This window comes from Stappia sp. ABD4_338, from assembly GCF_056312175.1.
This window is the reverse complement of the sequence record NZ_CM149982.1, coordinates 3,283,014-3,339,399: the sequence shown is the minus strand read 5'-3', so window position 1 is coordinate 3,339,399 and position 56,386 is coordinate 3,283,014. Positions and strand designations below refer to the sequence as shown.

General features: G+C 66.2%; 47 protein-coding genes, 1 tRNA gene and 1 riboswitch (2 of these 49 only partly in view). Of the genes, 26 read left to right on the top strand and 22 right to left on the bottom strand.

The annotated features are described in order from the left end of the window. Positions 1 to 3,014, bottom strand: partial view of an indolepyruvate ferredoxin oxidoreductase family protein gene (locus ACYX4S_RS15020; protein WP_476360779.1) — the 5' portion only. 436 nt of this gene lie to the left of the window's left edge; the window shows 3,014 of its 3,450 coding nt (coding positions 1-3,014); the start codon lies at positions 3,012 to 3,014; its stop codon lies off the left edge, out of view. A gap of 122 nt (positions 3,015 to 3,136) precedes the next feature. Between ACYX4S_RS15020 and ACYX4S_RS15015 the strand changes: the two genes are divergently transcribed. Then, a complete protein-coding gene (locus ACYX4S_RS15015; protein ID WP_476360778.1) occupies positions 3,137 to 3,607 on the top strand; it encodes an Lrp/AsnC family transcriptional regulator in 471 nt (156 codons plus the stop codon). Positions 3,608 to 3,658: 51 nt separating this feature from the next. On the opposite strand, the gene ACYX4S_RS15010 is transcribed toward ACYX4S_RS15015, so the two are convergent. The 3 genes from ACYX4S_RS15010 to ACYX4S_RS15000 all read right to left on the bottom strand — a co-directional run bounded on the left by ACYX4S_RS15010 (position 3,659) and on the right by ACYX4S_RS15000 (position 8,126). Continuing rightward, on the bottom strand, positions 3,659 to 4,429 hold the full coding sequence (locus tag ACYX4S_RS15010) for an acyl-CoA thioesterase (RefSeq protein WP_476360777.1): 771 nt from the start codon (positions 4,427 to 4,429) through the stop codon (positions 3,659 to 3,661). Beyond that, complete coding sequence (gene metE / locus ACYX4S_RS15005; RefSeq protein ID WP_476360776.1) at positions 4,426 to 6,810, bottom strand: 5-methyltetrahydropteroyltriglutamate--homocysteine S-methyltransferase; 2,385 nt, start codon at positions 6,808 to 6,810, stop codon at positions 4,426 to 4,428. Before metE ends, ACYX4S_RS15010 begins: the two co-directional genes overlap by 4 nt. A 112-nt stretch (positions 6,811 to 6,922) precedes the next feature. Next, positions 6,923 to 7,151: riboswitch (cobalamin riboswitch) on the bottom strand. A 93-nt stretch (positions 7,152 to 7,244) separates the two neighbouring features. Further along, entirely contained in the window at positions 7,245 to 8,126 is an 882-nt protein-coding gene (locus ACYX4S_RS15000) for a LysR family transcriptional regulator (protein ID WP_476360775.1), read from the bottom strand. 102 nt (positions 8,127 to 8,228) lie between these two features. On the opposite strand from ACYX4S_RS15000, the gene ACYX4S_RS14995 reads away from it, so the two are divergent. Next, positions 8,229 to 9,794 carry a proton-conducting transporter transmembrane domain-containing protein gene (locus tag ACYX4S_RS14995; protein ID WP_476360774.1) on the top strand — a complete coding sequence of 522 codons (1,566 nt, stop codon included), beginning with the start codon at positions 8,229 to 8,231 and terminating at the stop codon, positions 9,792 to 9,794. A 17-nt stretch (positions 9,795 to 9,811) separates the two neighbouring features. Beyond that, on the top strand, positions 9,812 to 12,196 hold the full coding sequence (locus ACYX4S_RS14990; RefSeq protein ID WP_476360773.1) for a YbcC family protein: 2,385 nt from the start codon (positions 9,812 to 9,814) through the stop codon (positions 12,194 to 12,196). 23 nt (positions 12,197 to 12,219) lie between these two features. On the opposite strand, the gene ACYX4S_RS14985 is transcribed toward ACYX4S_RS14990, so the two are convergent. Together ACYX4S_RS14985 and ACYX4S_RS14980 are read right to left on the bottom strand one after the other, a co-directional pair. Then, entirely contained in the window at positions 12,220 to 13,368 is a 1,149-nt protein-coding gene (locus ACYX4S_RS14985; protein ID WP_476360772.1) for a hypothetical protein, read from the bottom strand. Beyond that, positions 13,365 to 17,549 carry a hypothetical protein gene (locus ACYX4S_RS14980; RefSeq protein WP_476360771.1) on the bottom strand — a complete coding sequence of 1,395 codons (4,185 nt, stop codon included), beginning with the start codon at positions 17,547 to 17,549 and terminating at the stop codon, positions 13,365 to 13,367. The genes ACYX4S_RS14985 and ACYX4S_RS14980 overlap by 4 nt, the downstream gene beginning before the upstream one ends. 207 nt (positions 17,550 to 17,756) lie before the next feature. On the opposite strand from ACYX4S_RS14980, the gene ACYX4S_RS14975 reads away from it, so the two are divergent. Next, positions 17,757 to 18,296: a DUF2867 domain-containing protein gene (locus ACYX4S_RS14975; RefSeq protein ID WP_476360770.1), complete on the top strand. Its 540-nt coding sequence runs from the start codon at positions 17,757 to 17,759 to the stop codon at positions 18,294 to 18,296. A 186-nt stretch (positions 18,297 to 18,482) separates the two neighbouring features. Here the strand turns inward: ACYX4S_RS14975 and ACYX4S_RS14970 are convergent, their stop codons facing one another. Then, positions 18,483 to 18,887 carry a hypothetical protein gene (locus tag ACYX4S_RS14970; protein ID WP_476360769.1) on the bottom strand — a complete coding sequence of 135 codons (405 nt, stop codon included), beginning with the start codon at positions 18,885 to 18,887 and terminating at the stop codon, positions 18,483 to 18,485. A 29-nt stretch (positions 18,888 to 18,916) separates the two neighbouring features. Beyond that, positions 18,917 to 19,048 (bottom strand): hypothetical protein, encoded by a 132-nt coding sequence (locus ACYX4S_RS14965; RefSeq protein WP_476360768.1) that lies wholly within the window; start codon positions 19,046 to 19,048, stop codon positions 18,917 to 18,919. Between the two features lie 115 nt (positions 19,049 to 19,163). Here ACYX4S_RS14965 and ACYX4S_RS14960 point away from each other — a divergent pair, with 115 nt between their 5' ends. Then, entirely contained in the window at positions 19,164 to 19,991 is an 828-nt protein-coding gene (locus ACYX4S_RS14960) for an AraC family transcriptional regulator (protein WP_476360767.1), read from the top strand. A 147-nt stretch (positions 19,992 to 20,138) separates the two neighbouring features. Here the strand turns inward: ACYX4S_RS14960 and ACYX4S_RS14955 are convergent, their stop codons facing one another. Further along, the gene (locus ACYX4S_RS14955; RefSeq protein WP_476360766.1) at positions 20,139 to 20,642 is read right to left on the bottom strand and encodes an SET domain-containing protein; all 504 of its coding nucleotides are present in this window, start codon (positions 20,640 to 20,642) and stop codon (positions 20,139 to 20,141) included. An 845-nt stretch (positions 20,643 to 21,487) separates the two neighbouring features. On the opposite strand from ACYX4S_RS14955, the gene ACYX4S_RS14950 reads away from it, so the two are divergent. Then, the gene (locus ACYX4S_RS14950) at positions 21,488 to 22,426 is read left to right on the top strand and encodes a phospholipase D-like domain-containing protein (protein ID WP_476360765.1); all 939 of its coding nucleotides are present in this window, start codon (positions 21,488 to 21,490) and stop codon (positions 22,424 to 22,426) included. A gap of 55 nt (positions 22,427 to 22,481) precedes the next feature. Further along, the gene (locus tag ACYX4S_RS14945) at positions 22,482 to 22,934 is read left to right on the top strand and encodes a hypothetical protein (RefSeq protein ID WP_476360764.1); all 453 of its coding nucleotides are present in this window, start codon (positions 22,482 to 22,484) and stop codon (positions 22,932 to 22,934) included. 414 nt (positions 22,935 to 23,348) lie between these two features. Here ACYX4S_RS14945 and ACYX4S_RS14940 read toward each other — a convergent pair. Next, positions 23,349 to 23,438: transfer RNA gene (locus ACYX4S_RS14940), tRNA-Ser, on the bottom strand. Between the two features lie 379 nt (positions 23,439 to 23,817). Here ACYX4S_RS14940 and ACYX4S_RS14935 point away from each other — a divergent pair. The 4 genes from ACYX4S_RS14935 to ACYX4S_RS14920 all read left to right on the top strand — a co-directional run bounded on the left by ACYX4S_RS14935 (position 23,818) and on the right by ACYX4S_RS14920 (position 27,727). Beyond that, the gene (locus ACYX4S_RS14935) at positions 23,818 to 24,147 is read left to right on the top strand and encodes a hypothetical protein (RefSeq protein WP_476360763.1); all 330 of its coding nucleotides are present in this window, start codon (positions 23,818 to 23,820) and stop codon (positions 24,145 to 24,147) included. A gap of 47 nt (positions 24,148 to 24,194) precedes the next feature. Beyond that, entirely contained in the window at positions 24,195 to 24,854 is a 660-nt protein-coding gene (gene msrA, locus ACYX4S_RS14930; RefSeq protein WP_476360762.1) for a peptide-methionine (S)-S-oxide reductase MsrA, read from the top strand. 223 nt (positions 24,855 to 25,077) lie between these two features. After that, positions 25,078 to 26,586, top strand: coding sequence for a methyl-accepting chemotaxis protein (locus tag ACYX4S_RS14925; protein ID WP_476360761.1), 1,509 nt, complete (start codon positions 25,078 to 25,080; stop codon positions 26,584 to 26,586). A 166-nt stretch (positions 26,587 to 26,752) separates the two neighbouring features. After that, entirely contained in the window at positions 26,753 to 27,727 is a 975-nt protein-coding gene (locus tag ACYX4S_RS14920; protein ID WP_476360760.1) for a zinc metalloprotease HtpX, read from the top strand. Positions 27,728 to 27,755: 28 nt separating this feature from the next. Here the strand turns inward: ACYX4S_RS14920 and ACYX4S_RS14915 are convergent, their stop codons facing one another. The 5 genes from ACYX4S_RS14915 to ACYX4S_RS14895 all read right to left on the bottom strand — a co-directional run bounded on the left by ACYX4S_RS14915 (position 27,756) and on the right by ACYX4S_RS14895 (position 31,888). After that, positions 27,756 to 28,814 (bottom strand): aromatic ring-hydroxylating oxygenase subunit alpha, encoded by a 1,059-nt coding sequence (locus ACYX4S_RS14915; protein ID WP_293720250.1) that lies wholly within the window; start codon positions 28,812 to 28,814, stop codon positions 27,756 to 27,758. A gap of 192 nt (positions 28,815 to 29,006) precedes the next feature. After that, positions 29,007 to 29,366 carry a 50S ribosomal protein L20 gene (rplT, locus tag ACYX4S_RS14910; protein ID WP_293720247.1) on the bottom strand — a complete coding sequence of 120 codons (360 nt, stop codon included), beginning with the start codon at positions 29,364 to 29,366 and terminating at the stop codon, positions 29,007 to 29,009. Positions 29,367 to 29,403: 37 nt separating this feature from the next. Continuing rightward, positions 29,404 to 29,601 (bottom strand): 50S ribosomal protein L35, encoded by a 198-nt coding sequence (rpmI, locus tag ACYX4S_RS14905; RefSeq protein ID WP_120270265.1) that lies wholly within the window; start codon positions 29,599 to 29,601, stop codon positions 29,404 to 29,406. Between the two features lie 307 nt (positions 29,602 to 29,908). Next, positions 29,909 to 30,451 carry a translation initiation factor IF-3 gene (gene infC, locus ACYX4S_RS14900; protein ID WP_293720335.1) on the bottom strand — a complete coding sequence of 181 codons (543 nt, stop codon included), beginning with the start codon at positions 30,449 to 30,451 and terminating at the stop codon, positions 29,909 to 29,911. 261 nt (positions 30,452 to 30,712) lie between these two features. Then, positions 30,713 to 31,888 carry a glycosyltransferase family 4 protein gene (locus ACYX4S_RS14895; protein ID WP_476360759.1) on the bottom strand — a complete coding sequence of 392 codons (1,176 nt, stop codon included), beginning with the start codon at positions 31,886 to 31,888 and terminating at the stop codon, positions 30,713 to 30,715. Positions 31,889 to 32,010: 122 nt separating this feature from the next. Between ACYX4S_RS14895 and ACYX4S_RS14890 the strand changes: the two genes are divergently transcribed. The 3 genes from ACYX4S_RS14890 (at position 32,011) to mepA (ending at position 35,360) form a co-directional block, all read left to right on the top strand. Continuing rightward, positions 32,011 to 32,844, top strand: a complete 834-nt coding sequence (locus tag ACYX4S_RS14890) for an alpha/beta hydrolase (RefSeq protein WP_476360758.1) — start codon at positions 32,011 to 32,013, stop codon at positions 32,842 to 32,844. 108 nt (positions 32,845 to 32,952) lie between these two features. Then, positions 32,953 to 33,981 (top strand): patatin-like phospholipase family protein, encoded by a 1,029-nt coding sequence (locus tag ACYX4S_RS14885; protein WP_476360757.1) that lies wholly within the window; start codon positions 32,953 to 32,955, stop codon positions 33,979 to 33,981. A gap of 176 nt (positions 33,982 to 34,157) precedes the next feature. Then, the gene (gene mepA / locus ACYX4S_RS14880; RefSeq protein WP_476360756.1) at positions 34,158 to 35,360 is read left to right on the top strand and encodes a penicillin-insensitive murein endopeptidase; all 1,203 of its coding nucleotides are present in this window, start codon (positions 34,158 to 34,160) and stop codon (positions 35,358 to 35,360) included. Positions 35,361 to 35,385: 25 nt separating this feature from the next. On the opposite strand, the gene ACYX4S_RS14875 is transcribed toward mepA, so the two are convergent. Continuing rightward, positions 35,386 to 36,423, bottom strand: a complete 1,038-nt coding sequence (locus ACYX4S_RS14875; RefSeq protein ID WP_476360755.1) for a hypothetical protein — start codon at positions 36,421 to 36,423, stop codon at positions 35,386 to 35,388. Positions 36,424 to 36,668: 245 nt separating this feature from the next. Here ACYX4S_RS14875 and lepA point away from each other — a divergent pair, with 245 nt between their 5' ends. Together lepA and ACYX4S_RS14865 are read left to right on the top strand one after the other, a co-directional pair. Further along, a complete protein-coding gene (lepA, locus tag ACYX4S_RS14870; RefSeq protein ID WP_293720232.1) occupies positions 36,669 to 38,474 on the top strand; it encodes a translation elongation factor 4 in 1,806 nt (601 codons plus the stop codon). Between the two features lie 461 nt (positions 38,475 to 38,935). Continuing rightward, complete coding sequence (locus ACYX4S_RS14865; RefSeq protein WP_293720231.1) at positions 38,936 to 39,136, top strand: cold-shock protein; 201 nt, start codon at positions 38,936 to 38,938, stop codon at positions 39,134 to 39,136. Between the two features lie 152 nt (positions 39,137 to 39,288). Here the strand turns inward: ACYX4S_RS14865 and ACYX4S_RS14860 are convergent, their stop codons facing one another. Next, on the bottom strand, positions 39,289 to 40,506 hold the full coding sequence (locus tag ACYX4S_RS14860; protein ID WP_476360754.1) for an MFS transporter: 1,218 nt from the start codon (positions 40,504 to 40,506) through the stop codon (positions 39,289 to 39,291). 227 nt (positions 40,507 to 40,733) lie between these two features. On the opposite strand from ACYX4S_RS14860, the gene glpK reads away from it, so the two are divergent. From glpK to ACYX4S_RS14840, 4 genes are all read left to right on the top strand, one after another. Continuing rightward, positions 40,734 to 42,257: a glycerol kinase GlpK gene (gene glpK, locus ACYX4S_RS14855; protein ID WP_476360753.1), complete on the top strand. Its 1,524-nt coding sequence runs from the start codon at positions 40,734 to 40,736 to the stop codon at positions 42,255 to 42,257. 139 nt (positions 42,258 to 42,396) lie between these two features. Continuing rightward, positions 42,397 to 43,335: a bifunctional helix-turn-helix transcriptional regulator/GNAT family N-acetyltransferase gene (locus ACYX4S_RS14850; RefSeq protein ID WP_476360752.1), complete on the top strand. Its 939-nt coding sequence runs from the start codon at positions 42,397 to 42,399 to the stop codon at positions 43,333 to 43,335. Next, on the top strand, positions 43,332 to 44,249 hold the full coding sequence (locus tag ACYX4S_RS14845) for a DMT family transporter (RefSeq protein ID WP_476360751.1): 918 nt from the start codon (positions 43,332 to 43,334) through the stop codon (positions 44,247 to 44,249). The genes ACYX4S_RS14850 and ACYX4S_RS14845 overlap by 4 nt, the downstream gene beginning before the upstream one ends. A 123-nt stretch (positions 44,250 to 44,372) precedes the next feature. Beyond that, complete coding sequence (locus ACYX4S_RS14840; protein ID WP_476360750.1) at positions 44,373 to 45,146, top strand: DUF1194 domain-containing protein; 774 nt, start codon at positions 44,373 to 44,375, stop codon at positions 45,144 to 45,146. An 8-nt stretch (positions 45,147 to 45,154) separates the two neighbouring features. Here ACYX4S_RS14840 and ACYX4S_RS14835 read toward each other — a convergent pair whose 3' ends face one another. The 3 genes from ACYX4S_RS14835 to ACYX4S_RS14825 all read right to left on the bottom strand — a co-directional run bounded on the left by ACYX4S_RS14835 (position 45,155) and on the right by ACYX4S_RS14825 (position 47,903). Continuing rightward, a complete protein-coding gene (locus ACYX4S_RS14835; protein WP_476360749.1) occupies positions 45,155 to 46,021 on the bottom strand; it encodes an SDR family oxidoreductase in 867 nt (288 codons plus the stop codon). Positions 46,022 to 46,083: 62 nt separating this feature from the next. Then, positions 46,084 to 46,950, bottom strand: a complete 867-nt coding sequence (locus ACYX4S_RS14830; RefSeq protein ID WP_476360748.1) for a TrmH family RNA methyltransferase — start codon at positions 46,948 to 46,950, stop codon at positions 46,084 to 46,086. After that, on the bottom strand, positions 46,947 to 47,903 hold the full coding sequence (locus ACYX4S_RS14825) for a class I SAM-dependent methyltransferase (RefSeq protein WP_422067857.1): 957 nt from the start codon (positions 47,901 to 47,903) through the stop codon (positions 46,947 to 46,949). The genes ACYX4S_RS14830 and ACYX4S_RS14825 overlap by 4 nt, the downstream gene beginning before the upstream one ends. 330 nt (positions 47,904 to 48,233) lie before the next feature. Here ACYX4S_RS14825 and ACYX4S_RS14820 point away from each other — a divergent pair, with 330 nt between their 5' ends. From ACYX4S_RS14820 to ACYX4S_RS14800, 5 genes are all read left to right on the top strand, one after another. Then, a complete protein-coding gene (locus ACYX4S_RS14820; protein WP_422067858.1) occupies positions 48,234 to 49,004 on the top strand; it encodes an SRPBCC family protein in 771 nt (256 codons plus the stop codon). A gap of 165 nt (positions 49,005 to 49,169) precedes the next feature. Further along, on the top strand, positions 49,170 to 49,658 hold the full coding sequence (locus ACYX4S_RS14815; protein WP_422067859.1) for a (2Fe-2S)-binding protein: 489 nt from the start codon (positions 49,170 to 49,172) through the stop codon (positions 49,656 to 49,658). A 153-nt stretch (positions 49,659 to 49,811) separates the two neighbouring features. Continuing rightward, a complete protein-coding gene (locus ACYX4S_RS14810; protein WP_476360747.1) occupies positions 49,812 to 52,181 on the top strand; it encodes a xanthine dehydrogenase family protein molybdopterin-binding subunit in 2,370 nt (789 codons plus the stop codon). A gap of 83 nt (positions 52,182 to 52,264) precedes the next feature. Beyond that, complete coding sequence (locus tag ACYX4S_RS14805; RefSeq protein WP_422067861.1) at positions 52,265 to 53,062, top strand: FAD binding domain-containing protein; 798 nt, start codon at positions 52,265 to 52,267, stop codon at positions 53,060 to 53,062. A 157-nt stretch (positions 53,063 to 53,219) separates the two neighbouring features. Further along, the gene (locus ACYX4S_RS14800; RefSeq protein ID WP_476360746.1) at positions 53,220 to 54,374 is read left to right on the top strand and encodes a serine hydrolase domain-containing protein; all 1,155 of its coding nucleotides are present in this window, start codon (positions 53,220 to 53,222) and stop codon (positions 54,372 to 54,374) included. A gap of 73 nt (positions 54,375 to 54,447) precedes the next feature. On the opposite strand, the gene ACYX4S_RS14795 is transcribed toward ACYX4S_RS14800, so the two are convergent. Next, positions 54,448 to 55,464, bottom strand: a complete 1,017-nt coding sequence (locus ACYX4S_RS14795; protein WP_476360745.1) for a nucleoside recognition domain-containing protein — start codon at positions 55,462 to 55,464, stop codon at positions 54,448 to 54,450. A 108-nt stretch (positions 55,465 to 55,572) separates the two neighbouring features. Here ACYX4S_RS14795 and ACYX4S_RS14790 point away from each other — a divergent pair, with 108 nt between their 5' ends. Next, positions 55,573 to 56,052: an Lrp/AsnC family transcriptional regulator gene (locus tag ACYX4S_RS14790; RefSeq protein ID WP_293720204.1), complete on the top strand. Its 480-nt coding sequence runs from the start codon at positions 55,573 to 55,575 to the stop codon at positions 56,050 to 56,052. Between the two features lie 102 nt (positions 56,053 to 56,154). Here ACYX4S_RS14790 and ACYX4S_RS14785 read toward each other — a convergent pair whose 3' ends face one another. After that, a protein-coding gene (locus ACYX4S_RS14785) for a methyl-accepting chemotaxis protein (RefSeq protein ID WP_476360744.1) crosses the window boundary here: on the bottom strand, positions 56,155 to 56,386 show its end. It continues 2,204 nt past the right edge of the window; the window shows 232 of its 2,436 coding nt (coding positions 2,205-2,436); its start codon lies beyond the right edge, outside the window; it ends in the stop codon at positions 56,155 to 56,157.

Below are 56,386 nucleotides of genomic sequence, written 5' to 3'. Positions count from 1 at the left end.
GTCTGCGTGTGCAGGCGCGCGACCTCGTATTCGTCCTTGATCGCCATCATCTTGAAGAGGCTCCGCGCGGCCGCCGCCATGAGGCTGTCCGGCGCGTTCGCGCCGAGGCTCACGCGGAAGGCGTCCAGGCGTGCCAGATAGCGGCGCGCATAGGCGCGGTTCTGATAGCCCTCAAGGAACTCCGCCCGCCGGGCGATGATTTCCTCCGCCGTTTCCGCGAACCGGGTCTTCGGGCGCAGCGCGCGCGTCACCGCCTCGGGACGCGCGGCAAGGAGGCGCCCGAGCTCGAAGGCCCTGAGATTGGCGGGAACGGCGGTGCCGTTGAGTTCGATAGCCCTTTGCATGGCCGCGTGGCCGACCGGCACCATGCCGCGCTGCCAGGCGGCGCCCAGCAGGATCATGTTGGCGAAGATCGCGTCGCCCATGACCTCTTCCGACAGCCGGTTGACGTCTTCCGCCCACAGGTTGTCGGCGCCCACCGTCTGTGCCACCAGCACCTCGCGTTCGTCGATGCGCAGGCTCGCGTCACGGTCGAGCACGATGTCGCCGGTGGGGATCTCGGCCCGGTTCAGGACGGTCCGGCAACCGTCCCGCAGAAGCTGCGAGGCCTTGGGCGAGGAGGCGACCACCGCGTCGCAGGCGATTGCCGCGTCCGCCGAGCCGTTTTCGATCCTCACCTGGTTGATCGCGTCCGGCGTTTCGGCAAGACGCACGTAGCCGAGCACGGTTCCCCATTTCTGGGCGAAGCCGGTGAAATCGAGCACGCTCGCGCCCTTGCCCTCCAGATGCGCGGCCATGGTGACGAGCGCGCCCAGGGTGACGACGCCGGTGCCGCCGACACCTGCGACCAGCAGGTCGAACGGCTCGTCGAGGGACGGCATCTCCGGGGCGGGCAGGGTGCTCGCGAGGCCGGCGATGTCGAGGTCGAGCCCGCTCTTCCTGCGCCGTTTTGCGCCTTCCACCGTGACGAAGCTCGGACAGAAGCCGTTGAGGCAGGAAAAGTCCTTGTTGCAGGTGGACAGGTTGATCTGCCGCTTGCGGCCGAATTCGGTCTCAAGCGGCTCCACGCTCAGGCAGTTGCTTTCCACCGAGCAGTCGCCGCAGCCCTCGCACACGAGGTCGTTGATGACGGCGAAACGGTCCGGGTCCTCCGCCGTGCCGCGCTTGCGCCGGCGGCGTTTCTCCGTGGCGCAGGTCTGTTCGTAGATGAGCACGCTCACGCCCGTCACCTCGCGCAGCTCGCGCTGCACCGCGTCCATCTCGGAGCGGTCGTGGAAGGTCGTTCCGAAGGGAAACTCGCTGGCTGCGAACTTCGTCAGGTCGTCGGACACGAGCGCGATCCGCTCCACCCCTTCCGCGCGGCAGGTCTGGGCGATGCCGGAGACGCTGACCGGCCCGTCGACGGGCTGGCCGCCGGTCATGGCGACCGCGTCGTTGTAAAGGATCTTGTAGGTGATGTTGGTCCTGGCCGCGACCGCCTGGCGGATGGCGAGACTGCCCGAATGATACCAGGTGCCCTCGCCGAGGTTCTGGAACACGTGCCTGTTGCCGGAGAAACGGGAGGCCGCGACCCAGGGCACGCCCTCGCCGCCCATCTGGGCATAGCCGGCGGTGTTGCGGTTCATCCAGCTCGCCATGACATGACAGCCGATGCCGGAGTTGGCGGTGCTGCCGTCCGGCACCTTGGTGGAGGTGTTGTGTGGACAGCCGGAGCAGAAATAGGGGGTGCGGGTCGCGCCGGGCAGCGTCAGGCGCGGCACCGGGCGGCTGGTCAGGGCCCTGGCCCGCTCGGGCAGGTTTTCCCCGGGAAAGAACCTGTCCAGCCGGTCCGCGACGATCGGGGCGAGCGACAGCGGGCTCAATTCGCCGGTCCAGGGGATCAGCGGATCGCCGGCCGCGCGGTGCTTGCCGACCATCTTCTCCGGCTTGCTGCCCGGCCAGTCGTAGAAATATTCCTTGAACTGGCTCTCGATGATGCCGCGCTTTTCCTCGACCACGAGGACCTCGCGCTTGCCGCGCACGAAGGCGAGGGCGTCGCGTCGCGCCAGCGGCCACACCATGCCGACCTTGTAGATGTCGATGCCGAGCCGCCGGCATGCCGCCTCGTCGAGACCGAGCAGGCGCAGCGCCTCCATCAGGTCGAGATGCCCCTTGCCGGTCGTGACGATGCCGAAGCCCGCGTCCTCGATGTCATAGATGCGGCGGTCGATCGGGTTCGCCTCGACGAAGGCCTCGACGGCGGCGAGCTTCGCCTCGATGCGCGTCTCGATCTCCGCGCTCGGCAGGTCGGACATGCGCACGTGCAGTCCGCCCGGCGGCGGCGTGAACTCAGGCAGGGTGAAGGCCCGGTCGCCGGGCAGTTCCACCGACTGGCCCGATTCCACCGTCTCCGAGATCGCCTTGAAGCCGACCCAGGTGCCGGAGAAGCGCGACAGCGCCAGTCCGTATTCGCCGAAGGAGAGATATTCCGCGACCGTGGCCGGGTTCAGCGTCGGCATGAACCAGGACATGAAGGCCACGTCCGACTGATGCGGCATGGAGGAGGAGACGCAGCCGTGGTCGTCGCCGGCGACCACCAGCACGCCGCCCTTCGGCGCGGAACCATAGGCGTTGCCATGTTTCAGCGCGTCGCCGGAGCGGTCGACGCCCGGTCCCTTGCCGTACCACATGGAGAACACGCCCTCGACCTCGCAGAGCGGGTCAAGACTCGCCTGTTGCGCACCGAGAACCGCCGTCGCGCCGAGGTCCTCGTTGACGGCGGGCATGAACTCGATCTTCTCGCCCTTGAGCAGGTCGCGGCAGCGCCACATCTCCAGGTCGACACCGCCGAGCGGTGATCCGCGATAGCCGGACACGAAACCGGCGGTCTTCAGCCCGGCCGCGCGGTCGCGTCGTGCCTGGTCGAACAGGACGCGCACCAGCGCTTGCGTGCCGGTCAGGAAGACACGGCCCGTGCGGCGGGTGTAGCGGTCGGAAAGCCGGTACGCGTCGAGATTGCGGGGGTCGACTCCCATGGCAACATCCTCCCGAAGTGTCTGGATCGCCCAAGGATCTACCGGTTGAACTGAAAAATCTGACCAAATGGCCGGGAAATCCTGTAATGTTCCGGCATGGTATTTCAGGTTTTGGTTTGTTTATGGAAGAGGTGACCGAAGGCAGCCTCGGTCGCGCGGATCTGAAGCTCATCGAGCTTCTGACGCGCGACAGCCGCATCTCCAATGCCGACCTCGCGCGCGAGGCGGGGCTTTCCCCGTCGTCCTGCTGGCGGCGGGTGAAGGCGCTTGAGGAGGCGGGCGTCATCCGCCGGTTTTCCGTCGTTCTCGACGAGGAGAAGCTCGGGCTCACCTTCAAGGCCATCGTGCATGTGCATCTGACGCGCCATGATCCCGAGCAACTCGCCGGTTTCATCCGCGCGGTGCAGACCAAGCAGGAGGTGCGCGAGTGCTACGCAACCACCGGCCAGGCCGACTACCACCTGGTGGTCCAGTGCCGGGATCTCGCCGCCTACAACCGCTTCCTCGAGGAATTCCTGTTCCGCCTGCCGGCGGTCGCCAGCGCCCAGACCAACCTGGTGCTGCGCTCCATCAAGACCCGGGACGGGATCTGAGGAGAGGGCGGGGCGGCAGCCCGCCGGCCGCCGCCCGTCCCGGTCGCGTTCTCAGGCCGCCCGGCACCCCGCCGGCACCGGCCTGTGGCTTTCGTCGACGGCGACCATCACGAAGCGGCCCGTGCCGCAGGCGCGCCGTTTCCCGGTCAGCAGCGTTTCCGCCTGCAGTTCTACGTCCACCGTCATGGAACTGCGCCCGGTGGCGGTGATGCGCGGCCGAAGTTCCAGCACCTCTCCGGCGCGCACCTCGCTGGTGAAGTCCACCCGCTCGCCAGCCCGAAGCACCACCGGCTTGCGGCAATGCCGGGTCGCGGTGACGAAGGCGGCCTTGCCCATGGCGGCGAGCGCCTCTCCGCCATGCAGGGAGCCGTAGTGGCTGGTGAGATCGGGAAACACCATCTCGACCATCGCCGAGGCGTCTTCCGCATCCGGCCGAACCTCGCGCATCGGCGGCAAGCGGCCGCCGAGCCCCGCAAGGCGCTCGCCGACGCCGACCATGTGGAACGTTCCGCGTCCGACGCGCCGTCGCTCGCCGGACAGCAGCGCCTCGGCGACGAGGTCCACCTCCACCGACAGAGAGGTCCGCCCGACGCGCGAGACACGGCCCGTCAGTTCGATGATGTCGCCAAGCGTCGCGGGCGTCTCGAAGTCGATGCGCTCGCAGGAGGCGGTGACGAAGTCGACGGGAGCGTGGCGCGCGGCGGTGATGAAGGCCACCTTGTCCATCTGCGACAGGCCGACGCCGCCGAACAGGGTGCCGTGGTGGTTGGTGTCGCCGGGAAAGACGATGTCCACCAGCCGCGTTGTGGCGGGCGCGCTCATTCGGCCGCCTCGCTGAGTTCGGCGCGGATCTCGCGCGCCGCCGCAACCATGTTGGCAAGGGCGGCCCGCACCTCCGGCCAGCCGCGCGTCTTCAGGCCGCAGTCCGGATTGACCCAGAGCTGGTCGTCGGCAAGCCGTTCTCGGGCGAGGCGCAGCAGCTCCGCCATTTCCTCGACCGGGGGCACGCGCGGCGAGTGGATGTCGTAGACGCCCGGGCCGATCTCGTTGGGATAGGCCCCAGCGCGGAATGCGCCGAGAAGCTCCATGTGAGAGCGCGAGGTCTCGATGGAAATCACGTCCGCGTCCATCCCGGCGATGGCATCGAGAATGTCGTTGAACTCCGAGTAGCACATGTGGGTGTGGATCTGGGTCTCGTCCGAGACCACGCAGGCGGAGAGGCGGAAGGCCTCAGTCGCCCAGTCGAGATACGCCGGCCAGTCGTCCTTTCGCAGTGGCAGCCCCTCGCGCAGCGCGGCCTCGTCGATCTGGATGATCCGCGCGCCGGCGGCCTCCAGGTCGCGCACCTCGTCGCGGATCGCCAGCGCGATCTGGCGGCACACGGTCTCGCGCGGCAGGTCGTCGCGCACGAACGACCAGTTCAGGATCGTGACGGGACCGGTGAGCATTCCCTTGAGCGGCTTGCACGTCAGCGCCTGCGCCTGCTGCCACCTTGCCACGGTCATCGGCTTCGGACGGGCCACGTCGCCATAGACGATCGGCGGGCGCACGCAGCGCGACCCGTAACTCTGCACCCAGGCGTTGCGGGTGAAGGCGAAGCCCGACAGCCGTTCGCCGAAGTACTGGACCATGTCGTTTCGCTCGAACTCGCCATGGACCAGAACGTCGAGGCCGATCTCCTCCTGGAAACGGATGGCCCGCGCGGTCTCCTCCGCGAGGAAATGCTCGTAGTCGCCGTCCGAGAGCCTGCCCCTGGCGTGGGCCGCGCGTGCCTTGCGCACCTCCGCCGTCTGCGGGAAGGACCCGATCGTGGTCGTGGGAAACGCGGGCAGGTCGAGGAGCCGCCTCTGTCGTTCGGCGCGGTCCGCGAACGGGCTCTCGCGCCGGCTCATCCGTGGGGTGACGGCGGCAAGTCGCGCGGCAACGGCTGCGTCATGCACGCGCGGCGAGGCCGCGCGCGACGCCACGGCGGCGCTGGAAGCGGCAAGGACCTCGCCGACCGCGTCCCGTCCGCTTTGCAGCGCCGTTGCGATCACCTGCAGCTCTTCCATCTTCTGCACGCCGAAGGCGAGCCAGCTCGCGATCTCGGGATCGAGGTCGTCTTCCTGAGCCAGATCGACCGGCACGTGCAGCAGCGAGCACGACGGCGCGATCTCGATCCGGTCGGCCCTGCGGGTCGCCAGCACCGGCTCCAGCCGGTCGAGCAGGGCGGAAAGGTCCGTCCGCCAGACGTTGCGCCCGTCCACGACCCCGAGAGACAGCAACATCTCGCGCGGCGCCCTTTCGACGAGTGGGACGAGCTGTCCGGGTGCGCGGACCAGGTCGGCGTGCAGGCCGGCGACCGGCAGCGAGACGGCAAGGTCGAGCGCGTCGCCAAGCGGGCCGAAGTAGGTCGCCAGCAGGACGCGGATGTCCGGCACCGCGCGTGCGAAGGCCGAATAGGCCCGGTGCAGGGCGGTGTGCGTCGGGGCGTCGATGTCGCCCGCCAGGCAGGGTTCGTCGATCTGCACCCAGTCGGCGCCGACCTCGGCAAGCCGTGCGAGAAGATCCGCATAGACCGGGACAAGCCGGTCGAGCAGGGCGAGCGGATTGACGTCGGGCGTCACCGCCTTGGCCAGCTTGAGGAAGGTGACGGGACCAAGCAGCACCGGTCGTGTGTGATAGCCGAGCGCCTTGGCCTCCAGGAAATGGTCGAGCGGCTTGGTGTCGGCAAGCGTGAAGCGCTGGTCGCCGGTGAGTTCCGGCACGAGATAGTGGTAGTTGGTGTCGAACCACTTGGTCATTTCCAGCGCCGCGACACCGCCTTCCCGGGGTGTGCCGCCGTGTCCGGCATGGCCGCAGCCATCGGCGTCCGGGCTGCCGGCGCTTGAGGTGCCGCGTGCCATGGCGAAACGGGTTGCGAGCGGCACGGGCCCGCCCGACCAGCCGAAGCGCTCGGGAATCGCGCCGACCATGACCGCCGTGTCGAGCACGTGGTCGTAGAGCGAGAAGTCGCCGCTCGGGATCTGGGTGATGCCGAGCGCGTGCTGCCGCGCCCAACCGGCCGCGCGCAGGGCGGCGGCGGTCTCCTCGAGCGCCGTTTCGTCGAGACGGCCGGCCCAATGGGCCTCGAGTGCGGATTTCAGCTCGCGGCGCGGACCGATCCGCGGGACGCCGAGCGTGGCTGTTGCCAGGGAATGTATGGGAAGCGAAACGGAAGCCATCGGCTTGAACCCCAAATGTTGGGGGCAAAGGCCGAGCGGACGTGTGCGGACACGTGAGCGGAAGGAGCCTCCCGCACGGCCGCATACGCACCACCGGGACACCCCGCCCAGGGACGATCATGATGACGTGGCAGGTCTCCTGGCTCGCGGGTCGTCGCGCGCATCCTGCCTTCCCGGGGGTGGCCGTGGCCGGTCCCAGTGGCGTGAACGGATGCGGGCTCGCCGCTTACAGTTGCGGGGGCAGCTCCGGCCTTGCCATGTCGCCATGGCGCACCGGATTCCCTCTTGGCCGTCACGACACCGGCAGGCGGCGCGACGGAACCACGACGCCACCAGACTGCGCCCGTCGTTCGCTCCTGTCAAGATGATATAAAGGAATGTTTATGTGTTTATATTGATCTTGAGGGCCGGTGCGGAAACCCTGTGTCCCGCGTCTATTTCCCGTCCAGGGCGAAGGCGGCGAGCACCTCGCCCACAAGCGGATTCGGAAACCGGCGATGCAGCGTCACGGCAAAGAAGCGCTCGCTGATTCCCTCCAGCCGATGCAGTTCGGCCAGTGTTCCGGCCGCCAGTTCGTCCCGCACCACGATCGGGGCGAGCACGGCAAGGCCCACCTTCTCGCGCGCGAGAAGACGCAGCATGGCCATGTCATCGGCTTCTGCCGCGATCCTCGGCACGACCCCGAGCCGACCGATCAGCACGTCGAAGGACGCGCGCAGCGCCGCCTCCGGTGTCGGCAGGATGAGCGGTTCGCTTGCCAGCAGGTCGGCAAGCGCGCGGCCCGCGAACTCGGGCGGTCCGACAAGGCTCACGGGCTGTTCCGAAAGGGCGTGCACCAGATAGGGGCTCGCCGCATCGCGTCCGGGCACCAGGTTCGTCAGCACCACGTCGAGCGACAAGGCCTCGAGGGCGCGCAGCAGGTCCGCCTGTGAGCCCGAGCGCAGGATCACTTCCACGTCGGACCGTCCGGCAAGCGGCATCAGGAAGCGGAGCTGGAAGTTGCGCGACAGCGTCGCGAGCGCGCCGACCCGCAGTGCGCGCCGCACATTACCCGTGTTGCGCAGCGTGGCCGTCAGGTCGTCCGCCGTGCGGAAGATCGCCTCCGCGTGGTCGAGGGCGATCCGTCCGGCCTCGCTGAGCACGAGGCCGCGCCCGCGCCGCTCGAACAGGTCATGGCCGAGCGACGCCTCCAGCGCCTTGATCTGGGTCGACAGGGCGGATTGCGACAGGTTCAGCTCGCGCGCCGCCCCGGTCAGCGTGCCCTTGCGGGCAACGGCGCGGAACAGGCGCAGGTGATGCAGGTTCAGAACGGACATTGTTCTTATATATAGAACGATATCGAAGATAATATGTAATTTTTTGAAATCGTTCGAAACGTTATTGGCATGGGCACCGCTCACTTCCGAGGACGCCCCGCCATGTTCGTTTCGCTTCCGCTCTCCCTGCTCGCACCGTCGGTGCTGCTTGCCGCGGCGCTTGTCCTTGCCGTGCGTCCCGGCCGCCGGCCGACGGGCATCGGCTGGCTGCCGCAGGGGGCCGCGCTTGCGGCACTGGGGCTGGCTCTCGCCGCCCTGTGCCAGGAGCTTCTTCACGGTCCGCTGCAGGTGTCGTTCGGCGCGGAGCCGCTGGCGCTTGCCTTCACGCTCGATGGAGTGAGCGCGGCAATGACGCTGCTTGTCGCCTTCATCGGCTGGGTGGTGATGCGCTACGCGCGCAGCTACCTCGACGGGGAAGCCCGCGAAGGGCGGTTTCATGCGCTGATGCTTGCCGTGCTGGCGGGCGTGCTGCTGCTCATGCAGGCCGGCAATCTTGCCGTGTTCGTCCTTGCCTTCGCGGCGATTGGCACCGGGCTGCGTCGCCTCCTGCTGTTTTACCCCGAACGCGCCGCCGCCCGGCGCGCCGCGACCAAGTTCACCCTCGTCTGGCACGCAGCCGACGCCATCCTGCTTCTTGCCGCCGTTTTGCTGGTCGCCACCTTCGGCTCCGGCGATCTGGACGCCCTTTCGGAAGCGGCAAGCAGCGGGCCGCTTCCGCTCACGGGTCATGTCGCGGTCGCGCTTCTGGCGCTTGCCGCGGCACTCAAGACGGCCTCCTTTCCGCTGCACGGCTGGCTCACCGAGGTCATGGAGGCGCCCACGCCCGTGTCGGCGCTGCTTCACGCCGGCATCATCAACGCGGGCGGCTATCTTCTGGTGCGCACCGCTGACCTCATTCAGGCAAGCCCGGGCACCATGGCCGCGCTTGTCATGCTCGGCGGGCTGACGGCGCTTTTCGGCGCGGTGGTGATGCTCACGCAGAGCGCGGTCAAGACCGCGCTGGCCTGGTCGACCGTGGCGCAGATGGGCTTCATGCTGCTCCAGTGCGGTCTGGGCCTCTGGCCGCTCGCGCTGCTGCACATCATCGCCCACTCGCTCTACAAGGCCCACGCCTTCCTCTCCTCCGGCGGCGCCGTGCGTGCCGTGGCGGCCCAGCGTCGTCCGGGGCCGGTGGCGGTGCCGAGCCTTGTCGCGGTTCTCAAGTCGTTCGCGCTCGCCGTCGTGCTCTATCTCGGCGTTGCCGGCGTGTTCGTGCTGCTGGCCGGTCCCAAGAGCGCCCAGGCTCTCGCGCTGGGCACCATGCTGGTCTTCGGCGTCGCCTATCTGGTGGCGCAGGGGCTTGCCGACGCGGCACCCGCCGCGCTCACGCGGCGCACCGCGCTGGCCTCGCTCGCCGCCGCCGCTGCCTATTTCACCTTCCATCTCGTCGCCGACGCCTTCTGGGGCGCGCATCTGCCGCCCGTTCCGCAGGCGGGGGCGCTCGAGTGGGCGCTCATCGTGCTTGCGGTGCTCTCCTTCGCGCTGGTGGCCTTCGCCCAGGCTCTGTTCCCCCTGTGGGCGCATCACCCGGCCGCAGCGGGGCTGCGCGTTCATCTGGCCAACGGCCTCTATCTCAATGCGCTCCTGGACCGCCTGATCGGCGGCTTCGGACTGGCGAAACCGCACTGACTGAAAGGAAGACCATCATGTTCAGGACCGTCAGCCAGATCGCACCGTCGCGGGCTTCCGGGCTGCTTGCCGCCGCCGAAAGCGCCGTTCGGGCCGTTCCCCCCGCCTTTCCCCTTGAGGCCACCGTCGCGGTGAACCCGTTTCTTGGCCAGAGCGGGGAGGATCTCGCGACCGCCTCCGCACGTCTTGCGCGGGTCGCCGGTGTCTCGCTGACCCGCGCAAGACGTGAGGTCCTTGGCGACATCGAGGCTGGAAAGATCACCGACGGCGACCTGCGCGATGCCCTGGCCGCGTCATCCTCGCCGCTCAGGCCGCATGACGTCACCGCGCTGAAAGAGGCGGCCGCAACACCCCGGCCGGTTCCCCGTGCCCTGCCGAGCGTCGCCGATCTTGCCGCCGAGGCGAGCGGCATCGACTGGCCCGCCGTGATCGAGCGCACCGTCGGTCTTTGGGCCGGCGGGCACTTCGACAGGGGGCAGGCGTTGTGGTCGCCCGGCAGCGGGCAGGGGGCCTATGCCGCCTGGCAGTCGTTCGCCACGCGCGATCTCACACCCGAGATCGCCGGACTGTCGGGCTTTTGCGCCCATGTCGCCGCCGCCCCCGACACGCCCGAGCGCGCGGTCCTGAGCGCCTGCGAGGCGCTGGGCGTGAGCGAGGCGGCGGCGCCGACGGTGTTCCACCGGTTGCTCACTGATCTTGGCGGCTGGGCGCTGCATGCACGCTGGCTGCTCTGGCAGGCGGAACTCGACGGCGGCAGCGATCCGACGCCGGGCGACCTGCTGGCCATCCGTCTGGTGTGGGAGGAGGCGCTGCTCGCCCATGTGCCCGAGGTCGCGGCGCGGTGGCGCGAAACGCTTGCCGCTCATGAAAGTCCGGTGACCCCGGATCGGGACGCGGTCGTGGATGCGATCCTTCAGGAAGCGGGCGAATGCGCCCACCAGCGGCGGCTGGCGGCGGCCCTTGCGCCCGCGCCGCGCCGGAACGTGCGGCCCGTGCTTCAGGCGGCCTTTTGCATCGATGTGCGCTCCGAGGTGTTTCGCAGGGCGCTGGAGGCACAGGCGCCGGGCATCGAGACGCTGGGGTTCGCCGGTTTCTTCGGCCTGCCGCTGGCGCACACGGCACATGGTTCCGACGAGGTGGAGGCGCATCTTCCCGTGCTGCTGAAGCCGGCTCTTGCCTCCACCAGCCAGACCGACGCGCCGGGGGAGGCGCGCAAGCGCATCGGCGCGCGGGCGGCGCGCGCCTTCGGCCGGTTCCGGCAGGCGGCGGTGTCCTCCTTCGCCTTCGTCGAAGCGGCCGGCCCGCTCTACGGCGTGAAGCTGGTGCGCGACGCGCTCGGCCTCGCGGGCAACGGGGACGCGGGCGGTGAGCCGGCGCCGCGCCTGCTCGACAATCTGGACGGCGAGGCGAAGGCGGATCTCGCCGCCAGGGTGCTGGGCGCCATGAGCCTGCGCGGGGGCTTCGCGCCGCTGGTGCTTCTGGTCGGTCACGGGGCGAATGTGACGAACAATCCGCACGAGAGCGCCTATCACTGCGGGGCCTGCGGTGGTCATACCGGAGAGGTCTCCGCGCGGGTACTCGCGGCACTTCTCAACGATGCGGAAACGCGCAAGGGGCTTGTCGTCCGTGGCATCGAGGTGCCCGGAGACACGCGTTTCGTCGCCGCCCTGCACGATACGACCACGGACGAGGTGACCCTGCACGATGTGCCCCGGCCCGGCGAGCCTCACGCATCCGCGCTCGACGAGGTCAGGCACTGGCTCGACGGGGCTGGGAGCATGGCGCGGGCCGAACGTGCGGTCCGCCTTCATGGCGCGACGCCGCGAACGCTTGCGGCAAGGGCGGCGAACTGGGCGGAACTGCGGCCCGAGTGGGGGCTTGCCGGTTGCGCGACCTTCATCGCGGGTCCGCGTGCGGCAAGCGCGGGTGCGAACCTCGGCGGTCGCGCCTTCCTGCACAGCTACGACTGGCGGGCGGACGAAGGGTTTTCAACGCTCGAGCTTCTGCTGACCGCGCCCGTGGTCGTGGCAAGCTGGATCAGCCTCCAGTACTACGGCTCGGCCGTGGCACCGGAGGTCTTCGGCGGCGGCAACAAGCTGATCCACAACGTTGTCGGCGGGATCGGCGTCGTGGAAGGCAACGGCGGTCGGCTGCGGCCAGGCCTGCCCTGGCAGGCGGTGCATGACGGCGAACGGCTGGCCCATGAGCCGCTGCGGCTTTCGGTGCTGATCGAGGCGCCCGAAGAGGCCATCGGAGACGTGCTGGACCGTCACGCCGCGGTGAAGGCGCTGTTCGACAACGGCTGGATGCACCTCTTCGCGACCCGGGAAGGGCGTCTCCATGCCCGCTACCGGCCGGGCGGCACCTGGAGCAGCGACGGCGCGGCGACACTGGCGGCGTGATGCCGCCCGTCAGTTGCCGCCCGTCAGGCGCCACCCGCGAGCCGGCCGATCCGCAGCCCGTCGATGAACCCGTCGCGCAGGAGAGGAAGTTCCGCCGCCACCGGCTTGTCCTGGACCATCTCGATCATCCCGGTCGGCTTGACCGAGAAGTCCGCTGCGAAGAGCGCATGCGAGTAGAGCAGCATTGCATGGATGCTCCATTGCCGGTTTTCCAGCGTCTCCCGCGCCGCGCCGTTGGCAAGAGGTGCGCCCGCCTTGCCGTTTGCCTTGCCAGGATCGATGTCCCCCGCCGCGTCTTCCTCCTCGAAGCGCAGCGGGGCGATCTTGTCGGCAAGCCCGTCGGGCATCCGGTCGCCGCGCCAGCGCTCTTGCAATTGCTCCTGCGTTTCCACGACGGAAAATGGGCCGTCCTCGCCATGCACGCAGCCGCAGAAGAAGTGCAGGTAGGAGGTCGCTTCCTCCCGGTCGGTCAGCCGCAGCGGGGAGCGGGCGGCCCCGCCTGCCGCCGGCGCGTTCCAGCCCCCGGCGTTGAACTCGTGGATGCCCGGCGACGTTCCGTTGATCTGCAGCGCGTGCGTGGTGCCATAGACCGCCAGATGCGAGATCTCCGTCCCGTCGGCCTCCCGCAAGAGGATCTCCACGGCGCGGAATCCCGGGTAGTGAAGAAGCTCGGTGCTGCGCGCGGCGACCGCGCGCACCGCGAGCCCGGCCGGCAGGGTTTCGGGAAAACAGGCATGGGCAAGCCGCACGGCCCCTCGCAGTCCGGTGCGCGCGTCCTGCCAAAGGGCTGCGAAAAGCGGCGGCACCGGCCATTCGGCATCGTCGTCCGGCGGGTTGGTGAGGTCGGGCAGGTCCGGCAGCGTGTCGGGGACCGGTACGACCTTTTCCGACTTCATCGGGCGCGGGGTTGCCTGAACCCGTGCGGGGGCGGGTGCGCTCGGCAGGCTCCCGAGTTCCGCCGCCAGCTTTTGGTGCTCGGGGTGATCCTCCGGCAGGATCCCGAGAACGAACGTCAGGGCCTCGGCCAGAGGTGCTCGTGCACCGCGTGCCGCGAAATGGCGCAGCCGGTCGAGGTCGGCGAACATGTCATCCGTGTCCCGCGCGGTCCTGAGCCGGTCGAGCAGAGCCCGGCCGACCGCGTCGTTCAGGGCCTTGTCGTGCGTATCGCTCATGGGCGAGGCTCCTCCGCTTCAAGCCAGTCCGCAGGATCGCCGCCCGAAAGGATATCGAGGCGGGCAAGTGCCGCGCGCGCCGCCGTCAGGGCGCCGTCATATGCGTCGATCAGGGCATGCGCGTCCTTGCGCTCCGTCCCGTTCCGGTAAAGCCGGGCGACGCCGGCCGGCCCGAGGGGCCGTGTGCGCACGAGCCGGTCCCTGAAACGGTCGAGCATGACCGGGCTGGAGACGAGCCCGCCCGCGAGCGCCATGCCACGATAGGCGAGGGCCGCCTTGCGCAGGCTCTCCGCGTCGGCCAGTTCCCTGGTTGGCAGGAGTGCGTCGATTTCGGCGAGAACCTCCTCCGCCCGCTCCGCCAGCAGCAACTCGGCCCAGACCGTCACGGTCGCGTTCATGAGATCATCGGAAAGCCCGTCGCGGGCTGCGAGCATCTTCATGTAGCGTGCCATGGGTCCCGGCATCCGCACGGGCCAGAGCGGCGTGCCCACGTTCGCCTGATGCGCGAGAAGGCTGGAGCGCGCCCGCTCGCCGACGTTCCGTTCCAGAAGGTCGATCAGCCTGTCGACCTGTTCCTCGTCGATCCGCACATGGGGGGAGACCTTGCCGAACACCCAGACCCAGAGCAGGTATCCGAGATTGGAGAAGGAGGGGATTCTGAAGGTGTCGCCTTCCAGGCGACCGCTGTCCAGGATTTCGGAAAAGATGCGCAGGATTTCGCGGTGCCGGACCCGTTGTGCCTCCGTCCAGCTTTCTTCCTCCGGCAGCAGGACGAGAGGCTGGGTGAGCCCGGAGAGCACCTTGACCGAAAGGGAAAGGGTCGGAAGATTGTCCGCCGTCTGGCGAAGCACAATGTCCAGGATTTCGTCCGGCAGCGGCAGGATCTCGTCAAGGGCCTCGAAGGCGCGCCTGTTGACCATGTCGAGTGCCGATCCCAGGTAGCTTCGCAGGTCCTTCTCGCTCGTGTCTCCGTCGAAAACCACGCGCGACACGAGCCGGCCGAACACCCGGTCCACGAGGACCAGGTCATCGGTGATGTCCACGTTCTCGTCGGCTTGCAGGGCCTTGAGGAGCGAGACGAGGAAGTTCCCGTAATAGGCGAGAAAATGCCCGGCGCGCACGGGCGTGAGTTCGTCGAAATGCTCGATCACGTCCGCGATCTGGCGCGAGATGTCGAGATAGTCCTCGAGCTTCGTGTCCCACTCTGCATAGGTGACGGCGACAAGAAGGCCCGAAATCATGGTCAGGTCGTCGCTCTCCGTTTCCGGTCGGAGACGGTCGAGGAGTTCGGCCCGGAACGTGGCCAGGGTTGCGGCCTCGTCCTCGGTGCGCGGCGCCGGCCAGTAGCCGCCGGCGTTCTTGTCGTCCCGCTTTGCCCAGTACGCGGAGACGAGAACGTTGCGCAGGACCTCGACGAAGGGGGACCGCTCGACAAGCGGGGTCTTGCAAAAGACGTGAGGTTTTGCGCGCTCCATCAGGCCGGGCAATCGCTTGACGACAAGCGCGATCACGTCATCCGGCGGCGGCGTGAAGGCGCCCGGCGGCGTGTCCTCGCTGTTTCCGGCCAGGCCCGAGAACCGCCGGCTGATCGCGGGTTCCTCGTCTTCGGCCTCCGCCTCGGTGTCCGTGGAGAGGTCCTCGACGAGAAGGTTCGGGTTGACGACATTCGCCGCCACCTCGCTGAGGCGTTTGAGGATCTGGCCATAATGGCCCCGGATCTCGGCATCCTCGTCAATATGCGCGCCGAGTTCCTCCCCGAAGCGATCGGCAAGATCGAACATGCGCGACAGCGCATCGACCCCGATCCACTCCGACCGTGCATGGTAGGACGTGTCGCGCGAGATGTTGCGCAGCAGGCGTGCCCTTGCCCGCGCGGCGCGAAGGTCGTGGAGCGGAACCGGGAACCAGTTCGCCGCCTGCATCCGGCGGGGATAGTCCAGCGCCGTCAGCCGCAGGAAGTTGCCAGTCCGGTCCGGGTCGATCCCCCAGGCCATCTCGACGATGTCTCCGCTTCCGCACCACAGCGCCCGGTCGATGCCGAGATCCTCCCAGGACATGAGCAGGAAGCACTCGCCGATCAGGTCCGGTTCCAGGGTGGGAAAGGGGTCCACCACTCCGCCCTTCATCTCCCCGCGTCCGCCGGCCATGGAAACGACCAGTCGGTCGCGTATCGCGTGTTCGCTTCGCCGCCTTGCGCTGGGCAGAAGGTCGGCGATGTCCTCGTCCTCCTTCGCCAGCGTTTTCAGGAAGCGTTCGATGTCGGTCCGCTCCCGTTCGCCACAGGCCGTGCAGATCCGCATGAGGTTTGCGTGGACGGTCACGATCTCGTCCACGGTCTCCAGCGAGGTGCTGCCCGAGCCTGCCCGGATGCGCCAGTAGTTGCGCCACTGCCCTTTCAGGTAGCTGGAGAAGAGCTGGAAGCGCGCGCTTTCCTGGTCCTCGCCGCTCTCCGTCCCCTCCAGCGTGCCGCGTTGCATCGCATAGGCAACCATGATCGCGAACAGGGGTCTCATTTCCTCGTCGAACCGCTTCAGCGTTTCGAGAAGTGCTCCATCGTCCGAGGTCTCGACTTCGTCCTCGTCGTGGGCTTCAGCGGTTCGGCGGATGCGCGCGCGCATGAGCGCGAGCGTTTCCTCCTGGGTGAGATGCTGCAGGAGCATCGGGTCGTCCTTGCCGAACATTTCCCCGTCCGCCAGAAGCCGGTCGGCGCTGTTGCCGCCAAGGGAGCGGATGTCGTCCAGGATCCTGTCGTCGGGCCGCCGCAGCAGCAGGATGATGCGCACGGGCGGCCCGCCCCGGCGCGCCGCCTCGCGCGCATGGTCCACCCAGCCCTTCATGAACTCGGGGATCCTGTCCTGGTGACCGACCGTGTAGTCGATGACGATCAGCACGGGTTCGGTGATGCGATCCTGGTTCTCGCGCGCGAACCTGGGGTTCGAGAGCAGGCTGTCCGAGGCAAAACCCGCCAGCCGGAAGCGGGCGAGGTTTCGATGGATGATCTCCTGCGCAAGGCGGCTCTTGCCCGTTCCCGCCTCGCCGCAAATCGCCATCCAGCGAAAGGCGTCTTCCGGCTGGCGCAGGGTCTCGGGAAAATCCAGGAATTCCGCCTCGATGCGGCGCAGCTTTTCCTCGCGCCCCAGGAACTCGTCGCCGCGCTCCGAATAGTGGAACTGGACGGCGCTTTCCTCGCCGTTCGCCGGGCGTGACACGGCGTTCTCCGGGGTGCGGAACATGTCCTGGAACGTCGCCCGGCCCTTTGCGTCCAGGAGCCATGCGACGGACAGGATCTCCGAGAGCTGACGGCTCCTGTGCGCGTCATTGCGAATGAGCATCTGCAGTCGTTGCGAGTCGGTGCGCTGCCGGAGCATCAGCTCGTTGGCCTCGGCGCGCGCCTCCTTGCGGAAGGCCTCCAGATCGCCTTGGAGGGTCGCGACCTTCTCCGTGTTCCAGGAAAGCCGGTTCTGGACCAGGATCACGTGAAGCGCCGGGTCGTCCTTCATCTCCTGCGCGAAGAAGAGCGGAAACAGAACGCTCCAGTCGGCTCCCTCGCCGGTAAACCGGGGCGCCAGACAGGTCTGCACATGTTCGCCAAGGTCATGACGCAGCCGGCAGGCATCGACCGTGACCCTCAGCATGATCCCCGCCAGTGCCTGCATGGCCGGCGTCGCGGCCGTCCTGGTCCCGGCGATACGGGCGATCACATGCTCGATGTCGTCCTTTTCCGCGTGTAGTGCGTCCATCCGCGTTGCGGATGCATCGAGATGGGCCTTCAGCCGCGCCTGTCTGCGGGGAGTGTCCCAGCCGTCATGCCGGTAGAGCCGCTGCAGCACTTCCAGCTCGCCTCTCGCCGCCTTGAGGCCCCGCCTGATCTGCTCCGCAACCGCCTCGAGGGGCTCACGGCTTCCGCTTTCCGCCTGAAACATCCATGCCAGGTCGTCGCCGGACACACGGCTCATGACGCTCAATGTCGCGTTCACCGCCGCGCGCCGCAGTCCGCGTTCCATGGTGTGGTTGGTGGGGAGTTCGCCGGAGCGCTGCCGCTCGGCGATGAGCCGGCCCACCGCCGCGCCCGACTCCGTCGTGCCGAATTTCAGGACGTCGTAGAGGCAGTCGCCGGCGAGGTTCTCGAGCACCTTGGTCGTGACCAGACCGGCAACGGCTGCGGAAATCGGCTCGAGCATCGGCAGGCCCCCCACCAGCGCAATGGTTCAGTCGAATGCCATGATGGTACAGCGTTGCCGTGCGCCTTCAAGCGGCAATGCGATGACCGGTTGCAGACAGTCCCGGGCAGGGCGGCGCGGACACGGGGTGCCATCCTGCGCTGCCTTCCGATTCTCCGCGCGGTGCGTCGGAAAACCACATGTGCGTCCGGGAGGTTCCGGGGTGATGTGTCGGCAGGTGAGGGCGAGGGTACCGTCTCGCCGCCCTGTTTCCTGGCAACCCGGGGGCCCGATGTGGAACGCAGCGCAATACGGCAGATCGACTTCGCCCTTCCCAGTCCGCATCTGGAAAGCGCGAACTGGGTGGATTCCTTTGAGAGGATCGTCCCCGCCCCCACGCTCAGCGCGTCGGACGCCGTGGATGCGATGTTCGGCCCAAGGCCGCCTTTGTGGGTGCGCCTGCTGAACGACACGCGAAACCTGATCGTCGGCGGACTGGGCCTGAAGAAGGGGCAGATCTCGGTCGATGAAGGACAGGCCGGGGCGTTTCCGGTCGTCTTCCGGTCACCGGACACGGTCGTGATGGGGGTTGACGACTGGCATCTCGACTTCAGGGTCGTCACCCGGACGCGCCGGGTCCCTGCGGGCACCGCCGTGTCCGTCTCCACGCTGGTCAGGCGCCGGCACTGGTTCGGCTATCTCTACCTTTTCCTCATCACGCCGTTTCACAAGCGGATCGTCAGGCGTCTCCTGTCGAACCTCGCCTGACGCCCGTTTCCCGGTCCGTCATCTGGATGCCGGAAACGGCCGGGTAGACGTCGCTGCGTCTTTCCCTTTCGCCGTGCGCGGGATGCCAGTGGGTGCGCTACCCACTGCATGGCCCTGCCGATCGGGCTCTGATCGAAGCGTGCAAGCTCTTGAAAAACGTCTTCGCGTCGTCCGCTCACGCGTTTGTCAGGCTGTTGCAGATCCGGCGTGCTCCGACAGCAGGTTTCCGGCGATCTCCATGGCCTCCTCGCGAGACGCGGCGAGCTTCATCGGATGCCCCCAGAATTTGGCGAAGGCCACGCCGAAAGGCTTGAACGCCATGCGCTTGGCGGTGCTCGGCTCAATCACGACCGTTGCCAGCACGAGTGTCCGCAGTTCGGCCTTGTGTTTCTTCATCCAGAGCACGGTGCGCTTCTTTTCTTCCTGGCTGTGCTCGTGGTCTTCGGTCGGAGCGTTATCTGTCAGGATCACGAACGGCGCGCCGCGCCTGAAACTTGCCTCCAGCGCCTCGAAGTCCTTTTCGTGATCGTGATCGGGCTCCTCGTCATAGCTCAGCCAGACGAGCGGGAAGTCCGTGCTGTCCAGGGGCATGGTTCGTCTCCTTGCCGGGATGGATGGTTTCAATTCGAGCGGAGGTGACGCAACGACATGATCAGCGCGACCACGCCCGGAAGCGTGACCGCCAACAGGTCCAGGCCAACGAGATGGGGGCCGTCACGCAGGCCATCCGATATGCCGGCGAGCGTGCTCATGAGCGCCGCGTGTCCCTTCTGCCTGAAAGCAATAAGGCAGCCAACTCATGGCGTCATTGCGCAATAACGCCATTATATGTTTCAATCCGGCCAAACGAAGATGCCGAGGCCTTTGATGCATGTCGACGTCCATAGCGACTGGCTTGCGCATGTGGATGAGGTTCCTCGCGCTCTCGTCGCGGCCAACGCCGTTGCCAGTCTCGAGACCTTGAAGCAGTCGCCGCGACACCACCACCGGAAAGCGCAACTGCTTTTCACGGTCCGTGGCGTCATGAACTGCGAGGTCGAAGACGCTGTCTGGATCGTGCCGCCGCACTGCGCCGTGTGGATTCCCGGCGGGCTGCCCCATGCCGCTTTCGGTTCGGGCGAGGTGGAGTGCATATCGCTCTTCATAGAACCTCCCGAGGCTCCGAGCCTGCCGAACGAATGCTGCACGATCACGGTATCGAGCTTTTTCCGTCATTTGTTGATGCGGGCCAACGAGTTGCCGGAGCTTTATGACGTCGACAGCCCGGACGGCCGGATCGTGTCCGTTATCTTCGATGAGTTGGCCGCGGCGCCGGTCGAGGACATCCGCCTCCCGATCCCGAACGATCCGCGCCTGAAGAAGCTCACCGACCTGTTGGTCGCGGCGCCCGCGGATCATGCGACCGTTGCGGAGTGGGCCTCCCGCGTCGCGCTCAGCGAGCGCAGTCTGAGCCGTATGCTGGCGCAAGAGGTGGGCATGAGTTTCGGCCGCTGGCGCCGCCAGTTGCATGTCATCCTTGCCTTGCGGCGCTTGAGCGCCGGCGAGACGGTCCAGGCCGTCGCCATGGATCTCGGCTATGAAAGCGCCAGCAGTTTCGTGACCATGTTTCGAAAGATGGTCGGCAAGCCGCCGAGCCGCTACCTGCTCGAGCGGCGTGAGCTCGTGGACGCCCGGGCGCGGAAAACCCGCCCCTAGGGTGCGCGTGGCAAGGCCCGCATCGACCGGTGCCGCCAGCCGCCCGGTGAGCAGCACCCTGGGCGTGATGGCTGAAAACACAGCCGAAACGCCCCTCGACGCGGCCGTGCGTTCGCTGGTTCTGCATTTCTTCCCGACGTTCTGCGTTCAGGCGCTTTGCTTCGTCAGCCTTCGCTGCAGATAGTCGGAGAATTTCCCGGCATATCGCTGCTGGAGCTCAGGGATCATCCAGTCCCTTCCGGTCACCCGCCCCCGGCAGCGAGCTGTGCCGCAGGCGCATTCCAGTTCCCAGTCGTCGTCATCACCAGTCGCATAGTCAAAGGTAAGCTCTTCGCCGGGATCAATATCGCGCATGGCACGAAACGTGATTTGGCCGACGATCTGCACGTTGGGGTCGCATGAGTGATTGAGACACATCATCGACGCTTCCCGCTCATCCTGCGTTACAGGCCCGATGAACAAATGATCGTCGATCTGGATTTCGGCAGGGCCAAGCGTCCTGGCGAGTTCGTCCCTCGTCTCCCGGTCAAAGACATGACCGCCTTTCACGACGACGGTTTCGCCCGCTTTTATGGAGGCGACGCAGAACAGGCCCCGTCCCTCGATCTCGCTTCCGCGTTTTTCGACCTTTTCCGAAAACCAGGTTGTCAAAGCCCATCTCCTTTCACATCGAGCAGGGGCCACTAGCGTTGTTTTGCTACAGCCGCGTGACGGAGAGGCTGACCCGGCCGTGCAAATCAGTCCTTTTCCGGGCGGACGTCCACGTCGCGTGCGACATCGCTCACGCCGCTCCGGAAGCGGAACGGGTCGTGGCACAGGGCCGTTGGCCGTGACGAAGGCCTGCCCGGCGCGACAGGTTGGTCCGTCTGCTGGAAGAAGCGGGCAAGGCGTGAGGGCAGAGCTTCCTGACGCCGATTATGTGTCTGCTTTGCGTCTCCGAGTCGATCGCACGAGGTATCGGATCCGGCTTTCGAAAGCGGACGCTTTGGCTGGAGGACTGAAAGTCTATTAAGGGCGGGGAGTGGTCGTTCGCTGGCTATGCAGGAGCGTCGTCAATGCGCAGAGAGCGGGCCAACACCGACCGCCTAAAGACTAGAACTTTGGCAGATAGGCACTCAAGCTGACCCTTTAGTTAGCCGACTGAGAGCTGCGTTGAGGACCCTTATCACACATCTAACGCCAATGGTCTTCAGTGTACGGAACCTTCATTTAAAGTAATAATTAGAGGTAGGAACCCCACTGGCGCGTATAGATTTCGAGGTTACTGCAACGCAAGATCGATCCAGTGCTTTCGGTCCTGTGCATGAAGCATAATTCGGCATCCCAGATTTGGAGCTACTCATAGGAGGCAATCGATATCGTCATCTCAGCGGTCTTTGCCTCTAGCTAAGATCGCGTAAGAGTGCCAGACTGCACCAGCAGAGTTATCAATGTGACACATCCTCGAAATGGTAACCGCCTAATATCTATTACAATTTCCGGGGCTGAAACATAAAATGACTTCCAGCAGCAGCTACGACTTGCTCAAGCCGTACGACAAGTACAAGACCGAAATCTGCCTCGTTATCACGCCATATGTCGAAGCAACTTTTTTCGAGACGCTCATCAAGTCAGCTAAGCCACGCAACTTGATCGTAATTGTTGATGATAGCTGTCGGCGTGACGACCTGAGATTAATCAATGATGCTGCGAAAAATGCAGGAACACGAAGCCGTCCCAAGACAGTAGTGACGATACTTGGATCTGCAAGAGGCCTTGTTCATCTCAAGTTGGTCTACAGTGAATTGAAATCTCCTGCTGGCCGCAGCAAGAGACGCGTAGTCTTCGGATCGGCCAATGCTACACGGCAGGGGTTCAGTGGACGAGTAAATTCCGAAATTCTGTGCGACAGTCCGCTGACCCAGACGCACCACAAAGAAATTATAGACTGGTGTGCTGATGTCGTCAGGAAAGCAATTGCGGCGAACGATAGCGGAAGTCACGACTCCATTGAAGAGGTCTTTGGCCAACTGGCGCCTGGCATTGAACTGCGACTGCCCGCGTTCACTTTGGGTCGCAAGCGGAAGCACTTAAGCAGCTTTGACCTTTGGATTCAGCGCGGAAGAATTTTGACAAAATTTCGTCCGGAGCCCACTTTTCTGAAGATATCAGTCCCACTGAGAAAGGGGTTGGGCAACAGTCCCCTGTCGAATATCGCCGCTGAAGTTGGCTTTGCCAGTCCTGAGACTAAGACGCTGAACTTCCACTACATTGGGACGAGCGATGACGATGAACACGACGAACTCGACGAGGATGAAGCCGGCTCTGCAGGTCCATGGCGAAGCCAGTATTTTACTTGGACTAATCTCGGTGAATGGTGCTCCGAGGAGTGTTTTCAAAGCCAAGGGAAAAGAGTTTGTCAGCCGCGGAAAGGAATTCCGCAGCCAGAGACTTAATAAATTAAAGGAGTTTCGAAATGAGAAATTCAGGGGCCGTGCGAACGACGTTTTTTTGACGCGGCTTGAGAACCTTTGGAGCCTCTTTGGTGAGGATGCGTCGTCCTACCTCAAGGGCGATGCTCAATTGGACAAGGCACACTATGCCAAAATGTTTGAAGAGCGCGTCGATCGCGATCTAGGTATGCTCGATGATGAAGACTTCCGTGATCGTTACCTCCGGGGCTACGAGATCACTGAACTGCCTCGCTTCCAGAACGATGCCAGGGGCTGGAACAATTTCATGGAGAGTATTGCAAAAGAGATCTGCTATCAGAATCGGAAGCAGCAACCTCGCTCCAAAATTCTTAAGGCAATCCGAGAGGTTATGGACCATCGCGACGATTTTCCTTTGGATGAGTCATCCACACTGCTCCGGGTTCTGCGTGAAGAATGGGGGGGCTTAGAGCCTAGCTCCGGTGCGTATGATCTAAATTTAGGTATCATTGCTAAATATCACGAGCTCTGATCCGCAGGATCCTGACAGGTCTAATGGCAGCACGCCACTTGTGTCTCAGACTCGTCGACTGCTCCTCCCACGGTTATCTACTTGCAGGACGTAAGTTAGGGTTGGAAAGGTGCGGCAGTGGCCTGGAACTGGGCATTCCTCGTGCCACGCTGGAAGGTCCGCAATGGGCCGAAAGCGACCATGCGCCTATTGGGCACGCATTTCTGCTTCGCTCATCGGGGGGGCGAAACCTGCCAATCCCCCACCAATCCCATCATACCTTATCGGAAGCGAAGCGCGTCCTGGCGCATGGCCGGTGGGTGTGGCGAGCGGTCGATCCCGCACGTCGGGACATGTGCAAACCCGAAGGGTCATGGCCCAATGAGGTGCCATGTGGCTGATAATAAACGATATAATGTGTGAATCAGGGGAAAATGGCGGAGAGAGAGGGATTCGAACCCTCGATACGGTTTCCCGTATACACGCGTTCCAGGCGTGCGCCTTAAACCACTCGGCCACCTCTCCGCAGCCGGTCCGCCGTTTCCTGCGCCTCCCGTGGTTCGGGGAGGGCTGGCGGGCCTCTTGCAGGTCCCTGACGCGGCATGTCACCATGCCGTGCGTCGTGAGCGATGGGCCGTGACGAAGCACGCCCGCCCAAGGCCTGCAGGTGGCGCAATATACCCGTGAGACGCCGTCATGCAAGCGCCCATCGGCGCTTTCCTTTCGCTTTTCAACATCCCGTTTCGACACCCGCCGCCGTCCGCCTTGCCATTAACCCCGCCAGCCGTCCCGGCTCCCGCCGCTTGCGCCCGCGTTGCGCGCGTTCGCCCGTCGGCCTATGGTCGCGGACGAAAACGCCCCCGTGTCCGCACGGGGGGCGGGGCGTACCGGGTAAGGACGACACATGATCCGCTTTCTGCTGCGCATTCTGGGGCTGTGGCTTGTCGCGCTGGCGCTCGTGGCGCTGGTGATCGATGCCACCGGCTCCATCGCCGCGTCGGCCTGGGTCTTCACGCCGGCCGGAAAGTACTGGTTCGACTTCGACCCTGCCTCGCTCGGCCTTGCCCAGGCGGCGGTCCAGCGCCATGTCTCTCCCGTGCTCTGGGATCCCGTGATCCAGACGCTGCTGGAGGCTCCCGTGTGGGCCGTGGCCGGTCCGCTGGGCTTCGTGCTGCTCTGGCTGGGGGATCTCGGCCGCCGCCGGCGGCGCCGGGGCGATGCCCTGCCGGCCTGAGGCGGCGTCCCGTTCAACCGTGCGTCCCGCGCCCGCAGGAGGTCCACATGTCGTTCATGACCATGCTCAGCAAGAAGTTCAACCTCGTCGACCGCTCCGAGGCGCTGCCCGGTCGCGAGGCGGCCATCGTCGCGCCGGGACGGCACACGGTGAACGGCGAGCCGATCGACCGTCCCGCCGAGGGAGCGCTGGAAGAGGTGCTTCTCGGGCTCGGCTGCTTCTGGGGCGCGGAGCGCCTGTTCTGGTCCCTGCCGGGCGTCGTCGTCACGGCGGTCGGCTATGCGGGCGGCTATACGCCGAACCCCACCTATCACGAGGTCTGCACCGGGCGCACCGGCCACACCGAGGCGGTGCGCGTGCTCTTCGATACCTCGGTCCTCTCGCGCGAGGAGCTGTTGCGCCATTTCTGGGAAGGACACGACCCCACCCAGGGCATGCGGCAGGGCAATGACACCGGCACCCAGTACCGTTCGGCGATCTATTACGCCACGGACGGGATGCGCCAGGCGGCCGAGGCGACCCGGGACGCCTATGCGGCGGCGCTGAAGGCGGCCGGCAAGAGCGCGTCCATCACCACCGAGATCCGGCCGATGGAGGCGTTCTACTTCGCCGAGGACTATCACCAGCAGTATCTCGACAAGAACCCCAATGGGTACTGCGGGCTGGGCGGCACCGGCGTCTCCTGTCCCGCGCCCGCCGCCGGCTGAGCATCGCCGCGCGCCCCGGCGCGGGGGGCCTTGTCCGCTCAGGCGCCGGCGTTCTACGCAGTCCTCCCGAGCAGCGCCTTCAGCGGCTGTTAACCAACGCGCGCCGATAGTTTCCGCGTCCCGGAACGGGCGCGCAGGTCCTCGTCGGTCATGCCTCGGGCACGGCCGGTCCCGCGCTGTCGCGACACGGGTGCCGAGCGTGCAACGAGCCGGAAGGAATCCGATGACGGGAGAAGGCGCGACAACCGGACACGACGTGCTGGCGCGGATGCGCGAGGGCGTGGGGCGGGCGCTGGTCGTCTTCATCTGGGTTTCCGTTTTGGCGGTCATGGCCGTCGGCTGGACGTCTTCGGCGGTCTCGCCGGTCGTGGTGGTCGCCTCCGCGCTGTTGCTCGGAGCCTTTGCCACCGCCGTCTGGCTGCGCGCGGATGCCGGTCCGCGCACGCGCATCGCCACGGCGCTTTCGCTTGCCGGCCTCGTCGGCCTGACGGTCGCAGCCCTTGGTGGCGGGGCTTCTGGCGGCGGAGCTTCGGCGACGTCCCTGCAGGGCGACGCCCACATGCTTTTCCCCGTCATGCTGGCGCTGCTCGCCGCCTGGATCGACTGGCGCGCGCTTGCAGCCTATGCCGCCGCCGTCACCCTGTACCATCTCGTGCTCGGCCTCGCCGTGCCCGCCCTGGTGTCCCCGGGCGGGGCGGATCCTGTTCGCGTTGCCTTCCACCTTGGCGTGCTTGCGCTGGCGACCGGCGCGCTGGTCTGGCTGACGCGCCATCTTGAAAGCGTCTTCGCCGCGAGCGCCCGTGCACTCGCCGATGCCGAGCGGGCCGGCGCCCTGAGCGAGCAGCAGCGCGAGACGCGGGACGCGCTTGCGGCAAGCGAGCAGGAACGCCGCGCCGAGGTCGAGGCCGCCGTCGCCGGGTTCCGCGACGAGATCGAGGGCGAGCTGGCCCGGGTCGCGGAGCGGATCGCGGCCATGCTGTCCGCCGCCGAGGCGCTTGAGCAAAGTGTCGGCGAAAGCACCGGCCACGCCGGGTCGGCCGGAACGACCGCGCGCAGGGTCTCCGCCACGGTGCGGTCCGTTTCCGCCGCCGCCGAGGAGCTCGATTCCTCCATCGCCGGCATCGTCGACCAGATCTCGCGCACCAACCGCGTCGTCGAGCAGGCCAGTGCCGGCGCCCAGAGTTCGAACGACCGCGTTTCCCGCCTCGCCCAGGCGGCCAGCAAGATCGGCGAGGTCATCACGCTGATCCAGGCGATTGCCGAGCAGACCAACCTTCTGGCGCTCAATGCCACCATTGAGGCGGCGCGGGCCGGCGAGGCCGGCAAGGGCTTCGCGATCGTCGCGGCGGAGGTGAAGGAGCTTGCCACCCAGACCTCGAAGGCGACGGAAGAGATCGGCGGCCAGATCGCCGCGATCCAGTCCGAGACCGGGCTGGCGGTCGACTCGATCCGCGAGATCGCCGAAACCATGCAGGAGGTGACGGGCTACACGTCCGCCATCACGGCCTCGGTCGAGGAGCAGGGCACGGCCACCGGCGAGATCACCCGCAACGTGGCCGAGGCGGCGGCCGGCACCGACGAGGTCGCCGTCGGCATCGATGGGCTCACCGCGCTCTCCGCGCGGGCCACCGACGCGGCGGCCGAGATGCGCGCGGCGGTCGGGGATATCTCGCGCGGAAGCGAGCAGGTGCGCGGCGCCGTCGAACGGTTCCTGGCCCGCGCCTCGGGATGACCCGGCGGGCGCGTGTGAGCGCGTGCCTTTCGGGCGATTTGAAAAAAGAATCCGTCAATTTTTGCAAGATTGAAGCCGGAAATTGCGCGGATGCGGCCATGTGACTCTCTTGCGCCGCGCGCAATTCGGCTTTGCGCCCGGAGCGCGGTGACGTAAGCCTGTTGCCATGCTGCCCGCCACCATCGATCCGAAGATTCGCGCAAGCTTCCGCCGTCGCAACGTCGTTCACACGACCCTGCTGGCCGGTGGTGCCGTCCTGCTGCTGGCGCTGTGCGCCTTCGCGCTTGCCGGTGCCGAGGGCGTGGTCTGGGCGCTTCTTGGCGGGTCGGTGTCCATGTGGCTCGCGACCCATGTCTCGCCCCAGGTAATCCTCGGTCTTTATGGCGCGCGAAAGCTGGGCGAGCACGAGGCGCCGCATCTCCACACGATCGTCCGCCTGCTGGCCGAACGCGCCGGCCTCGCGACACCGCCGGAGATCTACCGCGTGCCGAGCCGGATGATGAACGCCTTCTCCAGCGGCCGTCAGGAGGCATCCGTCGTCTGCGTCACGGACGGGCTGATCGACCGGATGCCGGAGCGCGAGATGGTCGGTGTCCTCGCCCACGAGATCGCCCATGTCGCTCATGGCGACATCCGCGTCATGGTGCTGGCCGACATCGTCAGCCGCATGACCTCGATCATGGCCGTGCTCGGGCTGTTGCTCGCCCTGTCGCAGTTTCCGAAAATCATCAGCGGAAACATGGATTTGCCGCTGGCGGCCATCGGCGCGCTGATCCTGGCGCCCACCCTTGGCACGCTGCTTCAGCTTGCGCTGTCGCGGACCCGCGAGTTCGACGCCGACCTGGGCGCGGCGGAACTGACCGGCGACCCGGAAGGTCTTGCCCGCGCGCTGGCGCGGCTGGAGCGGATGCAGGGCCGGATGTGGGAGGCGGCGCTGCCGCCCGGCGCGCGCATCCCCGATCCCTCGATCCTGCGCAGCCATCCGGAAACGCAGGAGAGGGTGAACCGGCTGATGGCGCTCAAGGCCCGGCCCGAGCGCTGGGTCGACGCCTCGGGCCGCGAACATCGCGCCGGGCGTTCGCCTGTCCCCGATGCGGGGCCGCCGCGCCGCCGCCTGCGCGGCCTCGGTCTGTGGTATTGAGCCGGGGAACCGGTCCGGCGCGCCGGCCTCAGCTCATCCAGCGCAGCACGCGCTCCTTGACCGGGTTGACGAAGGCGCGGCCCTCCGCGCCCGAGCGGAACCACTCGTCCTTGAGCTGCATCCACCAGCGCCCCTGCGTGTCGGCGTCGTTGATGAGCATGAGCCTGGGATTGTGCTCCAGGCCCTCGCGCTGCTGGACGACGACCCTCCGGTCCTGGTCCAGGAACACCGTCATCAGGTGACGAATCAAGGGCTTGAACGGTGCGACCCAGCCCATGCTGGCCCAGAACATCTGCCGCACCTCGGTGTTGGAGGCGTCGATCGGCGTGATCGTGGTGAGCCCGACCACGGTGTGGCGGCTGCCCTTGATGCTCTCGATGCGCAGGCCCGGCAAGGCGTAGCTGATCTCGGTGGTCACGTCGTCGCCCAGGATCTTGTAGGCGATGTTCTGCGGCGGAAGCTTGTGGCGCACCATCGCCCAGCCGAGGCCGGAGGGCGCGAAGTGCTTCTCCTTCGGACGCAGTTTCGTGGCGTTCTTCTTGAACCACCACGAGGTGTGCACGAAGGCCGCGTGCGTCGGGTCCATGAGGCCGAGGGCCGCGTGATCGACCGAACAGACGAAGGGCAGCATGATGGCGAGCCGCGGTCCGTCCTCCGCCGCGACGTCCGGCAGCAGCGGCGGCTCGGGCTGCCGCCCGTCCTCGGGACGCTCGCCGTTTTCCGGAAAGTAGATCCAGATCAGGCCGTTCTGCTCGCGCGTGGCATAGGCGCCGCAGGAAATCTTCGAATAATCAATGGTTTGCGCCGCATGTGTGGAGGGAATGTCGACGCAGGTTCCTTCCGTGTCGAACTTCCAGCCATGATAGCAGCATTGCACGGTCTCGCCGTCGAACCAGCCATGGCGCAGCGGAATGCCCCGGTGCGGACAGATGTCGCGCAGCGCGAAGACCTTGCCGTTCGCGGCCCGTCCGATGAGCACCGGCTCGCCCATGAGCGTCTTGCCGATGGTCTTGCCGGGCTTCACTTCCGAGCCGGGGCAGGCGACGTACCACAGGCCGCGCAACAGGTCTGCTTCGAGCTTGTGCATCTTGCGAAAGTCTCCGGATGGAAGGCGGCGGACGGGAAGGAGGGTGCCCGCTCGGTCCGGCTCATGCAAGCGTGCCGGATGTCGCGGGTGGAGTGACGTCGGGGCGGGCCCGAAGGTCCGGCGAGCCAGACGAAAAAGGCGCGGTCCGTTGCCGGAACGCGCCTCCTCGAAGTCTCGACGGGTCGCCCCGGATCAGGCCGCGAGCGCGCCCTTGGCCTGCTCGATCAGCGCCTTGAACGCCTCCGGCTCGCGGATCGCGAGATCGGAGAGCACCTTGCGGTCGACCTCGACGCCGGCCTTGTTCAGGCCGTCGATGAAGCGCCCGTAGGTCATGCCCTGCTCACGCACGGCGGCGTTGATGCGCTGGATCCACAGCGAACGGAAATTGCGCTTGCGGGCCTTGCGATCGCGATAGGCATACTGGCCGGCACGCTCCACCGCCTGCTTGGCGACGCGGATCGTGTTCTTGCGGCGACCGTAGTAGCCCTTGGCGGCCTTGATGACCTTCTTGTGCTTTGCGTGGGCGGCAACGCCTCTTTTGACACGCGACATGGATCAGTCTCCTTGAAAAGTCAGAACGCCGTCAGGCTCAGCCGTAGGGCAGGAACTTCTTGACGATGCGGGCATCGGGCTCGGCGAGCGTCGTCGTGCCGCGTGCATTGCGGATGAACTTCGTCGAACGCTTGATCATGCCGTGACGCTTGCCCGCCTGGGCGGTCTTGACCTTTCCGGTCGCGGTCAGTTTGAAGCGCTTCTTCGCTCCGGACTTCGTCTTCAGCTTGGGCATTTTGCATCCTTGGTCGTTGCGCGGCGCGCGCGAACGCGAACCGCTCATGGTTTTGGAAGCTGTCGTGAGCCGCCACGGCATGCCCTTGTCATGCGCAACCCGCATATCCGGCGGACGAACGTCCGCAAGACACTGCGGTCCCGCAAAGCCGGGCGGCTCGGGACACGGGCTTATAGGCGTGCTTGAGGAAAAACTCAAGCCCCGTGCCGCCCCTGTTTTCGGGGGCGGATGCGGGGGCGAAAACGCGAAGGCCCGGACGTTGTCCGGGCCTTCCGTATCCGTGCGACGGCGCCGGCCGTCCGGTGCGTCAGCGCACGACGGGCGCGAGCACCATGACCATCTGGCGACCTTCGAGGCGCGGGTGCGACTCGACCTTCGCGAACTCGGCGGTTTCGTCGCGCACGCGGTTGAGCAGCGCCATGCCGAGATCCTGGTGCGCCATTTCGCGGCCCCGGAAGCGCAAAGTGACCTTGACCTTGTCGCCTTCGTCGAAGAACCGCTTCATGTTCCGCATCTTCACCTCATAATCATGGGTGTCGATGTTCGGACGCATCTTGATTTCCTTGATCTCGACGACCTTCTGCTTCTTGCGAGCCTCAGAGGCCTTTTTCTGGCTCTGATACTTGTAGCGGCCGAAGTCGAGAATCTTGCAGACCGGAGGCGAGGAGTTCGGAGCGATCTCCACCAGGTCTAGACCGGCTTCCGCGGCCATCCTCATGGCTTCATCCGTCAGGATGACGCCGAGGTTCTGACCTTCGGAGTCGATGAGCTGAACTTCCCGAACGCGGATCTCTTGGTTCGTGCGCGGGCCTTCCTTGGTCGGCGGCGGTGCGCGATATGGACGGCGAATGGTCGCGATCTCCTCTAATGTTTCACCTGTAACGTGCGAACCGGCTGTCCGTTCCATGACGGGACGTCCGATCCGACGGCAACCAGCAGCGCAACGTAAAATGCCCCGTACGCCGGGCGCCGGGGAAACCTTACGCGCCTCGTTGGCCGCTTCAAGAAAATCCAGCGAAACCGCCCGGAAGTCAACCTGAATCGCGACCGCTCCACCGTCCGTAGGCCCTTTGGCGAATGTGAACGCCCTGTCTCGACCGGCCGTTGCCTCCTACCCCCGGCGCGGCGGCGCGAGCAGGGTGTCATAGACCTGAAGTGTCGCCGCGCACATCGTCTCCACGGTGAAGGAGGCCGAAACATGGGCCAGTGCGCGCTCCGTCACCTGAGCGCGCTGCTCGCCCGACAGGGCGCCGATGGAGGCGATCGCCCCGGCCATGGCCGCCGCGTCGCCGGGCGGAACGCGCCAGCCCGTGCGCTGGTCCTCCGTCACCTCCGGTGGGGCAAGCACCGTTTCCGGCGCCGCGCCCAGATCCGTTGCGATGACGGGAACGCCGGCCGCCTGCGCCTCGACCGCCGCGCGCCCGAAAGCCTCAGCCTCCACCGAGGCAACCACGGCAATGTCGGCAAGCGACAGGGCCGCCGCCACATCCGCGCAATGTCCCACCAGCCGAATCCTGTCGCCAAGGCCGGCCGCCGCGATGCGCGTCTGCAGATCGGCGACATAGTCGTCGCGCCCCTGCGCATCGCCGGCCAGGATGCAGGTCCAGCGGTTGCCTCCCTCGCGTGACAATCGGGCGAGTGCCTCGATCAGCACTCGCTGTCCCTTCCAGGCGGTGAGACGCGCCAGGTTGAGGATCACCGGTTCCCCCTCCGCGAGCCCCCAGGCCCGCGCCAGGTCCCGGCGACGGTCCTGCGTGACGGAACCGCGCGCCAGGGCCGCAAGGTCCGAGCCCCTGTGGATCACGGTGATGCGCGGACGGGCGAAAGGATGCCGCTCGGCGATAAGGGCGGCGGTGTATCGGGAGTTGGCGATCACGGCGTCGCCGCGTGCCATCACGGAATTGTAGAACGCCTTCAGCGCGTTCGACTGGTTGTAGATGCCGTGGTAGGTGGTCACGAAGGGCACCCGGGCCCTGCGTGCCGCCCGAAGCGCCGACCACGCGGGCGCACGCGAGCGCGCATGAACCAGGTCGACCTTTTCCCGCGCGATCAGGCGACCGAGGTCCCTTGCATTCCTCCACAGGGTCAGCGGCGACTTGGCGGCGAGCGGCATCTCGACGTGGGTGGCGCCAAGCGCCTCGAGTTCCGGCACCAGCCGTCCGCCGGCGGAGGCCACGAGCGCGCGATGCCCCTCCGAGACGAGACGCGCGGCCACGTCGAGCGTGGTGCGTTCCGCGCCGCCGGTCTCGAGCGCCGGGATGACTTGCAGGATCGTGCGGGGTGTCACGGGCGGCTCCGGTGATGAAGGAAGAGGCGTGAGGAAACTTTTCAAGCCCGTCGGTCTGTGCCACACGAGACCGGCTCCGGCAAGCGGAGCGCCGAGGTGAAACGAGCCAGGAGACGATGCCCATGAACGCCGATCACAGCCCCGAGGCGGCGGGCCGGAAGCCCGAGTTCATCACCGTGGGCGAGGGCGCGCGGGCCCGCCGGATCGCCGTCCTGCGCGACGATGGCTTGCCGGGCCGCGCGGGTGTCCTGTGGCTGTCGGGCTTCAAGTCCGACATGGCCGGAACCAAGGCGGAGGTCCTGAGCGACTGGGCGGGGCGGACGGGACGCGCCATGACCCGTCTCGACTATTCCGGCCACGGCGTTTCGGAAGGTGACTTCGAGGAGGGCACCATTTCGGCGTGGGCGGAGGAGGCGCTCGAGGTCTTCGATCGCTACTGCCGTGAGCCGACCGTGGTGGTCGGGTCCTCCATGGGCGGCTGGATCGCGCTCCTCCTCGCCCGTGCGCTCAAGGCGCGCGGAGGTGTCGGCAAGGCCGGCGGGCGCCTCGCCGGCATGGTGCTGATCGCGCCGGCGCCCGACTTTACCGAGGAACTCATGTGGAAGCAGGAGTTCACCGACGAGATCCGCGAGACCATCCTGCGCGAGGGGCGCTACTCGAAGCCCTCGGACTATGGCGAGCCCTATGTCATCACCCGCAGGCTGATCGAGGACGGGCGCGACAACCTCGTGCTCGGCGGGCCGATCGAGACGGGCTGCCCGGTCACCATCCTTCAGGGACAGAAGGACGACGCCGTGCCCTGGCAGCACGCGCTCAGGATCACCGAATGCCTGGCGCTCGACGACATGGTGCTGACGCTCGTGAAGGACGGCGACCACCGCCTGTCCCGCCCGCGGGATCTGGAGCGGCTGGTCGCCGCCACGGCCGAGCGCGCGGCGGCCGCGGAAGAAAACTGACGCTTTCTTTGCGCCAAGTCCTTGCGGGGCCATCGCATCGTCGCATTTCTCCAAAAGGCTTCAGGCCCCATGATGGGGTTTTGAAACCGATACGGAGGGCGATGACACATGCAAGGGCGCAAGCGGTTCGTTCTGACCATTGATGGTGGCGGAATCCGGGGGCTGATCCCGGTCCGTCTGCTCGAGACCATCGAGGCGCGGCTGCGAACCTCGGGCAAGGACGGCCCGCTCCATCGCTACTTCGACATGATGGCAGGCACCTCCGCCGGAGGGCTGATCGCGGCGAGCCTCGCCTTGCCGCGTCCGGAGGACGCCGGCGGCACGCCGGTTGCCTCCCTTCCCGATCTCAGGCGCTTCTTCGAGGTGGAGTGCCGCGAACTGTTCCGCCGCAAGGGCTTTCTGGAGCGCTTCGCGGCAAACCCCATGGCGCCCTTCGATCACAGCTTCGACGAGCGCCCCTTCGAGCGTCTGCTCAAGGGGCGGTTCGGCTGGGCATCGCTTCAGGGCGCGCTGACCCGCGTCGTTCTGACCGCCTATGACATCGCCGCGCGCGAACCGGTCGTCATGGCCAACGGGCTTGGCGCCGACGGCGGGCGGCCCAGCGATTTCTACGCCTGGCAGGCGGTGCGTGCCACGATGGCATTGCCGCTGCACCTGCCGCCCATGCGCGCCGAGAGCCTGTCGGGCGAGGCCGACCGCCTGCTGATCGGTGGCAGCGTCTTCATGGAGAATCCGCTGCTTGCCGCCTACGCCCAGGCGCGAAGGCTGGGCTGGGAGGCGAAGGATCTGGTCATCGTGTCGCTGGGAAGCGGAACGCGCCAGACCCCGCGCGATGAGCGCGCGGTCAGCGGGCTCGATGCGCTTGGCTGGCTCTCTCCGCGCCGCGGAATGCCGCTGCTGTCCGCCATGGCACAGGGGCAGGCGGCCTCGACCGCCGAACTTGCCGGCCAGTTGCTTGCCGATGCCGGTGCGCGGGTGATCCGCCTCGACGGGGACCTTCCCGAGGTCGCGGAGGCCATCGACAACGCCCGGCCCGCCAACATCATCGAACTGAACGGTGTGGCCGACCGCATCATGCGCGACAACACGGTGCTGCTCGACGACCTGGCGGCTGAGATGAGCGAGCGCACGGACTGACGCTTTCCGCCCCCCGGGGTGTAAAAACATGGTTAACCGTTCGTAAATCGGCCCGTGCGACCATGATCGAAGCCGTTTGATTTCCGGCCGCCGGATCTCACCGGCGGTGAACGTCATGAGCGTCTGGCGGGCATTCCCGTCCGGGCGCGGTACAGGGGAGCAGGACCATGCAGGCAATGCGCGGGAAGGCACCGCACGGACCGTCGCGTGGCGTGCTCCGGTCTCTGGCGCTGGCCAGCGTCCTGTCGTCGGCGTTCCTCTCCACCGTGGCCGTCGCCGCGCCCCTGCCACGCGAAAAGCCCGGCGCCGTGGAGGCGGCCGGGATTCTCGGGCAGGACCGGCGCGTCACCACCACGACGATCGCGCCCGTCGCGGCCACGCCCGATGCGCAACCGTCGGGGCGGGGCGCCATCGCGACGCTGGTCGCCCCGCCGCGCCCCCGGCCGGCGCCCGACAACCGGGATCTCCTCGCGTCCGCAGCCGATGCCCCGCTTGCCCTTGTGCCGGCGGCGGTCTCCTCCGGCGTTCCGGCCAGCGTGTCCGCGTCATCGGATGCCCGCGCGCTTTTCGGCGGCGTGAAGGTCGCGGCTCCGCTCGCGGCGCGCTCCATCGGATCCTACGCGCGCGGCTGCGTGGCCGGCGCGGTGGCGCTGCCCGTCAACGGGCCGAGCTGGCAGGTGATGCGCCTGTCGCGCAACCGCAACTGGGGCCATCCCGAACTGATCGACGTGTTGCAGCGCCTTGCCGACGACGCACCGGCGCTTGGCTGGAACGGCCTGCTTGTCGGCGATCTCGCCCAGCCGCGCGGCGGGCCGATGACCTCCGGCCACGCCAGTCACCAGATCGGTCTCGACGCCGACATCTGGCTCACCCCCATGCCCGACCGCAAGCTGAGCCGGGAGGAGCGCGAGACCATGTCGGCCGTGTCCATGCTGAAGGGCTCGTCGGAGCTGAAGGGCGCGGACAGGGGCGTCGATCCGGCGAAATGGAGCGATTCCCGCGCCCGGCTGATCCGCCGTGCGGCGCAGGACGAACGGGTGGCGCGCATCTTCGTGCATCCCGGCATCAAGCAGGCCCTGTGCCGCTTCGAGACCGGCGCGGACCGTTCGTGGCTCAACAAGGTCCGCCCGTGGTGGGGGCACCACTACCATTTCCACGTGCGCATCGCCTGTCCCGCGGGCAGCGCGGGCTGCAAGGACCAGAAGGCGCCGCCCCCCGGTGACGGCTGCGGCAAGGAACTCGACTGGTGGCTCTCCGACGAGCCCTGGGTGCCGAAGAAGCCGAAAAAGCCCCAGACCGCGAAGAAACCGACCAAGAAGAAGCCGGTCCGCCTGTCGAAGCTCCCCGCCGCCTGCACCGAGGTTCTGGTGGCGCGGTGAGGGGCATGGAGTTTGGGGAGCTTTCTTAGCTCTCTCTGTCGTCCTGCTCATCAATGATCCCGACGAGGATCATTCTCTTTGGTTCTTTGGAACGATCACGGACATAGTAGGCTTGAACGAAAGTCTGCTTTTTATTCATTTCTTGCATTATTCTGGTCCGTAGGCGCTCTTTAATATCTGTTGGGACATTAAAAGGAACTAAGTCGTGTGATGATGTGAGTCTTAATTTTCCCCACCCAGTTTCTTTGTTGTATTGAACGATATCGACGCGAATGGCTGTGATCTGGTCATCAACCTTTGAGACGATGACTTCTTCAGCCATCTCTCGATCCAAATATAGAAAACGTCGCGGCGACTCTTTGGACGTTTCATCGAATATTTCAAGTGTATTAGCTGATCTTCGGAGTGCGGTAGCCATTTCCGAAACTAAAGGGGCGGCCATTGCCAAAAGTTTCTCCTGCCTCGCAGCATCAATCCTCGTTATTTGCGCTTCAGTTTCGTGGAGCAAACGTTCTCTTTCAAGTTCTGCAATTCGTTTCTCTAGGTATTTTGAGTGCTTTTCACTTGTTTCTTTTAAATCTATTTGCTGCCTCTCGATGAGGTGAAGCGCTTTTTGAATCGTTTCTGAGTCATTGTTATTGATTTCCCCGAACTGTTCAGCGATCGCCTTCTGGGCATTGAGGGCCTCGACAACCTCGCTACCATTCGTCTTGCCTAGGATGCGTTCAAAGGCGTAAGACATAAGAGTTCCAATAGGTGCTGTTATGAATACTTCAGACGCTGCCATAACAAAGGGGACCAAAATTGATATGTCAAATGAGCCGTTCTGATGGGTCGCTAACAGTGCATCAGTATTTGTCTTGTCGGTAATTCGTTTATTGAAGCGACCATGATTCTGGAACTGTATCAGCTTGGTGGTCAGTCTAGCAGCTGCGTATTGAAACCTCGCGGCTTCATAAAAATTGAGATGGTGCTCTGTCGATAGCGCGCCTTCAAAATGAAATCTGATCTTTTCCACAATGACACCCGATAGACTGAAAATGTAAGTTATTTTTGAGTTCATTTTCCGATTTTGTCAACTAATGGTAGGCTCTAATATTTAAAAATTTCAACTGGGTTACTCTTGTTTATTCGTGTTGGTGGGTCTTCGGTATGCTGAACGGGAGCGGTGGCTATTTATTGGCGGTTGTATCAGCGGATCGATTCGGAAGGTACTCGCCGAGTCCGATACTCCTCCCTACATCTTTCTCGCGGGTTGCCCGCGCATTCCCCTTTGCGGGGGCATCGCGCGATGGTAAATGGGCGCGCATGAGCACCAAGACGATCTCCGACATCCGCAATTTCTCCATCGTGGCGCATATCGACCACGGCAAATCGACTCTGGCCGACCGCCTGATCCAGATGACGGGCACGCTGACGGAGCGCGAGATGAAGGAGCAGGTGCTCGACTCCATGGACATCGAGCGCGAGCGCGGCATCACCATCAAGGCCCAGACCGTCCGCCTGATCTACAAGGCCAAGGACGGCAAGCAGTACAAGCTGAACCTCATCGACACGCCCGGTCACGTGGACTTCGCCTATGAGGTCTCGCGCTCGCTGGCCGCCGTCGAGGGATCGCTGCTGGTCGTGGATGCCAGCCAGGGCGTGGAGGCCCAGACGCTCGCCAACGTCTACCAGGCCATCGAGAACGACCACGAGATCGTGCCCGTGCTCAACAAGGTGGACCTGCCGGCGGCGGAGCCCGAGCGCATCAAGGAGCAGATCGAGGACGTGATCGGCCTCGACGCGTCCGACGCGGTGCTGATCTCCGCCAAGACGGGGCTCGGCGTCGAGGACGTCCTGGAGGCGATCGTGACCCGGCTTCCCGCGCCCGAGGGCGACGTGGACGCGCCGCTCAAGGCGCTGCTGGTGGACAGCTGGTACGACACCTATCTCGGCGTCATGGTGCTGGTGCGCATCATCGACGGAAGGCTCAAGAAGGGCCAGAAGATCAAGATGCTGGGCACGGGCGCCAGCTACGAGATCGACCGCGTCGGCGTCATGACGCCAAAGCTGCTCAACACCGACGAACTCGGCCCCGGCGAGATCGGCGTGATCACCGGCTCGATCAAGGAGGTGGCCGACACACGGGTCGGCGACACGATCACCGACGACCGCAAGCCGTGCGCCGAGGCGCTTCCCGGCTTCAAACCGGCCCAGCCCGTGGTGTTCTGCGGCCTGTTCCCGGTCGATGCCAACGACTTCGAGGACCTGCGCGCCGCCATGGGCAAGCTGCGGCTGAACGATGCCTCCTTCTCCTTCGAGATGGAGACCTCGGCGGCGCTTGGCTTCGGTTTCCGCTGCGGCTTCCTGGGCCTGCTGCATCTGGAGATCATCCAGGAGCGCCTGGAGCGCGAGTTCGATCTCGACCTGATCGCCACCGCGCCCTCGGTCGTCTACCGCATGAACCTCACCGACGGCACCATGAAGGAGCTGCACAACCCGGCCGACATGCCCGACGTGGTGAAGATCGACACCATCGAGGAGCCGTGGATCCGCGCCACCATCATGACGCCGGACGAGTTCCTGGGGTCGATCCTGACGCTTTGTCAGGAGCGGCGCGGCATCCAGATCGACCTCAATTATGTCGGCTCGCGCGCCATGGTCACCTATGACCTGCCGCTCAACGAGGTGGTGTTCGACTTCTACGACCGGCTGAAGTCGATCTCCAAGGGTTATGCCTCCTTCGACTACCAGATCTCGGACTACCGCGAGGGCGACCTCGTGCGCATGTCGATCCTGGTCAACGCCGAGCCGGTGGACGCGCTGTCGACGCTGGTGCACCGCTCCCAGGCGGAGCGCCGGGGCAGGGCCATGTGCGAGAAGCTCAAGGACCTGATCCCGCGCCACATGTTCAAGATCCCGATCCAGGCCGCCATCGGTGCCCGGGTGATCGCGCGCGAGACCATCGCGGCGCTGAGGAAGGACGTGACCGCCAAGTGTTACGGCGGTGATGCGACGCGAAAGCGCAAGCTTCTCGAGAAGCAGAAGGAAGGCAAGAAGAAGATGCGGCAGTTCGGCAAGGTCGAAATTCCGCAGGAAGCCTTCATCAAGGCGCTCAAGATGGACAGTTGATCTCTCGCGGATTGAATTCCCCTTCCTGCAGTCCCATATAACGAGAGCGGCCCCTTGCGGGCCGCTCTTATGCATTCAGGCGTTGTGTCCGGGTGCTTTGTGCCGCCTCCCTTGCAAAACGGGATCGCGGTCACCATTTCTTAACGGTGTCTGTTCATCATCGGATACTCGACATGCCGCTCCCGGCGGTGTCGTACGCCTGTAACACCCTCGATGCACAAAGGCTCAGGGGCTACCGAACCGGACAGGGCCGCTAGCGCGGTCCCGGCAAGGAAGCACTGCAGGGCGAGGCCGAAGTCCAGGTTTCCGCGCGGAGGATGCGGAACGGGACACCGGCCGGGATCCGGGAGTCGCGCCTGAAAACGACAATGCGCGAACCGGCCGCCCGGTGCATGTGCCCCGTTCCGGTCGATGAACAGGCTGTCGTGAACGCTCTAATCAACGATAAGAAAGAGATGACTATGGAACTTGGTAACGTGAAGTGGTTCGACATGAAGACCGGTATCGGCCAGATCGAGCCCAATGAAGGTGATTTCGTCGAGGTCAACATGGCCGCGCTTCGCAAGTCGGGCGTCCGCGCCCTGCGCGAGGGCGAACTGGTCGCGTATGATCTCGCCTATGCGCGCGGTCGCTCCATGGCGGAGAACCTGCGCGTCCTCTGATCGGCCTGAAGGGACGGGCGGGGCGAAGCGCGCGCCTGTGGCGCGGCGCAAAACCCGCCGGACCCGCGGGACTTTCGAAGACCGAACGACGCGAACGGCGTGGCGCAGGTGCGACCACGCCGTTCCTGTATCTGCCCTCCCGAAAAGCCGGCTCAGCCATCCTCTTGCGAACGCATGAGCCGTCGCAATCGCAACATGGCCACGAGACCGAGGGCCGGGCCGGCCGCCAGAAGCAGGATCATGGCCTGCCAGCCAAGCAGTCTGGCGAGCACGGGCGTGGCCTGCACCGTCACGAAGGTGAGGGCGAAGCCGAGCGCCGTTTGCAGCGTCATGATGCTTCCGGCGTGCCGGGGAGCGGCGAAATCGGCGACCAGCGCCGAAAACTGCGGTGAATCCGGCGCGATCGTCAGGCCCCAGAACAGGAAGGCCGCCGCGACGATCACCGGTGGACCGCCGAAGGCAAACGCGCAAAAGACCGCGCTGGCGAGGCTGCCGGCGAGCGCGGTGATGGCCACCGTCTCCTTGCCGATGCGATCGGCGACATAGCCGCCGGCGATGCAGCCGATGCCGCCAAGCGCGACCGCGAGGAAGGTCAGAAGGCGCGCGCCGAAAAGAGCGTCCTCTTCCGGCATCAGCGTTGCGAAGGACGCGCCGAGGGCCGCGCCCGCCCATGTCCACATGGCGTAAAGCTCCCACATGTGACCGAAGTAGCCGAGGAACGCGAGGCGGATCCGCCTGTTTCGCCAGGCCTCGCCGACGACGGTGGGGTCGAACCGGCGCGCGGTGGCGTGATGCGGGCCGAGACCCACGAACAGCGCGAGCACGGCGGCGAAAAGTGCCGCGAGCGAGGCGAGCGACACGGTGAGCCGCCAGTCGGTCCCGCCGCCAAGGGCGAAAAGATGCGGAACGGCGGAGCCGATCGTGACCGCCCCGACGAGAATTCCGACCAGAAAGCCACGGTCGCGCAGGCCCCAGCCGACCGCGATCTTCATTCCCACGGGATAGACGCCGGCAAGAAGGGCACCGGTGGCGATACGTGCCGCGATTGCCGTGCCGCTGCCGACGGGCACGACGATCAGCGTGGCGTTGATCGCTCCGGCCAGCGCCGCGCAAAGCGCGAACAGCCGCCCCGGATGCAGCCGGTCCGGCAGTCCGAGCACGGCGGAGGCCAGGGCGCCGGCGACGAAGCCGATCTGCACGCCGCTGGACAGAAGCGCCTGGCGCATGGGTGAGATTGCCCGTTCGGCCAGCATTTCCGGCAGGATGGCGGCGGACACGAACCACAGCGACAAAGCCGCGATCACCGCCGTTGCGAGCAGCGAGAGCGCGAGGGCCTTTGCATGGGGCGGGGCGGAACGGGGCGGTGTCATGCGTGGTGTCGGTCCGCGGGAAGTGTGGGCGCAGGAGCGGGCAAGAGGATCACCCGGGTGTCTTCAAGTCCAGCCCCCGGCGTGTCGGGGCGGAGGTGCTCCGCATGCGTTGCGGTCCGGCTGTCGGACGGGGATGAGGCTGGCTTTTCGATTGACTGGCATTTTGTTTCGCTTGAATGTCCAAACCGGCAATTAAGGAAACAAAACGAACATCTCGGAGGCGACGCGTGGGTGAGGGTGTGAAGGGTTCCCGGGGCCTGGTCCTGGCAATCGACCAGGGCACGACCTCGAGCCGGGCAATCGTGTTCGACGGCAGTTTTCGGGCGGTGGCCAGCGCGCAGCAGGAGTTTGCGCAGCATTTTCCGCGCTCGGGCTGGGTCGAGCACGAGCCCGAGGATCTGTGGACCTCGACGCTGGCGGTGTGTCGCGAGGCGCTTGAACAGGTCGACGGCGGAGCGTCCGCGATCGCGGCGGTGGGCATCACCAACCAGCGCGAGACGACGCTGGTGTGGAACCGCAAGACCGGCGAGCCGGTGCACCGGGCAATCGTCTGGCAGGACCGGCGGACGGCGTCGGTCTGCGCGAGACTGAAGGAGGCCGGCCACGAGGACACGGTGGCGGCCAAGTCCGGCCTCTTGCTCGATCCCTATTTTTCCGGCACGAAACTCGCCTGGATCCTCGACAATGTCGAAGGGGCACGCGCGGCTGCCCAGGCCGGGGACCTGCTGTTTGGAACCGTCGACACCTGGCTGATGTGGAAGCTGACCGGCGGGCGCTCCCATGTCACCGATGCGACCAATGCCTCGCGCACGCTGCTCTACAACATCGACGACAATTGCTGGGACGAGGAGCTTTGCGGCCTGCTCGACGTGCCCATGTCGATGCTTCCCCAGGTGAAGGACAGTTCGGACGAGTTCGGCATTGTCGATGCCGCGCACTTCGGCGCCGAACTGCCGATTCTCGGCGTTGCCGGCGATCAGCAGGCGGCCACCGTCGGGCAGGCCTGTTTCGCGCCCGGCATGGTCAAGTCCACCTACGGAACGGGCTGCTTCGCGCTGATCAACACCGGAGCGTCGCGGGTCACCTCGCGCAACAGGCTGTTGTCGACCATCGCCTACAGGCTGGAGGGCAAGACCACCTACGCGCTGGAGGGGTCGATCTTCGTTGCCGGAAGCGCGGTGCAATGGCTGCGCGACGGCCTGGGGATCATCGAGGAGGCCTCGCAGACGCAGGAGCTCGCGGCTGGCTCCGATCCGGCGAACCGGCTGTATCTGGTCCCGGCTTTCGTCGGCCTTGGCGCACCCTACTGGGATCCCGACGCGCGCGGCGCCCTCTTCGGCCTGACGCGGGCGAGCGGGCCGGCGGACTTCTGCCGCGCGGCGCTTGAAAGCGTCGGCTATCAGACCCGGGACCTGATCGACGCCATGCGTGACGATGCGGCCCACCTGGCGCACACCGCAAAGGACGGCATCGTGCTGCGCGTCGATGGCGGCATGACCGCGTCCGACTGGACGATGCAGTTTCTCTCCGACATCCTCGGCGCGCCGGTGGACCGGCCTCAGGTGCTGGAGACGACCGCGCTGGGCGCCGCCTGGCTTGCGGGACAGAAGGCGGGCGTGTGGCCGGGCATGGAGGCGTTCGCGGAGGACTGGCGGCTCGACCGGCGGTTCGAGCCCGATCTCGATGAACCTGCCCGAAAGGTGCTCTACGAGGGCTGGCAGGACGCGGTGCGGCGCACGCGCACCAACTGAGCCGACGACGACAAAAGGCTTTTCCTGGCCGGCGGTCTTCCTTTGGAAGGCCGCCGGTTTTCGTTGATGCAGAAACGTTGACCACGGAGGTGTCCGCCGAGTATGTTGACTTTGTCAATATATGAGGGGAATAGGCAACATGGCGCCGGAACGGGTTCGTGACGGGGAGATCGCCGCCGTACGGCAGTTCAACCGCTTCCATACGCGCCTTGTCGGCGCCTTGAACGAGCATCTGCTTGCCTCAAGATTTTCGCTCGCCCAGTCGCGGATCCTTCACGAGGTGGCCAGCGCGCCGGCCGCCTCGCCGCCTTCCGCGCGTGAACTCGGCGAGGCCCTGCGGATGGATGCGGGATATGTCAGCCGCCTGCTGAGTGGCCTCGAGGCCGACGGGCTGGTGCAGCGCACGCCGTCGCCGGAAAACGGCAAGCGGCTGGCGTTGAGCCTGACCGAGCAGGGGCGGGAGGTTTATGCCGTGCTCGATGCCGCGTCGGCGGCCGAGGTTGCCGCCCTTCTCGAACCGCTTCAGGAGGGGGAAAGGGCACTGCTGACCGGAGCCATGACCCGGATCCGGAGGATCCTCGGCGACTTGCCCGACGCACGCACCTTCATCCTGCGCGAACCGCGCCCGGGAGACCTCGGGTTCGTCATTCATCGTCAGGCCACGCTCTATGCGAAGGAGTATGGGTTCGACTGGACCTTCGAGGGGCTGCTGTCCGAGATCACGGGCAAGTTCGTGAAGGACTTCGATCCGTCGGGCGAACGGTGCTGGATCGCGGAAATGGAAGGCGAGGTGGTCGGTTCGGTTTTCGTCGTGCGACAGGACGCGGAGACCGCCAAGCTGAGGATGCTCTATGTCGATCCGGCCGCGCGCGGGCGCGGTCTCGGCCGCAGTCTCGTGGAGGAATGCCTGCGGTTTGCCGCCGATTGCGGCTACAAGCGCATGGTTCTGTGGACCAACGACAACCTCGTTGCCGCGCTCAGGATCTACCAGGCGACGGGCTTCGAGCTTCTCGAACAGGAGCGGCATCACAGCTTTGGCCAGGATCTGGTCGGTCAGATATGGGGGCGTGACCTGTGACGCGTGCTCTGGTTGCGTCCATTGTCACCGGTTTTCAGGTCGGCGCGGCTCTTGTCGCCAGCGAAGCGGTGGTCGCGGACGTCGGAGCCGGCCGCCTCGGCTTCCTGCGGTATGCCATCGCGTTGACACTGATCGTTCCCGTAGCACTGAACGCACGTGGTCCCGGTGTCGCGCGCCGCGACTTCCTGCCCGTCGCCCTCATCGGGATCGGCCAGTTCGGTGTTCTGGTGGCACTGCTGAACGTGGCGGTTCTCCACGCGGGGTCGCCGCGCGTGGCGCTTGTCTTCGCGACGCTTCCGGTGGTCACGCTTGTGCTCGGTCTCGGGTTCGCCGGCGGGCGGGTGTCCCGCCTCGAGTTCGGTTCCATCCTCCTGTCGGTGGTCGGGGTTGGCGTGCTGCTGGGAGGCGACGCGCTGGGCGGACGTCTTGGCCCCTCCGACTGGACAGGACTTTCCTGCGCCGGCGGCGCGACGCTCATTGGTGCCCTGTGCTCGCATCTCTATCGTCCCTACCTGCAACGCAACGGCGTGACGCAGGTCGGCATGATCGCCATGGCTGCGTCGCTTCTGCCGCTCGGTCTCATGAGCCTCGCGGAGGGCGGCGGCGTCCCGATCGGGCAATGGTCGACGCGGACACTGGTCCTGCTTGGCTTTGTCGGCGTTTCCAGCGGCTTCGGCTTCATCTTGTGGCTCTACGCGCTCACCCACCTGCAGGCAGCGGTCGTCACGGCCTTTCTCGGCCTCAGTCCGGTCACGGCGACGGTGCTTGCCGTGCTCTTCCTGGGAGCCACCCCTTCGGCCACCCAGGTTGGAGCGGTGGCGCTGGTCGTCGGAAGTCTCGTCGCGATCGCCTTCGCGCAAAGGCGCTCCCGGTCCCTCGCGGTCGCCGTGCCCGCGCCCGGGTCCGCCGACTGAGGCGGGCGCGGTGCGGTCGAGCACCGGCCATGGCCGGCTGGCGGGAATGTGAAGTCGGGGCGGTTTCCCCCGCGGGCATCGCGTGGTTCACTGTCGTGTCGGGTTTCAGCGGGAGTGATGGCCGTGCACGGATCCGCCTGCCTTGTCCTGTCCCTTTTTCTGGCTCTCGCGCTTGTCGGGGTCGTCCGGCCCGCGCTGGCGGAAGAGGTCGATCTGGAACTGGTGCTTCTCGCTGACAGCACCGGCTCGATCGACGACGCGGAAATCCGTTTCCAGAGAAAAGGCTATGCCGACGCGATCACCGATCCTCTCGTGCTTTCGGCGATTGCCGACAATGCCTACGGCAAGATCGCCGTCACCTATGTGGAGTGGGGCAATGCCATGTCGCAGGATGTGGTCGTGGGCTGGACGATAATCGACGGCCCCGCGTCGGCGTCAGCGTTCGCCCGGTCGTTGATGGCCGCTCCCCGCCGTGCCTACGGGCGAAATGCCATCGGCTCTGCCCTGCTGAAGGGCAAGGCACTGATCGAGGAAAACGACATCACCGGCCTGAGGCGGGTGATCGATCTCTCGGCCGACAGCGCCAACACCTGGAGCGGCCCGCCACTGGAGACGGTGCGGGCGGAAGTGGTCGCCTCCGGCATCGTCATCAACGGACTGGCCGTGCTGTGCAGGCACTGCTCCGGACGCCCGGCTTCCTACGATCTGGAGCTGGCATTCGCGGAAAGGATCATCGGCGGTCCCGGCGCATTTGTCGTGACCGCCGACAGCACCGCGACATTCGCCGGCGCGGTGCGCAAGAAGCTGATCCTGGAAATCGCGGACGCGGGGCCGCGCCGCGCTCTCGCCCGGCTGGGGAACAGGGCGGGCGACGCGCCGGTGCGTTTCCCCCGCTGAGCGGCGCTTCAGCGCCAGCCGTCGCGGTGAAGAGCGGCAAGGGCCGCGCGGTAATCGGGGAAGCGGAACCTGTAGCCCAGTTCCTCCTTCACGCGCGCATTGGAGACGCGCTTGTTCTCGCCGTAGAAGGAACGCGCCATCGGCGACAGGTCCGCCGTTTCGAAATCCTGTTCCGGCGGCGGCGCGACGCCGAGCAGTTCGGCCGCATGGGCGACCACATCCTGGGGCGGGGCGGGTTCGTCGTCGGTGACGTTGAAGATCCGCGTCGACGGCTCGCGCGAAACGGCGGCCATCAGCGCGCCGGCGATGTCGTCCACGTGGATGCGGTTGAACACCTGTCCAGGCTTGACCAGGCGCCGCGCCTTGCCCTTTTCGAAGTTGACGAAGGCATTGCGCCCCGGGCCGTAGATCCCCGAGAGGCGGAAGATCTGAACCGGAATGCCGGTCTTCCGGGAAAGCATGAGCCAGGCGTTTTCCGCCGCCACCCGCTGATGCGAACGCTTGGAGACCGGCATCACCGGCGTGTCCTCGTCTACCCAGGCGCCATCGTGATTGCCGTAGACGCCGACCGTGGAGAGGTAGCCGATCCATCCGGGACGGGCCGCTTCCAGGTCATCGCGATGATGCAGCAGCACCGGGTCGCCTTCCGTGTCGGGGGCGATGGACACCAGAACATGTGTCGCCCGGGCAAGAGCCTCCGCGATGCCGTCCCCCTTTTTCGTGCCGTCGAAGAGGAAGGGCGTGATCCCTTGCGCCCGCATGGCCTCGGCCTTCTCCGGGCTGCGTGTCGTCGCGCCGATCCAGTCGAAGCGATCCTTCGCCTCGCGGACGAAGGCGCTGGCGGAAAAGCCGAGACCGAAGACGAAAAGACGCATGAAAACCTCGCAGGGTGGAATGGAACGTAAAAGGCTTCCCGGTCGAACCTCGTGCGCTTGCCTCAAAGGTCCAGGGCGTCGCGCCTGATCTCGTAGAGCATGACGGCGGTGGCGACCGCGAGATTGAGGCTGTCGGCCTGTCCGACCTGCGGAATGCGGGCAATCGCGTTGCAGGCCTCGGCCATGTCGTCGGGAAGCCCCGCCTGTTCGTTGCCCATGAGCAGCATGACGGGCCCGCGATAGGCGATCTTGCGATAGTCGGTCGATCCCTTGAGATGGGTCCCCACCAGCGTGCCCGGCCAGGATGTGGCGCGGTCACGGAAGGCGGCGCGCGTCATGCGCGCCAGCGGCACATGGAAAAGCGAGCCCATCGTCGCGCGAACGGTCTCCACCGAGAAGGGGTCGGTGGTCTCGCCGACCAGGATGACACCCTTGGCGCCGACCGCGTCCGCGGTACGGATGATCGTGCCCAGATTTCCGGGGTCACGCACGTGGTCGAGCGCGATCCACACGTCCTGGGCTCCGGCGGCGGAAAGTGCCTCGGAAAGAACCCTGTCGGACTGGGTGCGCTGCTCGTAGACGCCGACCACCATCTGAGGGTTGTCGCGTCGTGTCATGGCCGCGAGAACGGCCGTGGTGACTTCCAGGATCGTCGCACCGCGCGCGCGTGCCCGTGCCGCCACCTCGCGCGCGGCGTCGCTCTCGCGTGCCTCCGGCCCCATGACCAGCATGTCGACGGTCCAGCCGGCCTCGAGCGCATCGGCGGCAAGCTTCAGCCCCTCCGCGACGAACCGTCCGGTCTTCTGCCGGTGCTTGCGCTGGGCGACGAGGGCCTTGATGTCCTTCACCAGCGGATTGGAAAAGGAGGTGACCTGTTTCACCGTGCCGGCACGCCGGGTCTCGGACGGCCCCTGGGAGCGCGTGCTCATTTGCTGCTCCAGCGCGAAAAGAGGGAGGTCGAGAGCGCCCGCGCGCCGTCTTCCGTGGTGAGGACGAGTTCGCCCGATTCCAGCCGCCCGCCGCGTGTCTCGAGCGTTTCGGCCATCAACTCGTGCAGGGCGACGAAGCTCGAGCGGATCGCATAGGCGGTCAGGATGAGAAAACCGGCGTTCGGCGAGAGGAGCTTCTCCACCATGGGCAGAAGCTCGGGCAGGCTCTGGTAGAGGTCCCAGACCTCTCCCTTGGGGCCTCGCCCGTATTTCGGCGGGTCGAGAAGGATGCCGTCATAGGTGTTGCCGCGCTTGATCTCGCGGGCGACGAACTTGGTCGCGTCCTCGCAGATCCAGCGCACGGGGAGGTGCTCCAGTCCCGAAAGCTCCTGATTTTCCCGCGCCCAGCCGATGGCCTTCTTCGAGGCGTCGATATGGGTGACATGGGCACCCGCGGCGGCGGGAACCAGCGAGGCCAGGCCCGTGTAGCCGAAGAGGTTGAGAATGCGCGGCGGCTCCGCGCCCGGCCGGGCCGCGTCACGGGCGACGCGCTCGGCCATCCATTGCCAGTGGGCGGCCTGCTCGGGAAACACGCCGACATGGCGGAACGACATGAAGCGGCCCAGAAAGCGCACGTCGTGGAAGGCCATCTTCCATGTCTCCGGCAGATCGCGGTTGAGCCGCCAGCGGCCGGGGCCGTCGTCCTCGTCGTTGCCGGTGAAGACCGCGTCCGCCTCGCGCCAGCGCCCTTCGGAAAGGCGCGGACGGCCCATGGCCTGCGGTTCGGGCCGGTCCACGACGATGCCGCCATACCGTTCCAGCTTGCGGCCGTGGCCGAAGTCGAGAAGGGCGTAGTCGCTCCAGCCGCGCGTCTCCAGGATCGTCGGCCAGGCGGAGACGGGGGGCGAGCCGGCATCGGCGTGAAGCGGGGACGGACTTGCGGGCGAGGGCATGGGCCGGTGTCTTTCGGGTCGTCGTGTCGTACGGTGCGTCTGTTGTGGCCGTTCGCTTAGGACGGCGCGGCGTCGGGGTCAATCACCGGCAGCGCGGGCGCGGTCTTCCCGTCGGTGCGGCGGGACGCAACAGGTTGCGCAACATGCCGACCCCGATGCGACGAAAGTTCGGACGTTTTCATCGTCAAGGCCTTGAAAGCACCCGCAGCCTTCGCCAATCTGCTAGAAGTCATAAAGCACGTGCCGGACCCAGGCTGTCAGAACCAAGGTGCCGGTATCGGCAGAACTGACGCCATTCGGATCGGGTCCCATTGCCGGAGGAAACGACTGATGGATTTATCTGGCGAGTACCGGATCACGGCGCCGCGGGACAAGGTCTGGGCGGCGCTCAATGATGCCGACGTCCTGCGCCGATGCATCCCCGGATGCCAGGAACTCGAAAAGACGTCCGACACGCAGATGTCGGCGTCGGTGGTCGCGAAGATCGGCCCCGTCAAGGCGACGTTCAAGGGCGAGGTCACGCTCGAGAACCTCAATCCCCCCGAGAGCTACACGATCGTTGGCGAGGGCAAGGGCGGCGTCGCCGGCTTTGCCAAGGGCTCGGCCGACGTGAACCTGGCCGAGGACGGTGAGGAGACGGTTCTCACCTATACGGTGAAGGCCCAGGTCGGGGGCAAGCTCGCCCAGCTTGGCAGCCGTCTCATCGTCTCCACCTCGCGCAAGATGGCGGACGAGTTCTTCGGCAACTTCAAGGAAATCGTCGAAGGTGGCGGGGAGGGCGAGGCAGCGCCTGCCGCCGCTCCCGCGACCGCCGCTGCGGCAACGACCGCTTCCGCCTCGCAGGATACCGGGGCCGCCGGTGAGGACGACGAACTCGATCCGGGCCTTGCCGAAGAGGCGAAGACCCGCGCAATGGAGGCTCTGCCCGACACGATGGGCAAGGCGGTTCACGACGTCGAGGAGCAGGTGGAAAAGAGTTTCCACGAGGCCGAGGCGGAAGTCGAGACGGCCGCCGCGCGCGGTGCCTTCGGCGGGCCCATGGTCTGGGGCCTGATCGCGCTCGGCGCGCTGATCGTGGTGCTGGCGCTCATGAGTTCGTGAGCCTGGCGCCCTGGATGTTTTCCTCCGTGCCGCGCGCGTGACGCACGGTACGGGGTTGTTTTTGCGATGGCGGTGCCGGTGTGCCGCCGTCGCGACCGAAACCAAGCCGGCCGCGAGGCACAGTCGCCGCCGGCGGTCAGAATTCGGATGTCTGGGAGGAAGAGCATGTCGAAAGTCTCAATGACGGTGAATGGGCGCAGCGTGTCCCGCGAGATCGAGGACCGCACGCTTCTGGTGGAGCTGCTGCGTGACGGCCTCGGGATGACGGGCACCCATGTCGGTTGCGACACGTCCCAGTGCGGCGCCTGCGTGGTGCATGTGGACGGCAAGGCGGTGAAGTCCTGCACCATGCTGGCGGCCCAGGCCGACGGCAGCGAGGTCGTGACCATCGAGGGGCTGGCGCGGAATGGCGAACTGCATCCGGTGCAGGCGGCCTTCAAGGAGCATCACGGCCTTCAGTGCGGGTTCTGTACGCCGGGCATGATCATGGCCGCCGTCGACATGATCGACCGTCTTGGCGGACCGCTGGACGAGGCCACGATCCGTGCCGAGCTCGAGGGCAACATCTGTCGCTGTACGGGCTATCACAACATCGTCAAGGCCATTGCCGCCGCGAGCGAGCAGATCGCGGGAATGCGCACCGCCGCCGAATGAGACGCTCCGCCCGCGCCGCCGCGCGGACGGAGGAGTCCGGCATGAGGCCCGCGCCCGGGTGCGGGAGGTCGCCGGACCGGATCACGCAATCGGAGTAAGGGAGGCGCGTGCCCGCGGGAGGAGACCGGGGCCGGCCTTCGCAGGGAGGACGACATGGCAGGTTCGACGGATGGCATCGGCGCGCGGGTGACGCGGCGCGAGGACAAGCGGTTCATCACCGGCAAGGGACGCTACACGGACGACATGCAGGTGCCGGGCATGATGCACGCCGCCTTCGTGCGCTCGCCCCATGCCCACGCGAAGATCAACGGCATCGACGCCGAGGCCGCGCGGGCGATGCCCGGCGTGGTCGCCGTCCTGACCGGCTCCGAGCTCGTGGCCGACGGCGTCGGCAATCTTATCTGCGGCTGGATGATCCATTCCAAGGACGGGTCGCCGATGAAGATGGGCGCCTGGCGGGCGCTGGAGCCGGAGATCGTGCGCCACGTGGGCCAGGCGGTGGCCGTCGTTGTCGCCGAGACCCGTGCGCAGGCGCGCGATGCCGCCGATGCGGTGGAGGTCGATTATGAGCCGCTGCCGGCGGTGGTCGATGCTCTCGATGCACTGAAGGACGGCGCGCCGCAGATCCATCCCGAGGCCGAGGGCAACCTGATCTACGATTGGGAGATCGGTGACGAGAGTGCGGTGGATGCCGCGTTTTCATCGGCCGCCCATGTGACCCGCATGGAGATCCGCAACAACCGGCTGGTTCCCAACCCGATGGAACCGCGCGCGGCGCTTGCCCAGTACGACGAGGCGGACGAGCACTACACGCTCTGGACCACCTCCCAGAACCCGCATGTGGCGCGTCTGGTGCTTTCCGCCTTCTACAACATCGCGCCGGAACACAAGCTGCGCGTGATCGCACCGGACGTGGGCGGCGGTTTCGGCTCCAAGATCTACATCTATCCGGAAGAAATGGTGTGCCTGTGGGCCTCCAAGCGCACTGGCGTTCCGGTCAAGTGGGCCAGTGACCGCACCGAGGCGTTCCTGACCGATGCCCATGGCCGCGATCACTATTCCGAGGCCGAGGTCGCGCTTGACGCGGACAACCGCATCACCGGACTGCGGGTGAAGACGATCGCCAATCTCGGCGCCTACATGTCGCTGTTCTCGTCCTCGGTGCCGACGTATCTCTATGCGACGCTGCTGTCGGGCCAGTACGCCATCCCGGCGATCCATGCCAACGTCAAGACGGTCTACACCAACACCACGCCGGTCGACGCCTATCGCGGCGCGGGCCGTCCGGAGGCCACCTATCTGGTCGAGCGCATGATGGAGACCACCGCGCGCGAGATCGGCATGGATCCGGCGGAGTTCCGTCGCAAGAACTTCGTGCGCTCCTTCCCGCATCAGACGCCCGTCATCATGTGCTACGACGCCGGTGACTACGACGCGTCGCTCGACGCGGCGCTGGAGGCGATCGACTACAAGGGCTTCGCCGCTCGCAAGGCGGAAGCCGCCCGGCGCGGCAAGCTGCGCGGCATCGGCCTGTCCTGCTACATCGAGGCCTGCGGTATCGCGCCGTCCCAGGCGGTCGGCTCGCTTGGCGCCGGTGTCGGGCTTTGGGAATCGGCCGAGGTCCGCGTCAATCCGGTCGGCACGATCGAGGTGCTGACAGGCTCGCACAGCCATGGCCAGGGGCACGAAACGACCTTCGCGCAGCTTGTCGCCGATCGCTTCGGCGTCGGGCTCGACACGGTGGCCATCGTCCATGGCGATACCGACAAGGTGCAGTTCGGCATGGGCACCTACGGCTCGCGGTCCGGCGCGGTGGGCATGTCGGCCATCTCCAAGGCGCTCGACAAGGTCGAGGCCAAGGCGAAGAAGCTTGCGGCGCACCTCATGGAGGCCTCGGAAGGCGACATTTCGCTGGAGGGCGGCACGTTCAAGGTTGCCGGCACCGACAAGGAGCTTCCCTTCTTCCAGGTGGCGCTGGCCGCCTACACGGCCCACAACATGCCCGAGGGCATGGAGCCGGGCCTGAAGGAGGGCGCCTTCTACGATCCGACCAACTTCACCTTCCCGGCCGGCACCTATGTGTGCGAGGTGGAAGTGGACCCGGACACGGGCAAGGTGGAAATCGTCGACTTCGTGGCAGCCGACGACTTCGGAACCATCATCAACCCGATGATCGTCGAGGGGCAGGTGCATGGCGGCCTGACGCAGGGCATCGGCCAGGCGCTGCTGGAGAATGCGGCCTACGACGAGGACGGCCAGCTCCTGTCGGCGTCCTACATGGACTACACCATGCCGCGCGCCGACGATGTGCCCTCCTACCGCCTGATGACAACGGTCACGGCCTGTCCGGGCAATCCGCTCGGCATGAAGGGCTGCGGCGAGGCGGGCGCCATCGGGTCTCCGCCTGCGGTCATCAACGCCATCACGGACGCCATCGGCACCAATGCGCTCGAGATGCCGGCGACGCCCGAGACGGTCTGGAAGGCGCTGCGCAGCGTCGCGCCCGCCGCCGCGGCCGAGTGAGGCATTGCCATTCGACAGCGCGGGCGTCCGCCGGTCCCGGCCGGATGCCCGCCCCAGGATCTGTTGGGTAAGGAGAGACCCGCATGTATGAGACGACCTATCACCGTGCCGCGAGCGTGTCCGACGCCGTGGCAAAACTGGGCTCCGCCGAGGACGGCAAGCTTCTGGCCGGGGGGCAGACGCTTCTGCCGACCATGAAGCAGCGTCTTGCCGCGCCCTCCGACGTGATCGACGTGACCCGCATCGATGACATGAAGGGCATCACCGAGACCGGGTCGGGCGTGCGCATCGGTGCCGCGACCACTCATGCCGAGGTCGCGACCTCGGACATCGTCAAGCGCCTCCTGCCGGGCCTTGCGACGCTTGCCGGGCATATCGGCGATCCGCATGTGCGCCATCGCGGCACCATCGGCGGCTCGGTGGCAAACAACGACCCCGCCGCCGACTATCCCTCCGCGGTTCTGGCGCTGGGGGCGACCGTCCACACGGACAAGCGCGAGATCCCGGCGAGCGAGTTCTTCACCGGCATGTTCGAGACCGCCCTCGGCGAGGACGAGCTCATCACCGCCATTACCTTCCCCGTGGCCGATGCCTGTGCCTACGCCAAGTATCCCAACCCTGCCTCGCGCTATGCCATGGCGGGCGTCTTCGTCGCGAAGACGGCGGATGGCATCCGGGTGGCGGTGACGGGTGCGGGCCAGGACGGCGTCTTCCGCCACGAGGGGCTGGAGGCCGCGCTTTCAGGTTCCTTCTCGGCAGACGCTGTTGCAGGCGTTGCCATCGATGACGGAAATCTCCTGTCGGACATTCACGGTTCGGCCGCCTATCGCGCCAACTTGATCACCGTGATGGCCAAGCGCGCGGTTGCCGCCTGCGGCTGACGACACGAGGACACCAGCGGCAGCCCGGAGGTGCGAGCTTCCGGCTGCCGTGTGCCTCGAAATGGAGGAGGTTGGCTGTCGTTTCCGGGAGGGGAGGCCGCGCGCCTGCACGAAGGCGCGCGGGGCGCGCGAGGCCAACAAGCACCGGGACAGGAAAATGGGCGATACCAGATCGGTGGACGAGGTTCTCGCGGCCGCGGTGGAGCGGCAGGACGTTCCGTTTGTCGTGGCGATGGCCGGCGATGCCGCCGGCACCACCTACTCCGGTAGCTTTGGCGAGGCGGCGCCTGGCCGTGCGGCTAGCGAGGAGACGGTCTTTCGCATCTTCTCCATGACCAAGGCAATCGGCTCGCTGGCGGCGATGTTGCTGATTGAACGGGGCAAGCTCGATGCCGACACCCCGGTCGAGGAGATCCTGCCGGCTTTCGCCCGCCTGCAGGTGATCGACCGGTTCGAGGGTGAGGAGCCGGTAATGCGACCGCCGCGCACCCGGGCGACGCTTCGTCACCTGGCGACGCACACCTGCGGTTTGGCGTATGAATTCTGGAACGAAGACGTTCAGCGCTACATGAAGGCCACCGGCCACCCGTCAGCGCTGGCCGGCACGAGAGACGCCCTGAACTATCCGATGGTGCGCGATCCGGGGTCAGGCTGGGACTACGGTATCGGCATTGACTGGCTTGGCATGGCCGTCGAAGCGGTGGACGGTCGCCGGATCGACGACTTCTGCCGGCAGGAAATCTTCGAGCCGTTGGCGATGAACGACACGGTGTTCGAACTGGATGAAGGGCGGCTGAACCGGCTTTCCTCCGTCTCCGCCAGAAGCGAGGATGGAGGGTTCGCGCCGGCGAACCTGATCCCGCCGCCGCACCCGGAAGTCTATGGCATGGGACATGCGCTCTATTCCACCGCTCCGGACTACCTGCGCTTCCTCCGTCTGTTCCTGGGACGTGGCAGTCTTGATGGCAAACGCTTGCTGCGGGAGGACAGCGTGGACTGGATGCTGGCCGACCACATGGGCGGCTTGCAGTTCGCGCCCATGGCAACGGCGATGCCGGCGGTAAGCGCTGATTGCGATCCCTTTCCGGGTGTGCGCAAGACCCACAGTTTCGGTTTCCTGCGCGTGGAGGAGGACGTTCCAGGCATGCGCTCGGCCGGTACGCAAACCTGGGCCGGTGTCCTGAATTCCCACTATTGGTTCGACCCGGCCAGGAATGTCGCGGCGGTGCTCATGACACAGTCTCTGCCCTTCGTGGAGCCGCGTTTCATGCAGGTCTACGAGGCCTATGAACGGGCGATCTACGCCCGGTGAGCAGTGGCGCCCGAGGATGCCGACAGGTCGAAGCCCCGAGTGGGCAGGCCGTCCAAACCAAAGACTCGGCGCTTCAGGTTTCCGGCACCTCGCGTGGAGCGCGGCGCAGCAGAAGCCGCGCCAGAATGGCGATGACAAGCACCGTCACCGCCATGCGGCCCGCGAGAATGATCCAGACGTCGGCTCCAATGGCGAGCATCAGCGCGGTGTCCTCGATGATCGAGTGACACAGGCACAGGCAGGTCAGCGCGAGAAACAGGTCGCGCTTGTCGTAGTGCTTGACGGTCGTTTCCTGGATGATCAGTCCGCCGCCATAGGACAGTCCGAGCAGCAGGCCGATGGTCGTCAGCGGTGCCAGGTCCGGATTGAGGCCAAGCAGGCGCAGACCGGGATTGAGCGCCCGGGTCAGCCAGTCGATCACCCGGACGGCCTTCAGCAGGTCGAGCAGAATGAACAGCGCGACGATGATGAGGAGCATGCTTGCAAGCGACTGCGCGGTCGCGATGAGCCAGGTACCCCAGTCGGGCGTGGAAAGACCCGTGGGCAACCACTCCGGCTCGACGACTTGCGACAGGACGCCCGTCGCCTGGCAAATCCAGGCGATGAAGGCCGCATAGGCGAAGCCGATGCCGAGGCGCAGGGCGGTCGTTGCAAGCAGGCTCGCGCCCGCCCGTCGCACGATGGCCTGCTCGACGGGCAGGGAGTGGGCGAAGAGCATCAGCGTGGACAAGACGCTCACCTGCGCGACGGTAAGTTGCATTTCCGACTGCAGCGAGACGAAGGCGCCAACACCTCCGTAGAGGCTGGTGAGGATGGTGATCGCCCAGATCAGGCCCGCTTCCGCGGGAAGATCGACGAGGCCCATTACCGGGGCAAGGCCGCGACCAAGGGCACTCGTGAGCCCGTACAGGTCCCCAAGTCTGACCAGAAGCATGACCGGCAGCATGATCTTCAGGAGCACGAAGAAGGTTGAGAGACAGCGCAGGGCGAGGGAACGCACGTAGGCAGGCATGACGCGAAGACCCGGATCGTGGACAGTGAGGGGAAAGAGACACTTGAAGGTGGTGGTGAGCACGCGATCGCGTAGCACGGGAGTCCCGGTCAGGCTATGCTGATCGACAAGCGCGGTGCGGTCGTTTTGCACGGGGGACACGCGCGGATCTTGCGTTGTCTGACCTGAAAGGCAATTTTCCGGCACATGATCGAGACAGACCGGATCGACCGACGGCTGCTGGCCGAGTTGCGCCGTGACGCTGATATTGGCAATGCGCGGCTGGCGGAGCGCGTCGGCCTGTCCGCGTCCGCCTGCCTGCGCCGGGTCAGGCGGCTGAAACAGGCGGGTCTGGTGCGCCAGGTCGTTGCCCTCGTTGACGGGCGTGCGATCGGCAATGGCCTTTCGGCGATCGTGACCGTTTCCTTCGTGCGCCATGCACCGGAGTATCGTGCCGAGTTCAACCGCAGGCTGGGCGAGGAGGAGGCCGTCTCGCTGGCCTACAGCGTGTCGGGCAACGTGAGCGCGGTGCTGCAGGTCGATGTCGCCGACATGGCCGCCTTCAATGCCCTCGCCGAGCGTCTCTTCGACAGCGATCCCAATGTCGCGGCCTTCACCACCCATTTCATCATGGGAACCCTCAAGCAGGAGCCGGTCGTGCCGGCGACATCGCGCCCGGCCGGCTGAGGCCTTGCAGGGTTTTCCCGAAAATTCCGGCGTACATGAAACGGCCCGGGCGGATGGCCCGGGCCGTAGGCAGTTTGAAGAGGTCCTTGGAAGGCGCGCGGTTCAGGCCGCGCTCACCTCCTTCAGGAAGCGGTCGATTTCCTGGCGTAGTTCCTGCGTCTTGCCGCCGACCTCGCCGGCGGCTGAGAAGACGGTCTCGGCGGAGGCACTGGTCCGTGCCACCGCGTCGGAAAGCTGCCCCATGTTGCCGGTGACCTCCGTCGTGCCGGCAGCCGCGCTCTGGACGTTGCGCGAAATCTCCTGCGTGGCTGCGCCCTGTTCCTGCACGGCCGCG

Bases quoted from the DNA above. Each gene is read 5' to 3' on its own strand.
- ACYX4S_RS15015 (WP_476360778.1), top strand. From the start codon at position 3,137: ATGGAAGAGGTGACCGAAGGCAGCCTCGGTCGCGCGGATCTGAAGCTC.
- ACYX4S_RS15010 (WP_476360777.1), bottom strand. From the start codon at position 4,429: ATGAGCGCGCCCGCCACAACGCGGCTGGTGGACATCGTCTTTCCCGGC.
- metE (WP_476360776.1), bottom strand. From the start codon at position 6,810: ATGGCTTCCGTTTCGCTTCCCATACATTCCCTGGCAACAGCCACGCTC.
- ACYX4S_RS15000 (WP_476360775.1), bottom strand. From the start codon at position 8,126: ATGTCCGTTCTGAACCTGCATCACCTGCGCCTGTTCCGCGCCGTTGCC.
- ACYX4S_RS14995 (WP_476360774.1), top strand. From the start codon at position 8,229: ATGTTCGTTTCGCTTCCGCTCTCCCTGCTCGCACCGTCGGTGCTGCTT.
- ACYX4S_RS14990 (WP_476360773.1), top strand. From the start codon at position 9,812: ATGTTCAGGACCGTCAGCCAGATCGCACCGTCGCGGGCTTCCGGGCTG.
- ACYX4S_RS14985 (WP_476360772.1), bottom strand. From the start codon at position 13,368: ATGAGCGATACGCACGACAAGGCCCTGAACGACGCGGTCGGCCGGGCT.
- ACYX4S_RS14980 (WP_476360771.1), bottom strand. From the start codon at position 17,549: ATGCTCGAGCCGATTTCCGCAGCCGTTGCCGGTCTGGTCACGACCAAG.
- ACYX4S_RS14970 (WP_476360769.1), bottom strand. From the start codon at position 18,887: ATGCCCCTGGACAGCACGGACTTCCCGCTCGTCTGGCTGAGCTATGAC.
- ACYX4S_RS14965 (WP_476360768.1), bottom strand. From the start codon at position 19,048: ATGAGCACGCTCGCCGGCATATCGGATGGCCTGCGTGACGGCCCCCAT.
- ACYX4S_RS14960 (WP_476360767.1), top strand. From the start codon at position 19,164: ATGCATGTCGACGTCCATAGCGACTGGCTTGCGCATGTGGATGAGGTT.
- ACYX4S_RS14950 (WP_476360765.1), top strand. From the start codon at position 21,488: ATGACTTCCAGCAGCAGCTACGACTTGCTCAAGCCGTACGACAAGTAC.
- ACYX4S_RS14935 (WP_476360763.1), top strand. From the start codon at position 23,818: ATGATCCGCTTTCTGCTGCGCATTCTGGGGCTGTGGCTTGTCGCGCTG.
- msrA (WP_476360762.1), top strand. From the start codon at position 24,195: ATGTCGTTCATGACCATGCTCAGCAAGAAGTTCAACCTCGTCGACCGC.
- ACYX4S_RS14925 (WP_476360761.1), top strand. From the start codon at position 25,078: ATGACGGGAGAAGGCGCGACAACCGGACACGACGTGCTGGCGCGGATG.
- ACYX4S_RS14920 (WP_476360760.1), top strand. From the start codon at position 26,753: ATGCTGCCCGCCACCATCGATCCGAAGATTCGCGCAAGCTTCCGCCGT.
- ACYX4S_RS14915 (WP_293720250.1), bottom strand. From the start codon at position 28,814: ATGCACAAGCTCGAAGCAGACCTGTTGCGCGGCCTGTGGTACGTCGCC.
- rplT (WP_293720247.1), bottom strand. From the start codon at position 29,366: ATGTCGCGTGTCAAAAGAGGCGTTGCCGCCCACGCAAAGCACAAGAAG.
- rpmI (WP_120270265.1), bottom strand. From the start codon at position 29,601: ATGCCCAAGCTGAAGACGAAGTCCGGAGCGAAGAAGCGCTTCAAACTG.
- ACYX4S_RS14890 (WP_476360758.1), top strand. From the start codon at position 32,011: ATGAACGCCGATCACAGCCCCGAGGCGGCGGGCCGGAAGCCCGAGTTC.
- ACYX4S_RS14885 (WP_476360757.1), top strand. From the start codon at position 32,953: ATGCAAGGGCGCAAGCGGTTCGTTCTGACCATTGATGGTGGCGGAATC.
- mepA (WP_476360756.1), top strand. From the start codon at position 34,158: ATGCGCGGGAAGGCACCGCACGGACCGTCGCGTGGCGTGCTCCGGTCT.
- ACYX4S_RS14875 (WP_476360755.1), bottom strand. From the start codon at position 36,423: ATGAACTCAAAAATAACTTACATTTTCAGTCTATCGGGTGTCATTGTG.
- lepA (WP_293720232.1), top strand. From the start codon at position 36,669: ATGAGCACCAAGACGATCTCCGACATCCGCAATTTCTCCATCGTGGCG.
- ACYX4S_RS14865 (WP_293720231.1), top strand. From the start codon at position 38,936: ATGGAACTTGGTAACGTGAAGTGGTTCGACATGAAGACCGGTATCGGC.
- ACYX4S_RS14860 (WP_476360754.1), bottom strand. From the start codon at position 40,506: ATGACACCGCCCCGTTCCGCCCCGCCCCATGCAAAGGCCCTCGCGCTC.
- ACYX4S_RS14850 (WP_476360752.1), top strand. From the start codon at position 42,397: ATGGCGCCGGAACGGGTTCGTGACGGGGAGATCGCCGCCGTACGGCAG.
- ACYX4S_RS14835 (WP_476360749.1), bottom strand. From the start codon at position 46,021: ATGCGTCTTTTCGTCTTCGGTCTCGGCTTTTCCGCCAGCGCCTTCGTC.
- ACYX4S_RS14830 (WP_476360748.1), bottom strand. From the start codon at position 46,950: ATGAGCACGCGCTCCCAGGGGCCGTCCGAGACCCGGCGTGCCGGCACG.
- ACYX4S_RS14825 (WP_422067857.1), bottom strand. From the start codon at position 47,903: ATGCCCTCGCCCGCAAGTCCGTCCCCGCTTCACGCCGATGCCGGCTCG.
- ACYX4S_RS14820 (WP_422067858.1), top strand. From the start codon at position 48,234: ATGGATTTATCTGGCGAGTACCGGATCACGGCGCCGCGGGACAAGGTC.
- ACYX4S_RS14815 (WP_422067859.1), top strand. From the start codon at position 49,170: ATGTCGAAAGTCTCAATGACGGTGAATGGGCGCAGCGTGTCCCGCGAG.
- ACYX4S_RS14810 (WP_476360747.1), top strand. From the start codon at position 49,812: ATGGCAGGTTCGACGGATGGCATCGGCGCGCGGGTGACGCGGCGCGAG.
- ACYX4S_RS14805 (WP_422067861.1), top strand. From the start codon at position 52,265: ATGTATGAGACGACCTATCACCGTGCCGCGAGCGTGTCCGACGCCGTG.
- ACYX4S_RS14800 (WP_476360746.1), top strand. From the start codon at position 53,220: ATGGGCGATACCAGATCGGTGGACGAGGTTCTCGCGGCCGCGGTGGAG.
- ACYX4S_RS14790 (WP_293720204.1), top strand. From the start codon at position 55,573: ATGATCGAGACAGACCGGATCGACCGACGGCTGCTGGCCGAGTTGCGC.